The sequence below is a fragment of the Streptomyces sp. NPDC006385 genome, from assembly GCF_040612485.1.
In the GTDB taxonomy this organism is placed as follows: Bacteria; Actinomycetota; Actinomycetes; order Streptomycetales; family Streptomycetaceae; genus Streptomyces.
The window spans coordinates 1-54628 of record NZ_JBEXQG010000036.1 but is presented as its reverse complement, the minus strand read 5'-3'; the positions used below and the strand labels follow the sequence as shown (position 1 = coordinate 54628).

Here is a 54628-nt window from a genome sequence, read left to right as displayed (position 1 = left end):
CCACGAGTTGGCCGAGAACATGCTCCGGGCCCTCACCGACCGCACCGCCTGCCTCCTGCGGAACCACGGCACGATCACCTACGGCACCACCCTGGACCAGGCGTACGACCGCACCGCCCAGCTGGAGTGGATGTGCCGCCTGTGGCTGACGGCCTCGTCGGTGCCGGGGCTGTCGCCGACGTTGCTGTCGCGGGGGCAGGTGGCGGAGGTGGGGGAGCGGCTGCGGGGGTACGGGCAGCGGGGGTGAGGCGGGCGGCCGGTGGAGGGCGCCTCACTCCGGGCCGCCCTCCCACTGGCCCGCCCCCGCGTCCGCCCGGACACTGGACACGTGCGCACTGTCAAAGCGACGGCCGCTGCCGTCACCGTGGCCCTGGCCGCCGGCGTCGCGAGCGTCGCCGCCGGGCGGTTCGCCAGTGGCGCCGCGTTGACGGCACCCCCCGGCAGGCCCCTGCCCACCGAACCCCGGCTCACCGTGCACGCCACGGCCGCCGGCCAGATCGCGCTCACCCGCGACCTGGCCTCCCTGCGCCCCGGCACCTACGGCCTCTCCGGCGACGGCTCGCACGCCGTCGTCGGGCCGGTCCTCGCCGCGGCGAAGCACTCCGCCGACACCGTCGTACGCCGCCTGGAACGCGTCACCCACGGCACCCTCGACCCCGGCGACACTGTCTGGCTCACCGCGAACGTGCACGTCGGCAACCCCGGCTCCGCCCTCGGCCTCGACCACGCCGACGTCGACATCCCCGGCGAACTCGGCTCCCTGCCCGCATGGTTCGTCCCCGGCAGCCGAAGCACCTGGGTCATCGCCGTGCACGGCCTCGGCACCACCCGCGAACACGCCATGAACGTCATGGGGTTCCTCAGCGGCCGCCACTTCCCGGTCCTCGCCCTCGCCTACCGGGGCGACCTCGGCGCGCCCCGCCCGCCGGACGGCCTGGGCCACTTCGGCGAGACCGAGTGGCGCGACCTGGACGCGGCGATGCGCTACGCCGTCCGGTACGGAGCCAAGCGGTTCGTCCTGCTCGGCTGGTCCACCGGCGCGACGATGGCCCTGCGCGCCGCCGCGCACTCGGGGCTGCGTGACCGTGTCTCCGGCCTCGTCCTGGACTCCCCGGTGCTGAGCTGGGAAGCCACCCTGCGCGCCCTCGCCGCGGCCCACCACACACCGAGCGCGCTGCTGCCGCTCGCCGTCCGCGCGGCACAGGGCCGCACCGGCCTCCGCGCCGGCCGCGAAACCGACACCGGCGCCCCCGACCGGCTCACCGTGCCGACCCTGATCTTCCACGGCCCCGACGACAGGGTGGCCCCCTGGACCCTCTCGCGCCGCCTGGCCCACGCCCACCCCCGCCTCGTAGCCCTGCACACGGTCGAACGCGCCCCCCACGCCGCCATGTGGAACGCCGACCCCGAGTCCTACGAAGAGGCCCTGCGGCGCTTCATCACCCCACTCATGTGACGTCCCCCCTCGCCCCGGTCCCCGACGCGGCCGCGCCGGCGCGCGCACCCGGTCCCGCAGATTCCGTTTAACCCCGTACCACTGGCCTGTTATCGGTCCCCCGCCGTCCCCAGGACCCCGTGCGTTGGCCATCCCCGTCGCCCCTGGTGACATTCCGTTTGGGTTTTCGGACCGTCAACCGGAAGACTGCACCCGTGACGTCCCGTATCCCGCGCGACTCCAGGCTTCGACTCGTCCGCCCGCGACCCCTGGCCGCCGCCCCCAGAGCCGTGAACCAGCGGCGCCCACGCCGCCCCGCACCGCGCCCTCCGGAGGGCACACCGGCCCGGGCCGAGCTGGCCAGAATGGCGCGCTCCCGTCTGGCCGCCGCGGCCCGCGTCGCCCACTGGGCCGACGCCGCCCTGGGCCCCGGCCGGGACGGCGGCGCCTCCGACGGCAAGGGCACCCTCTCCGACGAGACCGCCGAACGCGCGGCCCGGGACCTCGGCCTGACCGTGGCTCAGGTCCGCGCCGACTGGGACACCGCCCGCCTGGCCGGCCTCGTCGAGGTGCACGGCGACAGTGCCCGCCCCGGCTGGCGGCTGCGCGCCTGGCACCGGGACGACAGCGCCGTCCTACGCGGCTGGGTCGCCCTCTTCGACGCCTGGTCGCTCGCCCACCCGGAACCCGAGCAACTGGAGCACGCCGCCGCGGTGGCGGACGTCGTCTCGGCCATGCCCCAGGTGCTGTCCTTCCTGCAGCTGTCCGCCGGGCCCGTCCCCGTCGAGCAGCTCCTGGACCTGCTGGAGCAGCGGGTCACCGAACTGCGCACCGAGAGATGTGAGATCCCCTACGGGCCCCGGCCCGAGCCGGTCGCCGCCCCGGCCGCCGTCGAGGACGCGTCCCTCGCCCCCCTCCTCGACTGGGCCCTGCACGCCCTCGCCTCCGTCGGTGCCCTCACCTGCGGCGACGGACAGGCCACGCTCACCCCGCTCGGCAACTGGGCGGTCTGGGTCAAGCTGGAGCAGATCTGCGTCGCCGCCCAGAGCCCCGCCGGGAACATCGAGCAGGCGGCCGAGGACATGCTCCGCGGCTGCGCCCAGCTCCGCCCGAACGCCGCCCGCGACGAATACCGCGCCTGGCTCGCCGCCCGCCCCGTCGGCAGCGCCGTCACCGAACTCCTCGACGCCGCCCGCGGCGACGACGCCCTGCTGCGCGGCCTCGCCTTCGAGGCGCTGCGCGTCGTCGGCGCCCCCGCCGAGCCCGACGTACGCTCCGTCCTCGACGAGCCGACCCTGCGGCCCTACGCCCTGCTGTGGCTCGCCGAGCACGACGGCGTCGACCCCGAGGACGCCCACGAGGTGCTCACCCGGGAGGAGGCCACCTGGCTGTGGGTCGACACCGCCGCCGCCGTCGCCGACCACGGCGAGGCCCCGATGCTGGTACGGCATCTGGAGTCCGCGGTGCAGCCCACGGTGCCGATGCTCCTCGACGAGGTCCGCGCCGTCGGCCACCCCCGCACCGTGCAGGTCCTGGTCGCGCTCGCCGCCGCGCACCCCGACCCCGCCCTCGCGAAGGCCGTGCGCCGCGCCGCCTTCCAGGTGCACACCGGGGGGAGCTGAGCCGGACCGGCGCTCAGGCCCCCGTCTCGGGTGCGTACGTGCCGAAGCTCCACACATTGCCCTCGACGTCCCGGGCCATGTAGTCCCGCGAGCCGTAGTCCTGGTCCGTCGGGGGCATCAGGATCTCCGCGCCGTGCTCCACGGCCCGTCGGTGGTGGGCGTCGACGTCGTCCACGACGACGTACACCCCGGTGGTGCCCGCGGCCTTCATCGCCTTGTCGAAGGCGCTGCCGGTGCCCTTCGAGCCGAGCATCACCACGCCGTTGCCCTGCCCCAGCTCGGCGTGCGCGACTTTGCCGTCCTCGCTCTCGTACACCGCGAGCTCCGTGAACCCGAAGGCCTCCGTGAGCTGCTTGATCGCCGCCTTCGCGTCCGCGTACAGCAGCGTGGGGCAGATGCTCGGACGCCCACCGCTCGTGCCTGCCATGCCGATCACCCCTTCGTGACCCGTCACCGTCGAACGCCGTGATCCCATCGCCGCCGGCTGCCGGAATCCCGACCCGCTGCCCAGTCTCGCAGCGCCCACTGACAACCGCCCGCGAGCCGGGCCACGGCAGCGAGGACGGCAGGCTCCGGCCCGAACACACGAACCCAGAAAAAGTGGTTGCACGGCCCCGTTAGACTGAACCCCATGGCCATTCTCCTCGCGCATTAGACGGCGGGAACGTCCTCAGCCGCCCATCCCGCCTCCTACCCGCCCTGGAGTCTGTCCGTGATCTCCGCCTCCGGTATCGAGCTGCGCGCCGGTGCGCGCGTCCTCATCGAGTCCGCGACCTTCCGCGTCGCCAAGGGTGACCGCATCGGCCTCGTCGGCCGCAACGGCGCCGGCAAGACCACCCTCACCAAGTGCCTCGCCGGCGAGGGCATCCCCGCCGGCGGCACCATCACCCGCTCCGGCGAGGTCGGCTACCTCCCGCAGGACCCCCGCACCGGGGACCTCGACGTCCTCGCCCGCGACCGCATCCTCTCCGCGCGCGGCCTGGACGTACTGATCCGCAAGATGCGTGAGAACGAACAGCGCATCGCGGGCGGCAAGGGCGCCACCCGCGAGAAGGCGATGAAGCAGTACGAGCGCCAGGAGACGGAGTTCCTCACCAAGGGCGGGTACTCCGCCGAGGCCGAGGCAGCCACCATCGCCGCCGCGCTCAACCTGCCCGACCGGGTGCTCGGCCAGCCGCTGCACACCCTCTCCGGCGGTCAGCGCCGCCGTATCGAGCTCGCCCGCATCCTGTTCTCCGACGCGGACACCCTGCTGCTCGACGAGCCGACCAACCACCTCGACGCGGACTCGATCGTCTGGCTGCGCGAGTACCTCAAGACCTACCGCGGCGGCTTCATCGTGATCTCCCACGACGCCGACCTGGTCGAGACGGTCGTCAACAAGGTGTTCTACCTGGACGCCAACCGCGCCCAGATCGACATCTACAACATGGGCTGGAAGCTCTACCAGCAGCAGCGCGAGGCCGACGAGAAGCGCCGCAGGCGCGAGCGGCAGAACGCCGAGAAGAAGGCGGCCGCGCTCAACGCCCAGGCCGACAAGATGCGCGCCAAGGCCACCAAGACCGTCGCCGCGCAGAACATGGCCCGGCGGGCCGAGCGACTGCTGTCGGGCCTTGAGGAGGTCCGGCAGTCCGACAAGGTCGCCAAGCTCCGCTTCCCGGAGCCCGCGCCCTGCGGCAAGACCCCCCTCACAGCCGAGGGCCTGTCGAAGTCGTACGGCTCGCTGGAGATCTTCACCGACGTGGACCTGGCCGTCGACAAGGGGTCGAGGGTGGTCATCCTCGGCCTCAACGGCGCCGGCAAGACGACCCTGCTGCGGCTCCTGGCGGGCGTCGAGCAGCCGGACACCGGCGCGGTCATCCCCGGCCACGGACTCAAGATCGGCTACTACGCCCAGGAGCACGAGACCCTGGACGCCGACCGCACGGTCCTGGAGAACATGCGCTCCGCGGCCCCCGACATGGACCTCGTCGAGGTCCGCAAGGTGCTCGGCTCGTTCCTGTTCTCCGGCGACGACGTGGACAAGCCGGCCGGGGTTCTCTCCGGTGGCGAGAAGACCCGTCTCGCCCTCGCCACCCTGGTCGTCTCCTCGGCGAACGTCCTGCTCCTCGACGAGCCCACCAACAACCTCGACCCGGCGAGCCGCGAGGAGATCCTCGGCGCGCTGCGCACCTACAAGGGCGCGGTCGTGCTCGTCACGCACGACGAGGGCGCCGTCGAGGCGCTCCAGCCGGAGCGGATCATTCTGCTGCCGGACGGTGTCGAGGACCTGTGGGGCGCCGATTACGCGGATCTCGTCGCCCTCGCTTGATCGAATGCGTGATCACCGGCGTATGGATCATTCGGCCTATCGGTGATCCATCATCTGTGTGAGATCTCCTCGTACCGAGGTGTGTAGTACATCGATTTCGCGGCCGAGTCCCTTATCGACAAGGGCTCGGCCGCCGCGCGTCCCTGACCTGGCATTTCACAAAAGAACCCGTTCGGCCGTACGGACGACAGTCCCCGGAATTACAGATTCCGCATGTGGGGACGTGCTCCTGTCGTCACAACCTTGTCTCACGGACCTTGCCGAATGGGTGGCCATGAAGGCCCGGAGGGGTGATCATGAGGAGACCAGAGCGCACTTCCCATGAGGAGGCACGGGTGGCCGAGACTCTGAAGAAGGGCAGCCGGGTGACCGGCGCCGCGCGCGACAAGCTCGCGGCAGACCTGAAGAAGAAGTACGACTCCGGTGCGAGCATTCGGGCACTGGCCGAGGAAACCGGCCGCTCGTATGGCTTCGTACACCGGATGCTCAGCGAGTCGGGCGTCACGCTTCGTGGGCGTGGCGGTGCGACACGAGGCAAGAAGGCCGCCGGCTGATCTCGGGCGGCCCATCGGCTTCGATGGTGACCACCCGGTCGGTCTGCTGATCGGCCGGGTGGTTACTGTGCAGTCACTTAGGCGGTGCCCTTCCGGGCATCCCACGCTGACCGCACGCATCGGAGGCACCCCATGGCTTCGCCCGACCAGGAACCCGCTCCCCTGCTCGACAACAACGGCGTACGGCTCACCGTCGACGGCGCGATCGCCACGGTGACGCTGAACAACCCGGCCAAGCGCAACGCGCAGAGCCCCGCCATGTGGCGGACGCTCGCCGAGGCCGGGCGGACCCTGCCGGGCAGCGTGCGGGTCGTCGTGCTGCGCGGCGAGGGCAGGTCCTTCTCCGCCGGGCTCGACCGGCAGATGTTCACGCCCGAGGGGATCGAGGGCGAGCCCTCGTTCATCGACCTCGCGCGCAGCAGCGACGGCGAACTCGACGCTGCCATCGCCGAGTTCCAGGAGGGCTTCACCTGGTGGCGGCGCAACGACCTCGTGTCCATCGCCGCCGTCCAGGGGCATGCCATCGGGGCGGGCTTCCAGCTCGCGCTCGCCTGTGACGTGCGCGTCGTCGCGGACGACGTGCAGTTCGCCATGCGCGAGACCAGCCTCGGACTGGTGCCCGACCTGACGGGCACGCATCCGCTGGTCGGACTGGTCGGATACGGCCGCGCGCTGGAGATCTGCGTCACGGGCCGCTTCGTGTCGGCCGAGGAGGCCGTGAGCAGCGGGCTGGCCAACCTCGCCGTACCCGCCGAGCAACTCGACGACGCCGTACGGGATCTGGCGGGTGCCGTCGTGGCCGCGCCGCGGGATGCCGTGATCGAGACCAAGGCGCTGCTGCGTGGTGCCGTGGATCGCACCTACGACGAGCAGCGCGGCGCCGAGCGGGCCGCGCAGGCGCGGCGGCTGCGGGACCTGGCCGGCCTCGGCGAATGAGCCATGCGCCGATCAGCCGACGGAGGTGACCAGCACCGCCACCGTCGGGTGATCGGCCAGCGCCCCGCCCACCCGGTCGCGCACCTCCCGGGCCACCTCCACGGCCCGGTGGTCCGCGCTCACCGCGATCTCCACGCGCACGTGCCGACGCGGCAGGGCGGCCCTGTCCTGGCGTTCCTCGATGTGCACCGAACGGCCCAACCCGCCCAAGGTCCCCGTCAGTCGGGTGACGCCCGGGATCGCCAGGGTCACGGCCGCGATGCGCTCCTCGTCGGGGTTCGCCGGTTCCGCCGCCCGCGCCGGCTCGGGCTGCCGTACGGGCGCGGGTTCCGCGTCCTCCTCGAGCAGGGCCGTCACCTGTAGGTCCACCTCGGTCACCGTCAGGCCGAGGCGTTCCGCCGCGGCGGTGGCCAGCAGCGCGCGCAGCCGTTCCGCCGTCGCGGGCAGCGGCTCGGTCGCCGCCGTCGCGAAGTCCGCCGTCACCCGCAGCGGCCCAGGCGGCAGGGCGCTCGGCGGCGGCGGTACGGCCGCCTCCTGCGCCTCCTGAGGGTCGGTGAGCGCGATCCGCAGCGCTCCCAGCCGTACCCCGCGCACATCTGCGGCCGCGCCCCGCAGCACCGCCTCGGCCGCCCTCTCCGAGATCCACGCGCCGTCGCGTGCGCCGCCCAGGGGCAGGAGCCTGCCGAGTCCCAGCTGCTGCCGGACAGTCTGCGTCCACCGATCCGCCGTCGTCATTCCTCCAGCCTGCCGTATCCCCGGCGCGGGATCGCGCAACCGTGCTTACGGTGGTCTTGGGACGACGACCGAAAAGGACGAACGGCCATGACTGAGACGACGGAGCAGAACCGGGGGACCGAGGGCGAGACGCCCACCATGCGCAAGGCCCAGGAGACAAGGCGCGGTGGGGGAGACCCCGGCGCCCGGGGCCGGACGACCATCGCGGACGGCGTCGTGGAGAAGATCGCCGGGATGGCCGCACGCGACGTGGACGGCGTACACGCCATGGGCAGCGGACTGTCACGGACCTTCGGGGCCGTGCGCGACCGCGTCCCGGGCGGCGCCAAGTCGGTGACGCGGGGAGTGAAGGCCGAGGTCGGGGAGGTACAGGCCGCACTCGACCTGGAGATCGTCGTCGAGTACGGCGTGTCGATCGCCGACGTGGCCCGGGACGTGCGCGAGAACGTGATCACCGCCGTGGAGCGGATGACCGGCCTCGAAGTCGTGGAGGTCAACATCGCGGTGAGTGACGTGAAGCTGCCGGACGAAGAGGAAGAGGAACCGGAGCGCCGGATCCAGTGAGGCGCCGGTGACCGGAAGACGCGGGGGCCGGGGAGTTGCTGAGGAGCTGAGGAGCGCACCATGAGCATGGCCGTGGTCGGCATGATCGCCGGCATGGCACTGGGCTTCGCCGGGTATTTCGGCGGATTCGGCGCCTTTTTGCTGGTGGCGGCCCTGGGCGCCGTCGGCTTCGTCGCCGGGCGGTTCCTGGAAGGGGACTGGGAACTCGGTGACTTCTTCCGGCACCGTGACGAACGGCGGCGGTGACGTCCGTGAGCGGTGGGACGGCGCAGCCGCGCAGACCGCCGGCCGCGGTCCCGCCCGGTGAGCGCGGGGCGACCCGGATCGCCGACCGGGTCGTCGCGAAGATCGCCTCCCAGGCCGCCCGGGAGGCGGTGGGGGAGCTGACCGAGGACGCCGACCGGCCCTACGCCGACGTCGTCGTCGCCCATGACACGGCCCGGGTCCGGGTCCACCTCGAACTCGGCTACCCCACCGACATCGGCGCCCGCTGCGCCGTCGTGCGTCGGCATGTCGCCGAGCGGGTAGGCGCGTTGGTGGGCATGGATGTGCCGGAGGTCGCCGTGCACGTGGAGCGGCTGCACCCGGCGCCCGCGCAGGGCGCGGCACAGGGGAGGACGCGATGAGCGAGCCCCAGGGCTCCGAGGGCACCACACAACGACTGCCGGTCATCGACAAGGCGACCGGACCCGACACCCTCGACCAGTCGGCGTCGGCGGCGGACTACGAACCCCCGCCGGTACGCGACGGCGAGGGCGGGCGCGCGGGCCGCTTCTGGTCGGCACGCCGGATCCCGGCCGCGATCACGGCACTCGTGATCTTCGTCGGCGCCGGCTTCTTCCTGTACGACATCGCCTCCGTGCGCGCCGACCGCCCCGCCATGCGCTGGCGCCGCGAACTGGCCCGCGGGCTCGCCGAACGCCCGCTGGACGACATCTGGGTGCTCGTCGGCGCGGGCGTCGCCACCGCCCTCGGCCTGTGGCTGCTGGTCCTGGCCGTCACGCCCGGCCTGCGGTCGGTGCTGGCGATGCGGCGCACCCACCCCGACGTGCGCGCCGGACTCCACCGCGACCTGGCCGCCCTGGTCCTGCGTGACCGCGCCATGGAGGTCTCCGGGGTCCAGTCGGTACGGGTCCGGATGGGCCGGCGCCGGGCCGACGTCCGCGCGGTCGCGCACTTCCGCGACCTGGATGACGTACGCGCCGACCTGGACGCCACACTCGCCGACGCGATCAGGGGCCTGGGGCTGGCCCGCCCGCCGTCGCTGTCGGTGCGTGTACGGCGTCCCGGACGGAAGGGGTGAGGGCCGTGCTCAGGGTGGTCAACCGCCTGCTGATCGGGCTCGTCGGGCTGGTGCTGCTCGTCATCGGCGGCTCCGTACTGGCCGTGGGACTCGGCCTGGACCCCCCGTCCTGGTGGATCCACGACAGCCGGCACGACGTCCTGCTGAGCGACGCCGAGCGCACGCGCTGGCGGGACGAGGGCTGGTGGTGGCCGGCCGTCATCGCGGTACTGGCCGTCCTGGCGCTGCTCGCCCTGTGGTGGCTGACCTCGGTCCTGCGCCGACGCCGCCTCACCGAGGTCCTGGTCGACACCGGCGACGGCGAGGGCGCGCTGCTGCGGGGCCGGGCCCTGGAGAACGTCCTGGAGAGCGAGGCGGCGGCGTCGGAGGGGGTCCAGCGCGCCCATGCCCACCTGACGGGCAGGCGCCTCGCGCCCGAGGCGCGGGTACGGCTCCTGCTGGAACCGCACGTGGACCCCGGGACGGCACTGAACGACCTCACCACCCAGGCCGTGGCCCACGCCCGTGGTTCGGCGGGTCTGGCCTCCCTGCCGACCGAGGTCCGCCTACGGGGCGTCAAGCACCGGGCGGAGCGGGTCAGTTGACCCACCGCGGTGCCGGTGGAGCAGCCAGGCCGCCCACACCACGAGCGATCCGGTGACGGGCGGCACGACCCACCAGGGAAGGTCCAGCCACAGGGCGAGGAACCCCACGGCGAAGCCGACGATCAGCAGGGTGATGAACACCGGCTTCCCGAACCGGCGCCAGGTGAAGGGCCCACGACCCGCGAGCCCGGCCGACTGCCGCGCGCCGAAGCCGAGCCCCAGGGCCGCGAGGAGACCGGCGAGGACGCCGAGGCAGGCCGTCATCTGGGCGTCGTCGCGGGGTTCCTCGCTCGTGCTCTGCCGAAGCCCTCCTTGAGCGACCGCCATGATGTCGCCCCGCCAGACGGTACCGGCCACCCGATCGCCCTGCCGGAGCCGTTCGAGCACCGGCTCCGGGCCGCCGAAAGACACCTCGTGATTCCAGAACGGGGCGCTCGTCAGGTACGCCTCGTACTCGGAGTTCCGCTTCCTCTTCTCGACGACCGTGTGCTCGACGGTGAGGGAGACCGTACGAAGGCAGTCCTCCCACCGCTGCGCGGCCCGTTCGGAGGCGCACGGCTCGGCCGCCGCGTACTCCCGGTACCGCTCGACCTGGGACGGCAGCCACGTGGTGAACACGAGCCAGCAGAGCAGGGCCGCGACCAAGGACGACAGGATCAGGGGCACGCCCCAGATCCTGCTTGTCTTCGTCACCGCCATGAGTCACCCCCCGCTCGCCCGTACGCCGCACGCAGGAGCCTAAAATCCGTGCCGCGCCCCACCGTCCACCGAGAGCATGACTCCGGTCACATAGGAAGCCGCCGGAGACAACAGGAACGCGGCCGCGCGCCCGAACTCCTCCGGGGTGCCGTACCTGCGCAGCGGAATGCGGGACTCGGCGGCCACCCGGGTCGCCTCGGGGTCGGCGGAGAGGGCGTCCAGCTCGCGCACCCGGTCCGTGTCGATGCGTCCGGGGAGCAGCCCGACCACGCGGATGCCGCGCGGGCCCAGCTCGTCGGAGAGGGACTTGGCGAACCCGGCGAGCCCGGGGCGCAGCCCGTTCGAGATCGTCAGCCCCGGGATCGGCTCGTGCACCGACCCGGACAGTACGAACCCGATGACACCGCCCGCCTCCAGCTCCGCCGCCGCTGCCCGCGCGAGCCGTACCGCTCCCAGGAACACCGACTCGAACGCCGCCTGCCACTGCTCGTCCGAGGTGGCGGCGACGAAGCCGGGCGGCGGCCCGCCGACGCTGACGAACACGCCGTGGAAGCCGCCGAAGTGCTCGCGGGCGGCCGCGATCAGCCGCCCGGCCGCCTCCGGATCGGCGTTGTCCACGGCCACCCCGATCGCGTTCGGGCCCAGCGCGGCCGCCGCGTCGGCGACGTTCTTCTCGTCCCGCCCGGTGATGACCACCTTCGCGCCGTCGGCCACGAGCTCACGTGCCGCCGCGTTGCCCAGTCCGCGGGTGGCCCCCGTGACGACGTACACCCGGTCCTTCAGTCCAAGATCCATGGCCCCTATCCTGCCCCGCCGCCCCCGAACAGGGCGAGGGCGGTGTTCACCAGGCCGATGTGGCTGAACGCCTGGGGGAAGTTGCCGAGCTGGCGGCCGGAGGCGGGGTCGTACTCCTCGGACAGCAGCCCCACGTCGTTGGTGAGCGCCACCAGCCGTTCGAACAGCTCCCGGGCCTCCTTCGTACGACCCGTCATGTGCAGCGCGTCCGCGAGCCAGAACGAGCACACCAGGAACGTGCCCTCGCTGCCCGGCAGCCCGTCGACGGCTGTCTCGTCCGTGCTGTAGCGACGCAGGAAACCGTCATGGCTGAGCTCGGCGCGGATCGCGTCGATGGTGCCGATGACGCGCGGGTCGTCCGGCGGCAGGAAACCGAAGCGCGGGATGAGCAGCAGCGCGGCGTCGAGCTCACGGGAGCCGTAGGACTGTGTGAAGGTGTTCCGCTCGGCGTCGTAGCCCTTCTCACACACCTCGCGGTGCACCTCGTCGCGCAACTCCCGCCAGCCGTCGAGGTCGCCCTCCAGCTTCGGGTTCTTCTCCAGGGCGCGCACGGCCCGGTCCGCCGCCACCCACACCATCACCTTCGAGTGCACGAAGTGACGGCGGCCGCCGCGCACCTCCCACAGCCCCTCGTCGGGCTGTTGCCAGTGGGAGCGCAGCCAGTCGACGAGGGCGGCCTGGATCGCCCAGATCTGCGGTTTGGTGGACAGGCCCGCGTACCGGGCCAGCGCCAGCGAGTCCATGACCTCGCCGTACACGTCCAACTGGAGCTGCCGCACGGCGTCGTTGCCGATGCGTACGGGGGCGGAACCGGCGAAGCCGGACAGCCACGGCACCTCGAACTCGGGCAGCCGCCGCTCGCCCGCCAGGCCGTACATGATCTGCAGATCGGCCGGGTCGCCGGCGACCGCGCGCAGCAGCCAGTTGCGCCAGGCCTCGGCCTCCTCCTGGTAGCCCGCCGCCAGCAGGGCGTTCAGGGTGAGGGTGGAGTCACGCAGCCAGCAGTGGCGGTAGTCCCAGTTGCGCACACCGCCCAGCTCCTCGGGGAGCGAGGTGGTGGCGGCGGCCACGATGCCGCCGGTCGGGCGGTAGGTGAGGGCCTTGAGGGTGATCAGGGAGCGGACGACGGCGTCCCGGTACGGGCCCTCGTAGGTGCAGCGCCCCGCCCACCTCCGCCAGTCACGGACGCTGGAGCGCAACGCCTTGTACGGGTCGACGAGGGGCGGGCGCGGTTCGTGCGAGGGGTGCCAGGTGAGGACGAACGCGACTTTCTCGCCCTCCTCGATCGTGAACTCCGCGTGCGTGCCGAGCTTCTCGCCCCACGTGCGCACCTCGGGCTCGCTGCGCAGCCAGACGGAGTCCGGCCCGGCGACGGCCACCCGGTGCCCGTCGGACCTGCGCACCCACGGCACGATCGAGCCGTAGTCGAAGCGCAGCCGCAGATCGCTGTGCACCGTGACACGGCCGCTGAGGCCCTCCACGACGCGCACGAGGTCGGGGGCGCGGTCGCGTTGGGGCATCAGGTCGGTGACGCGGACCGCGCCCTCGTCGGTCACCCACTCGGTGTCCAGCACCAGGGTGTCCGGGCGGTAGGCGCGGCGCGTGCAGGCGCCTCGCGCGTGCTTGGGGGCGATGCGCCAGTAACCGTTCTCCTCGTCGCCCAGGAGTCTGGCGAAGCAGGCGGCCGAGTCGAAGCGGGGCAGGCACAGCCAGTCGACGGAGCCGTCCGTGCCGACCAGGGCAGCCGTCTGCTCGTCGCCGATCAGGGCGTAGTCCTCGATACGCGGGTGCACGAAGTGCGGGTTCCCTTCGGGCCGGTGGGCCAATCAGAGGTGTGGTCGCAGGGACACGCCCGCCGGGGGGCCGGTCCCGGAGAAGATCACGCCGGGATCCGCCGGGGCCTGGTTGAGGACCCACAGCCCGATCAGCGTGGCCAGGGCGAACACGACCATGACGAGGACGGCGAGGACGAGCCGACGCCGGCGTTCCCGGCGCAGCCACTCGCCGCGCGCCGTGCGATAGGCGTCGGGCGCCGCCCGCACCCCGTCGGCGAGCGCGGCGAGCGCCTCGCGCAGCTCCCGCTCCGTGCGGTCCGCACTGGTGCCACGCGACCCAGTCGCGTCTCGATGCGTCATCGCCGGGCCTCCATCGCCTGGGTCAGTGCGGCGAGGCCGCGCGCCGTATGGGTTTTGACGGATCCGCAGGAGATGCCCATCGCCGCGGCGATCTCGCTCTCCTTCAGCCCGAGCCAGTGCCGCAGCACCAGCGCCTCGCGCTGCCGGGCGGGCAGTTGCTGGAGCGCGTCGATCAGTACGCGCTGGTCGTCACGGAGCAGTGCGGTGCTCTCGGCGGAGGCGACGACGTCGACGGGCGGGGCCGGGGGGTTCTCGGTGTGCCTGCGGGCGACCTGGAGGTGGCGTATGCGCATCCGCGTCAGATTGCAGACGGTGGAGCGCAGATACGCCTCCGCCGACTCCACGTCCCGCAGCCGCCGCCACTTGCGGTAGATCTGGTAGTAGGCCTCGGCCACCACGTTCTCCGGGTCGTCGGCGCCGAGCAGCACCGCGAGACGCAGCATCGAGGAGTAGTGCAGTTCGAAAAGCCGGGCGAGGCCGGCCTCGCGCTCCAGGTCGGCCGGGTCGCGCACGGCCGGTGCCAGTGGTTCGCCGGGCGGCGTGGACGCGAGGGCCACGCCCGGGTCGGCGGGCGGGCCCGCGGCCTGCGGGAGTTGCTCCTGCGGACTGTGAACGACCGCCTCCTGCAGGGGAGTCGGGTGTCTGCGTCTCACGGTTGGTTCGCTCCCGTCTCGGGGCGCCGCCTGACGGTCAGGCGGGACGGCAGGTCGGTGAGGTCGGCGCCGCGCGGGACGCCGAGGCGTTCGAGCACCGCGGTCGCGGCCACGGCGACGATGAGGTTGAGCAGCAGGGCGGCGAGCCCGGCGTAGATCTCCGGCCCGCCGCCGAGGGGCACGACCGACGAGAACCCTTCCCGTACGACCATGCAGGTCCCGGCCACCATGCCCACACCCCACCCGGCGAGCAGTGCCCGCGGATGCAGCCGCCCGGTGAACAGCCCCACCGCGACGGCCGGGAAGATCTGCAGGATCCAGACCCCGCCGAGCAGTTGGAGGTTGATGGCGTCCTGGTCGCGCAGCCCGAACACGAACGCCACCGCGCCCACCTTCGCGGTGAGCGACACCGCCTTGGCGATGCGCACCTGCCGCTTGGGCGTGGCGGTGGGATGGACGTACTCGACGTACACGTTCCTGACGAAGCTCGTGGCGGCGGCGATCGACATCACGGCCGCCGGGACCAGCGCCCCCACGGTGATCGCCCCGAACACCAGCCCGGCCAGCGGCGCCGGCATCAGCCGGTCGACCAGCATCGGTACGGCGGCCTCGGCGCCGCCCTCCGGGGCGCGGACGCCCGCCGCGAGGGCCGCGATGCCGAGGAAGCCGAAGAGGGCGAGCAGTCCGGTCCAGGCGGGCAGCGCCACCGAGACCTTGCGCAGGGTGCGGGGGCTGTCGGCGGCGAAGCCCGCGGTGAGGACGTGCGGGTACATCAGCAGGGCGAGCGCGGAGCCGAGCGCGAGAGTGGCGTACGCCGGCTGCTGCTCGGGGGCGAGGAGCAGCGCCGGGCCGCCGAGGCGCTCGGCCGCACCGTCGAAGACGGCACCCGGGCCGCCGAGCCGGTCCAGGACCAGCCAGGTCACCACGGTCAGCGAGAGGAAGACGGCCACGGCCTTGAGCGCGGAGATGACGGTGGGGGCGCGCAACCCGTGCCGGTAGGTGGCGACGGCCAGCCCGGCGAACAGCGTCACCATCACCAGATCACCGGCCGCACCCCGCGGATACACGCCCCCCGCCGCCAGCACCGCCCGGATGCCGAGCAGCTGCAGCGCGAGGTACGGCATCGTCGCGAGGATCCCGGTCAGCGCGACCACCAGGGCCAGCGGCGGCGAGCCGTACCGGCCGCGCACGAAGTCGGCGGCGGTCACATAACCGTGCCGCTCGGCCACGGCCCACAGGCGGCTCAGCAGCACGAAGGCGATCGGACAGACGATCACCGTGTACGGCACCGCGAAGAAGGCGGGCGCGCCGTTGCCGTACGCCAGGCCCGGTATGGCGGCGAAGGTGTACGCGGTGAAGATCGTGCCGCCGAGCAGCAGCCAGGTCCACACCGGGCCGAGGCTGCGGTCGGCCAGCGCCCAGCCCTCCAGGGACGGCAGCTTCGCGCTCGGGTGCAGGCGCCGCGCGGTCACGGCGAGCAGCGACGCTCCGCCGATCACGGCGAGAAACGTCGCGGTCATGGCGCCATCGGCCATGGGTCACCGTCCTTGGTGTGCCTGTGCCCTCGCGCGAGAGTTGCGCGGGCAGCCCGGACGGAGGACAGAGAACCGGCGGGAAATTTCCTGGACATCCGCTGTCAACCGGTCCGAGGGGGTGGGCAACTCTTGCACAGACCGACAGCGAGGGGGAGAGGAGCGCAGGTCATGGCACGGACCGGTCATCACCGGCTACGGCGCGTCGCGATCGCCGTCCTGCTTCTCGCCCCCGCCGCGGGTCTGCTGTGGGTCCCCTGGTACGCCGGTGCCGAACCGCGGCCGGCCGGGACGCCGTTCTTCTACCGGTACCAGCTCGCCTGGGTGCCGGGTTGCGGCCTCTGCCTGCTCGCGGCGTACGCGCTGACGGACCGACATCGACCTCGCTGAGCCGCACTTCCCTTTCTGCCGCACACCTGCTGTGCCCACCTGTTCAGGTCAGGAGCCGCCATGCCCGCATCAGCCATGCCCGAATCCAGCCGTGAGGCGCCGGAAAAGTCACGAATGTCGCCCAAGTCGATGGCGATCTGGACCGCCGTGGCCCTCGTCGGCGCCCTCGGCTGGGCCGTGCTCGCCCTGTCCCGGGGCGAGGAGATCTCGGCCGTCTGGCTGGTCGTGGCGGCCCTCGGCTCGTACGCGATCGCCTACCGCTTCTACTCGCGGTTCATCGCCCGGCGGGTCCTCCAGGTCGACGACACCCGCGCCACCCCGGCCGAACGCCTTGAGGACGGTGTCGACTACCACCCCACCGACAAGCGGGTGCTGTTCGGCCACCACTTCGCGGCGATCGCGGGCGCCGGCCCGCTGGTCGGCCCGGTCCTGGCCGCGCAGATGGGCTATCTGCCGGGCACGGTCTGGATCATCGTGGGCGTGATCTTCGCCGGCGCGGTGCAGGACATGATCGTCCTGTTCCTCTCCATGCGCCGGGACGGCAAGAGCCTCGGCCAGATGGCCCGTGACGAGATCGGCAAGGTGGGCGGCGCCGCGGCGCTGATCGGCGTCTTCGCCATCATGATCATCCTGCTGGCGGTCCTCGCGATGGTCGTCGTCAACGCGCTGGCGGAGTCCGCGTGGGGCACCTTCTCGGTCTCCATGACCATCCCCATCGCCCTCTTCATGGGCTTCTACCTGCGCTACCTGCGGCCCGGCCGGGTCGTGGAGACCAGCTTCATCGGCGTCGCGCTGCTGCTGCTCGCCATCCTCGGCGGCGGCTGGATCCAGGACTCCTCCCTCGCGGAGTACTTCGTGTGGAGCCCGGAGACCCTGGTCTTCTGCCTCGTCGGCTACGGCTTCTTCGCGTCCGTGCTGCCGGTGTGGATGCTGCTGGCACCCCGGGACTATTTGTCCACCTTCATGAAGGTCGGCACCATCGCCCTGATGGCCGTCGGTGTGGTGATCGCCGCCCCGAACCTCAGGGCCGAGCCGGTGACCGACTTCGCCGTCAACGGCGCGGGGCCGGTCTTCGCCGGCTCCCTGTTCCCCTTCCTCTTCATCACGATCGCCTGCGGCGCGCTGTCCGGCTTCCACGCCCTGGTCTCCTCCGGCACCACGCCGAAGCTGATCCAGAAGGAGTCCCAGGTCCGGCTGATCGGCTACGGCTCCATGCTCACGGAGTCCTTCGTCGCCGTCATGGCCCTGATCGCCGCCTGCGTCCTGGAACCCGGCCTGTTCTATGCCATGAACTCCCCGGCCGCCCTGCTCGGCCCGACCGTGGAGACCGCGTCGGAGGCGGTGAAGGGTCTCGGCTTCACGATCACTCCGGACCAGCTGACGGCCGCGGCCAAGGCGGTCGAGGAGGAGACACTGGTCGGCCGCTCCGGCGGCGCCCCCACCCTCGCCGTGGGCATGTCGGAGATCTTCGCCGGGGTGTTCGGCGGCGCCGGGATGAAGGCATTCTGGTACCACTTCGCGATCATGTTCGAGGCGCTGTTCATCCTCACCACGGTGGACGCCGGCACCCGCGTGGGCCGCTTCATGCTCCAGGACATGCTCGGCAACGTCTGGAAGCCGATCGGCCGGGTCACCTGGAAGCCGGGCATCTGGATCACCAGCGCCCTGGTCGTCGGCGCCTGGGGCTACTTCCTCTACGCCGGTGTCACCGACCCCCTCGGCGGCATCAAGCAGCTGTTCCCGCTGTTCGGCATCGCCAACCAGCTGCTGGCCGCGGTGGCCCTCGCCGTCACCACCACCGTGCTGATCAAGTCCGGCAGGCTGCGCTGGGCGTGGGTCACCGGCATCCCGCTCGCCTGGGACGTGGCCGTCACCTTCACCGCCGGCTGGCAGAAGATCTTCTCGGACGACCCGGCGATCGGCTTCTTCGCCCTGCGCGACAAGTACGCGCGGGCCATCGAGGACGGCCGGCTCCTGCCGGGCGCCACGACCATGGACGACATGCACACCATCGTGCTGAACAACACGGTCGACGGCGTGATCATGGCCGTCTTCCTCCTGCTGGTCCTCACGGTCCTGGTCAACTGCGCCGTGGTGTGCGTCCGTGCCGTCGGCGCCGCCCGCGTCGGTGAGCCGCTGCCGACCACCGAGGCGCCGTACGTCGAGTCCCGTATCGACACACCGGAGCGGCCCGAGGAGCCGCTGGTGGGGGCACGCTCATGAGGACCGTCAGGAAGGCGCTGCGGGTCCTGCGCTGGTACGCGCGTGAGCTGACCGGCGAGGCGGAGTACGACCGCTACTGCGAGCGGCACCGACGCCGTGACCCCCGGACCCCGGTGCCGACCCGGCGGCAGTACGAGGCACTGCGCACCCTGCACCGCGAGCAGCACCCACAGAGCCGCTGCTGCTGACGCCGCGGATCGGTACAGCCCCGCGCTCCTTGCGTACGTGCACTGGACGTACCTACAGGGGCGCGGGGACCTGCGCGAGCAGCGACGAACCCTCCGCGGCCAACCGCACACCGCCCAGCGGCTCCACGGCCTCGGCGCGGTCCCCCTCATGCCGGGCTTCGCCCGGCAGCCCGCCTTCCAGGTGCCCCAGGGCGACGGCCCGCGTCTTCCAGCGCGTCGGTCGCCACATGCCCCCACCGAGTGGGACCTGCCGCCCGACCCGGAACGGACCTTCCGCTATGCGCGCGATGAGCTGGAGGGCCGAGGGAGGGAACGAGGCGGAGCTACACCGCGGCCGGTGTCGTCTCGGTCTCCTGCGGCGCGGTCGCCTGTGCCCGGTCCCGGGCCTCGCGGCGGGCCAGGATGAACCAGCCGATGGGGACGCCCGCGGCGAACAGCCACCACTGGATGGCGTACGCGTAGTTCAGCGGGGCGTTCTCGTTGCCGGGTTCGCCGAGCGGCTCCGGGGTGTCGCCCTTCGGCTCGGGTGCCGTCAGCGCGATGTAGCCGCCGAGCACCCGGGCGTCGAGGCGCCGGGCCTCCTGCTCGCTGTTGATCAGCATGACCTGCCGGTCGGGGAGGCCCTTGAGGTTCTTGATGCCGCTCGCCTCGGTCGTCTCGTCGGGCATCAGCCGCCCGGTGACGGCGACGCGCCCGCTCGGCGGTGCGGGGATCTTGGGGAACGCCGTCTGGCTCAGGCCGTCGGCGGGGATCCAGCCGCGGTTGACCAGCAGCACCTTGCCGTCCGTCAGGACGAAGGGGGTCAGGACGTGGAAGCCGACCTCCTCGTCGGCGTTGACACGCCGCCTGACGACTTGTTCCCGGTCGGTGTCGAAGTGGCCCTCGGCGGTCACGGTGCGGTACCGCTGCTTCGTGGTGACGGTGTGCCCCGGAGAGGTCAGCTCCTCCACGGGCACCGGCTTCGCGCCCAGCGCGTCCGCGACCAGCTGGTTGCGGGCGCTGCGCTCCTCGTAGCGGTGCATCTGCCAGATGCCCAGCCTGATCATCGTGGGGATGAGGAGCAGGGCGACCAGTGTGAGGATCACCCACTGCCGGGACAACAGGAAGCGGTACACCCCACGACCGTACAACTCGGTCGTGGGGTGCGTTCAGGCGGGTACCGGGTCACACCTTGTCGACGATCCCCGCCTTTCCCTCCGCGCGGGCGCAGTGGGCGCCGCAGTACCAGTGGCCGTCGACCTCGACGCCCTGCCCGATGATCTGGACGCGGCAGTGCTCGCAGATCGGGGCCATGCGGTGGATCGCACAGGAGAAGCAGTCGAAGACGTGCACCGCGCCCTGCGCGTGCACCTCGAAGGTCATTCCGTAGTCGTTTCCGCAGACTTCGCATGTCGCCATGCGCCACAGGGTGAGCCGTCACCGCGGCCCGGGCGAGACGGCTCCGGGCGAGTCGCGCGGCAATCACCCGTCCGTACGGTCACGGCTCCGACGCCGGCTCCACGTCCCGCAGGAGCTGCCCGAACGCGGCCTCGTCGACCACCGGCGTCCCGTACTGCCGGGCCTTGACCACTTTGGACGTGCCCGAGTCCGGGTCGTTCGTGACGAGCAGGCTGGTCAGCCGGGACAGGCTCGTCGCCACATGCAGCCCGGCCTCGGTCGCGCGGTCCTCCAGCAGGTCGCGCTCGATCGACGTGTCCCCGGAGAAGGCGACCCGCATGCCCTGCTTGAGCCTTTTGCCCTCCTCGTAGCGCCCCGGGTTGGGGTAGGGGCAGGCGGGCCTCTTCCGGGACGGTCGCCAACTGCTCTGCCGATAGCCGCTGTAACCGCCGTAGCCGCCCGCCTGCTGTCCGATCCGGGGCGTGGTGGCCGTGTCCCGCCACTCGGTCAGCGGCCGGCACTCCTGGAGCGGCAGCCGCACACTGCCCGCCGCCGCGGCTCGCAGGCTCGGCCGGAACGCCTCCGCCAGCACGCGCGCGTCGTCCAGCGCGTGGTGCGCGCGCTGCTGCACGACGCCGAAGTGCGCGGCCAGTGACTCCAGCTTGTGGTTGGGCAGCGGCAGGCCCAGCTCCTTGGACAGCGCGATCGTGCACAGCCGCTGCCGCACCGGGGCCTCGCGCTCCGCGCGCGCGTACTCCCGGGCGATCATCTGCCAGTCGAAGACGGCGTTGTGCGCGACGAGCACCCGGCCGTCCAGCCGGGACGAGAACTCCTCGGCGACATCCGTGAAGAGGGGAGCGCCCTCCAGCGCCTCGCTCGTCAGTCCGTGGATCCACACCGGGCCCGGGTCCCGCTCCGGATTGACCAGCGTGTACCAGTGGTCCTCGACCTCGCCGCGCGCGTCCAGCCGGTACACCGCCGCGGAGATTATCCGGTCGTCCCGGGCCAGGCCGGTGGTCTCCACGTCAACGACCGCGTATCCCCGGGGATACGCGGCCGGCCACGCTGTGGGGAAGGGCGCCGCGGTCGTAGGGTCTTCGAGCATGGTCACTGAGGATACGGGCCGGCACTGACAGCCCCGACCGTCAGGTGCCTTGCGTCGCCGACCTGTTCGAGTGCTGCGAACGCGAGGACGCCAACCGGTCGGCCCGCACGGCGTGTTGCCCCACCTCGGCGCACCGTCCCACGCGGAGCGGAGCCGTCGGGGAGCGCCGGTACGTCCCAGATGTCCCCCGCGGTGCGATTCTCCGCATGTGACCGAACCAACGCATGACGAGGCCCGCGGAGGCGTGCTGGGCGAGCGGCTGAACTGGCTGCGGGCCGCCGTTCTCGGGGCGAACGACGGCATCGTGTCGACCACCGGGCTCGTCGTCGGCGTGGCCGGCGCGACGGGCGACCGTTCGGCCCTGCTCACGGCCGGACTGGCCGGGCTGCTCGCCGGGTCGATGTCGATGGCGGCGGGCGAGTACGTCTCCGTCTCCACGCGGCGCGACTCGGAGAAGGCGGCGTTGGCCGTGGAGAGGCGGGACTTGCGGGAGCGGCCGGAGGCGGAACTGGCGGAGCTGGCACAGCTTCTCGAACGCCGCGGGCTGTCGCGGGAGGTGGCCCTGGAAGCGGCCGTCCAGCTGACGGAACGGGACGCGCTGAAGGCGCACGCGCGCGTGGAGCTCGGTATCGACCCGGACGAGCTGACCAACCCCTGGCACGCGGCGTGGGCGAGCTTCCTGGCGTTCACGGCCGGGGCGCTGCTGCCGCTGCTCGCCGTGGTGCTGCCGCCCGCCGCCCGCCGCCCGCCGACTGGCGGCTCGCCGTCACCGTCGCCTCCGTCCTGGCCGCGCTCGCCCTGACCGGCTGGAGCAGCGCCCGCCTGGGCGCGGCCGCCCCGGCCCGCGCGGTGCCGCGCAACGTGGCGGGCGGCGCGCTGGCCATGGGCGTCACCTACGCGGCCGGCACGCTGCTGGAGGCGACCGGGGCGTAGGGCCGCCGGTCTCCCCGAGGTGGGTGTTGTAGCCGCCGGGTACCGCCGCCGATGTACCGCTGCCCGACGTCCTGGACGGCATGCTCGCCCCGCCGCCCGTCCTCGCCGACGCAGGCCGTGCGACAGCCGGCTGCCGGGTGGAAACGGGCTCACCAGCGGATCGGCACCGGCAGCGCCGTCAGCAGCCCCGACAGCGCGACCACCCCTCCCAGGGCGACGACCTCCGCCCGCGCGGGCGAGCAGGCGGTCAGCGGATCGGCCGCCCGGCGCAGCCGGATCCGCGCCCACAGGGCGAGCGCGGCCACGGCCACCACCAGGATCACCTTGGCGAGCAGGGCACGCCCGTACGCCGTCTCCGTCAGTTGTCCCAGGATCGTGTCCGACGGCATCCGGCGCAGCGAACTCCACACGCCCGTCGCCGTGATGACGGCGAGCAGTACGGCCGCCACGCGCGCGTAGAGCCCCAGCAGAGCCGCGCCGGCCGCGCCCGTCTCCCCGGCACCTCGACCGCGCAGCGTCCGCAGCGCGTACAGCAGCCCGCCCGCCCACAGCGACGCGCAGGTCAGGTGAACCAGCGTCAGCGCGGAGCCGAGCAGCGGGCCGTGCTCGGTCGTCGGGTGCGCACGCAGCGCCTCGGCGACCACGACCGCGGCCAGTGGCCAGACCTGGGTGGCGGGACGGCTCGAGAGCGCGCACAGCGCGGCCACGGCGAAAGCGTTGACCTCCAGCAGCGCGAGCTTGCCGTCGCGTGACGCGTACAGGCCGCCGATGTCGAGGTCGGAGGGGCTGTCCGGCACGAGGTTGCCCGTGGACACGACCGAGGCGAGACCGAGGGCGGCGACGAAACCGGCGCCGGCCGCCTGCGGCGCCCAACTGCGGGGCAGGGGCAGCGGAGCGCCGGGCACGGAACGGGCCAGCCGCCGCACGAACAGCTCGCCCACCGGGACGCACAGCGCCGCGAACAGCACCGTACGCAGCAGCCCGATGCCCCCGGCGCCGGGCGCCGCGGCCTCGCCCGTGCCGTGCAGCGCGGCCGACGGCCCGAGCAGCGGGACCAGCGCCGCCAGCCCCACCAGCACGACAACGGCGACGGCGGGACCGACGCCGGGACCGGATCTGGGCGCGCTCCCGTCGGACTCGGCGAGTGAGGGTTTCGTCAACGTCACCTCAAGATCATCACAAGCCGTCACGCATCACTCGACCGTCATCACTCGACCGTCTCACTCGACCGCCGTCATTCGACCGCGTCCAGCGCGTTCACGACGCCGAACCCGTAGAAGCCGTTGAACCGCTTGCCGCCCTCGCACACCGCGTCCTGCGTGCCGTCGCCGTTCTGGTCGTAGGACTCGGGGCAGCCCGGGTTGTCCGCCTGGGCCATCAGCAGCGCCTTGAGCTGGGCGGGAGTCGCGTGCGGGTGCCGGGACTTCAGCAGCGCGGCGACACCCGTGGCGTGCGGGGCCGCCATCGACGTGCCCTGGAGGAAGCCGTACCTGCCGTCCGGGAGGGTGGACAGGATGCGGCCGTTCCTCGACGGGGTGTCGGGGATCTGGTAGAGCCGGTCACCGCCCGGCGCCGCGAGGTCGACGACGCCGTAACCGTACGAGGAGTAGGACGATTTGAGGTTCCGCACGCCCGTGGCGCCGACCGTGACGACACCTGGCAGCTGCGTCGGTACGTCGAAGCACGCGTGCGGGTCCACGGTGCGCTCGACCGGCGTCGAGTCGTCGGGGCTGGTGCCGTCGACTAGCGCGTCGGAGTCCAGGTCGTGGTTGGAGTTGCCGGACGACGCGAGATTGAGCGTGCCCTTGCGCTGGGCGTACAGCTGGGCCCTGTTGACCGCGTCCACGATCGCCCGCTGGTCCGGATCGTCCATGCAGTTGTAGAGCCACGGGTCGACGTAATAGCTGTTGTTCGTGATCTCGACGCCGTGGTCGGCGGCGAACACGAAGGCGCATACCACGCTTTCGGGGTAATAGAGGCCGTTGACCGGGTCGCTCACCTTGATGGCGGAGACCTTGACGCCGGGAGCGACACCGGCGATGCCTATGCCGTTGCGTGCCGCGGCGATCTCGCCCGCCACATGCGTGCCATGGCCGATGGCGGGGGTGTACGGCCGCCAGGCGCCCGCGCTGGTGTCCGCCCTGCCGCCGGCGCAGTTCGCCGACTGGGCCGCGGAGAAGTTCGGCGCGAGGTCCGGGTGGGTGTCGTCCACGCCGTTGTCGATCACGGCGACGGTCACCTCGTCGCTGCCCGGGTTGATGCCGGCGGCCCGGTCGGCGCCGATCGCGCGCAGGTTCCACTGGTCGGCCTCGAGCGGCTCGGCGCCGGCCTGCGCGGCGCCTGCGGTCCTCGCGGCCTGCTGCTCCGTCAGCAGCTGGACGGGACCCTCGTCGGTCGCCCCGGCGGCGGTCAGGGGCGCCGTACGCGTCGCACCCGCCGACTGGACGCCGCGCACCGCGCGCATCGCCCCGGCGAAGTCGGGGTTCGCCGCGTGGACGACGATCACGCCGATCCGCTGGTACGCGACCACCACCGTGCCGCCGGCCGCGGCGATCGCCCTCTTCACCGACTCGATCGTGCGACGGTCCGGCCGTGTGTTGACGACGTACGCCAGGGTGGGGGCGTCCATGACCCGCGCGCCGGGCTCCGCGATCGGTGCCGCCGAGGCCCCGGCCGGCAGGAGGCCGAGCGAGGCGGTCAGCGACAGGACGAGAGGTACGGCGAGGCCGAGCCCGCGTCTGAACCGCAGATGAACCATGGGATCTCCACATCATCCGGAACAGGCACCGCCCGGAGCGCGGATGGCGAGCGGGCAGGTGCATGACGAGTGGTGCAGGGCGAAGCTATCCCCGAACCTCAGGGCCGGCAATCGCTGATCCGAGCGACTTCGGAAAGACGGCCGAGCGGTTGAACCGGTCCTCGCGTGGCGCCGTGACCTTGGACAGGAGGCGCGAGCACGATCGAGCCCCCTGTTGGATCACGCGCCGGGGCCCTAACATCGCCACCCGGCTCAAGTGATCCCTGTCACCACGAGGAACAGAGCCGTCCATGTCCGTACCCGATCCGTCCCCGACCCCCGACCCGCCCCCCACCCCCGATCCGTCCCCGTCCACCGTCGCAACAGCGCCCGCAACGCGAGGAGACTCCGTGGCCACCGACGCACCGCCCCCCTCGAAAGAGGAACACAAACTCCCCTCCCCCGAGGAGTTCACCGAGGTGCAGCAGAGCGCGGAGTTCGCCGAACTGCGCCGCTCGTACCGATCCTTCGCCTTCCCGCTGACCATCGCCTTCATCGTCTGGTACCTGCTGTACGTCCTGCTCTCCAACTACGCGGGCGACTTCATGGGCACCAAGCTGTTCGGCAACATCAACGTCGCCTTTGTCTTCGGTATCGCCCAGTTCGTCACCACGTTCCTCATCGCCTGGTGGTACGCGCGGCACGCAGGCGCCAAGCTCGACCCCAAGGCCGAGGCCATCAAGACCCGTATGGAGGGCGGCGCATGAGCCCCGAGATCACCCAGCTCCAGCTCGCCGCCAACGAGGCCAGCCAGCACCGCCCGCTGATCATTTCCCTGTTCGCCGCCTTCGTGATCGGGACCCTCTTCATCACCGTCTGGGCGGGCCGGCAGACCAAGGACGCCGCCGACTTCTACGCGGGCGGCCGGTCGTTCAGCGCCTTCCAGAACGGCCTCGCCGTCTCCGGCGACTACATGTCCGCCGCGTCCTTCCTCGGCATCGCGGGCGCCATCGCCCTCTTCGGCTACGACGGCTTCCTCTACTCCATCGGCTTCCTGGTCGCCTGGCTGGTCGCCCTGCTCCTGGTGGCCGAGCCGCTGCGGAACTCCGGCCGCTACACGATGGGCGACGTCCTCGCGTACCGCATGCGCCAGCGCCCGGTGCGCACGGCGGCCGGCACCTCGACGATCGTCGTGTCGATCTTCTACCTGCTGGCCCAGATGGCCGGTGCCGGCGTCCTGGTCTCGCTGCTGCTCGGCATCACCTCCGACGCGGGCAAGATCCTCATCGTCGCCCTCGTCGGCGTCCTGATGATCGTGTACGTCTCCATCGGCGGCATGAAGGGCACCACCTGGGTCCAGATGGTCAAGGCCGTCCTGCTCATCGGCGGCACCATCCTGATCACCTTCCTGGTGCTGCTGAAGTTCAACTTCAACATCTCCGACCTGCTCGGCAAGGCCGCCGAGAACAGCGGCAAGGGCGCCGCCTTCCTGGAGCCCGGCCTTCAGTACGGCGCCACCGGCACCTCCAAGCTGGACTTCATCTCCCTCGGCATCGCCCTGGTCCTCGGCACCGCCGGCCTGCCGCACATCCTGATCCGCTTCTACACGGTGCCCAACGCCAAGGCCGCCCGGAAGTCCGTGAACTGGGCCATCGGCATCATCGGCGGCTTCTACCTGATGACCATCGCCCTCGGCTTCGGCGCCGCCGCGCTGATCTCGCAGGAGGAGATCATCGCGTCCAACCCGTCCGGGAACACGGCCGCACCGCTGCTCGCCCTGCACCTGGGCGGCGTCGACTCGGCCTGGGGCGCGATCCTGCTCGCCACCATCTCGGCGGTGGCCTTCGCGACGATCCTCGCGGTCGTCGCCGGCCTCACCCTGGCCTCGTCCTCGTCGTTCGCCCACGACATCTACGCGAACGTCATCAGGAAGGGCAAGGCCACCGAGAAGGAGGAGGTCAGGGCGGCCCGCCTCGCGACGATCGGCATCGGCGCGGTCTCCATCCTCCTCGGCGCCCTCGCCCGCGACCTCAACGTCGCCGGCCTGGTCGCCCTGGCCTTCGCGGTCGCGGCCTCCGCCAACCTGCCGACGATCCTGTACAGCCTGTTCTGGAAGCGGTTCACCACCCAGGGCGCGCTGTGGTCGATCTACGGCGGTCTGATCGTCGCCGTCGGCCTGGTGCTGTTCTCGCCGGTCGTCTCCGGCGACCCCAAGGCGATGTTCCCGGACGTCGACTTCGCCTGGTTCCCGCTGAAGAACCCCGGCATCATCTCCATCCCGTTCGGCTTCTTCATGGGCTGGCTCGGCACGGTCCTGTCCAAGGAGGAGCCCGACGCCGCCAAGTACGCGGAGCTGGAGGTCCGGTCCCTGACCGGCACCGGCGCCCACTGAGCACGCCCCCTTCAGCGGCCGCGTCGTAGGTCTCTACGACGCGGCCGCGTCGTACGTCGTGGGATCGGGCTCTTTCGTTGTCAGTGCGGTCACGTAGGCTCGCAGGTGACGGAAGAGATGTGCTCCGTGACGAGGGAGGGGGCCCAGTGCTCATCGACACCTACGGCCGAGTGGCCACCGACCTGCGAGTCTCGCTGACCGACCGCTGCAATCTGCGGTGCACCTACTGCATGCCCGAAGAGGGCCTGCAGTGGCTGGCCAAGCCCGACCTGCTCACGGACGACGAGATCGTCCGCCTGATCGACATCGCCGTCACCTCCCTCGGCATCGAGGAAGTCCGCTTCACCGGCGGCGAGCCCCTGCTGCGCCCCGGCCTGGTCGGCATCGTCGAGCGCGTCGCCGCCCTGGAGCCCCGCCCCCAGATGTCGCTGACGACCAACGGCATCGGCCTCAAGCGCACCGCGACCGCCCTGAAGGCGGCGGGCCTGGACCGGGTCAACGTCTCCCTGGACACCCTCCGCCCGGACGTCTTCAAGACCCTGACCCGGCGCGACCGCCACAAGGACGTCATCGAGGGCCTGCACGCCGCCCGCGAGGCCGGCCTGACCCCGGTGAAGGTCAACTCGGTCCTGATGCCGGGGCTGAACGAGGACGAGGCCCCCGACCTCCTCGCCTGGGCCGTGGAGCACGACTACGAACTGCGCTTCATCGAGCAGATGCCCCTGGACGCCCAGCACGGCTGGAAGCGCGACGGCATGATCACCGCCGGGGACATCCTGACGTCCCTGCGCACCCGCTTCGAGCTGACGGCCGAGGGGGAGGAGAAGCGCGGCTCGGCCCCGGCGGAGCGCTGGCTGGTCGACGGCGGCCCGCATGTGGTCGGCGTCATCGCCTCGGTCACCCGCCCGTTCTGCTCGGCCTGCGACCGCACCCGTCTGACGGCCGACGGCCAGATACGCACCTGCCTCTTCGCCACCGAGGAGACCGACCTGAGAGCCGCCCTGCGCTCCGGGGCCCCCGACGAGGAGATCGCCCGCATCTGGCGCCTGGCGATGTGGGGCAAGAAGGCGGGCGCGGGCCTGGACGACCCGACGTTCGTCCAGCCGGACCGGCCGATGTCAGCCATCGGTGGCTGAAGGGGCCTCTTCCCACTCCTCCAGCAGGACGACGTCCTTCAAGAACCCACGCACCCCGAGGAACTGCGACAGATGCTCGCGATGCTCCTCACACGCGAGCCAGGTCTTGCGCCGCTCCGGCGTATGGATCTTCGGGTTGTTCCACGCCAGCACCCACACGGCGTCGGCACGGCACCCCTTGGCCGAACAGATCGGCGTCTCGTCACTCACAGAAACTCGTCTCGCACGTTGACGCACAAAAAGGCGACGCCGAGCAGCCACGGGGGGAGCTGCCCGGCGTCGGTCCATCGCTCCGACGGGGGATGCGGAGCGTCCACGAAGTATGTCACGGGTAACCCGTCCCCCGGCACCGGAACAACACTATTGATCTGAGCTTTTCCTGAGCTTGGCGTGGAGTCGACTCCGGAGGACCCCGCTCCGCACCATCACGCCCCGTCGCGCGGTTTGCTTTGTCCGCCGGAGGCGGAGTCACCCGCGACATCTTCCGGGACGGATTCCGCGAAACCGTCATTCGTCCGCGGCGGCGAGATCATCGGCCGCGTCGGCGCCGTCACGAACGTCGACGGCAGGGACGGCGTGTTCTCCCGCCCCGCGTTGGCGATCACCACCGCGATGTACGGCAGGACCGCCCCGAGCACCAACGCCACGATGGCGACGTGCCGTTCGACGTTCCACAACGTGGCCGCGAGGATCACCGACACCGTGCGGACCGACATCGAGATGACGTACCGGCGTTGCCGGGCACGCACATCGTCCTGGAGACCCGCCCGGGCCCCGGTGATCCGGAACACCTGGGCGCCGCTGTCGCCATGCAGCTTCCGCATCACATTCCACCATCCGCCCGCATCGGACCTTCCCCCTGCCCGCACCCGTCCGCCCCCGGTCGGGGACCCCGGGCCAAGACACCTCCCACGGTACGCCCCGCCTGCGCCGCCTACGAGAGCGGGGCCCTTGCCACCTGGGGGGACGGAGTCGGCCGTCACGCGTACGGCCGTACTCGGCATGCGGCGTACCCGGGCCGGAACGACACTGGCCGTAATGCTCACCTTGAGCCGTACGAGGAGGCAGCCATGGGCTGGTTGTGGGCGATCATCGTGGGATTCGTGCTGGGCCTGCTCGCGAAGGCGATCATCCCGGGCAGACAGCACAGCCCCCTCTGGCTGACCACCATCTTCGGCATCCTCGGCGCCATCGTCGGCAACGCGGTCGCCCGCGGGTTCGGCGTCGAGTCGACCCGTGGCATCGACTGGAGCCGGCACATCTTCCAGATCGTCGCCGCGGTGATCATCGTGTACGCGGGGGACATGCTGTACATGTCGACGCTGGGCAAGCGCAAGCATCGGACCTGAAGCCGGCCGTGAGCGGCCCTGACGGCCATGAGGGCCATGACGAGGGGGCGGCCTCCCGTGCGGGAAGCCGCCCCCTCGCCGTGGGTACGTACGCTCAGGCGCCCGTGACCTCGACCGCCGCCAGGTTCTTCTTGCCCCGGCGCAGCACCAGCCACCGCCCATGCAGCAGGTCCTCCTTCGCGGGCACCGCGTCCTCGGAGGCGACCTTCACGTTGTTCACGTAGGCGCCGCCCTCCTTCACGGTGCGCCGCGCGGCGGACTTGCTGGCCACGAGGCCGACCTCGGCGAGGAGGTCGACGACCGGGCCGAGCTGCTCGACCTGGATGTGCGGCACCTCGGAGAGGGCCGCCGCCAGCGTCCGGTCGTCCAGCTCCGTCAGCTCGCCCTGGCCGAACAGCGCCTTGGACGCGGCGATCACGGCGGCCGTCTGCTCGGCACCGTGCACCAGCGTCGTCAGCTCCTCGGCCAGCGCACGCTGCGCGGCACGGGCCTGCGGGCGCTCCTTGGTCTGCTTCTCCAGCTCCTCCAGTTCCGCACGGGACTTGAAGGAGAGGATCCGCAGGTAGGTGGAGATGTCCCGGTCGTCCGCGTTCAGCCAGAACTGGTAGAACGCGTACGGCGTCGTCATCTCGGGGTCGAGCCAGACGGCGCCGCCCTCGGTCTTGCCGAACTTGGTGCCGTCCGCCTTGGTCATCAGCGGGGTCGCCAGCGCGTGCACCTGGGCGTGCGGCTCCAGCTTGTGGATCAGGTCCAGACCCGCCGTGAGGTTGCCCCACTGGTCGCTGCCGCCCTGCTGGAGCGTGCAGCCGTAGCGCCGGTACAGCTCCAGGAAGTCCATGCCCTGGAGCAACTGGTAGCTGAACTCCGTGTAGCTGATGCCCTCTTCGGACTGCAGTCGACGGGCGACCGAGTCCTTGGTCAGCATCTTGTTGACGCGGAAGTGCTTGCCGATGTCCCGCAGGAACTCGATGGCCGACATGCCGGCCGTCCAGTCCAGGTTGTTCACCATCACCGCGGCGTTCTCGCCCTCGAAGGACAGGAACGGCTCGATCTGCCCGCGCAGGCGGGTCACCCAGTTCGCGACCGTCTCCGGGTCGTTCAGCGTGCGCTCGGCCGTCGGGCGCGGGTCGCCGATCTGGCCCGTCGCGCCGCCGACCAGCGCCAGCGGGCGCAGGCCCGCCCGCTGGAGGCGGCGCATGGTGAGGACCTGGACCAGGTGGCCGACGTGCAGGCTGGCCGCGGTCGGGTCGAAGCCGCAATAGAACGTGACGGGACCGTCCGCGAGCGCCTTGCGCAATGCGTCCTCGTCAGTGGACAGGGCGATCACGCCACGCCACTTCAGCTCGTCGACGATGTCCGTCACGGTTCTCGTGTCTCCTTGATGATCTTCGGCCAGTCGGGCGACAGCCGATTAGGAACGCCTACGAGGTTATACGCCCTGACTGACAGAGCTCATGTTGAAATCGGGGACGCGCAGCGCCGGCATCGCCGCCCTCGTGAACCAGTCGCTCCACTCCCGCGGCAGGGTCTTCTCCGTGCGCCCCGCCTCCGTCGCCCGCCCCAGCAGGCCCACCGGCGACTCGTTGAACCGGAAGTTGTTGACCTCGCCGGTCACCTCGCCGTTCTCGACGAGGTACACCCCGTCCCGGGTCAGGCCGGTCAGCAGCAGCGTCGCCGGGTCGACCTCGCGGATGTACCACAGGCAGGTCAGCAGCAGCCCGCGCCCGGTGTTCGCGACCATCTCCTCCAGCGAGCGGTCCTTCCCGCCGTCCAGGATCAGGTTGTCGGCGCCCGGCGCCACGGGCAGACCGGTCAGACCCGCACTGTGGCGGGTGGTCGTGAGGTGCTTGAGCTCGCCCTCGCGCATCCACTCCGTGGCCGCGACCGGCAGCCCGTTGTCGAACACCGACTGGTCGCCGCCGGAGGAGTGCGCGATCACGAAGGGGGCGGACTCCAGGCCCGGCTCGTTCGGGTCGCTGCGCAGGGTCAGCGGCAGCTCGGTCAGCCTCTCCCCGACGCGTGTCTTGCCGCCGGGCTTGGAGAACACGGTCCGGCCCTCGACCGCGTCCCGCCCGGACGCCGACCACATCTGGTAGATCAGCAGGTCGGCCACGGCGGTCGGCGGCAGCAGCGTCTCGTACCGGCCGGCCGGCAGCTCCAGGCGCCGCTCGGCCCAGCCGAGGCGTACGGCCAGCTCGGCGTCCAGCGCCGTCGGGTCGACGTCCTTGAAGTCCCGCGTGGAGCGCCCCGCCCACGCCGAGCGGGTACGGTCCGGCGACTTGGCGTTCAGCTCCAGGGTGCCGTTGGGCTGGTCGTGCCGCAGCCGCAGCCCCGTGGACGTGCCCACGTACGTCGACACCAGCTCGTGGTTGGCGAAGCCGTACAGCTCCCGTCCGCCCGCACGCGCGCGTGCGAACGCCTCACCGAGCGCCGGGGCGAAGTCGGCGAACACGGTGGACGAGGTCTCGGCGGGGGCATCGGTGAAGTCCGGCGACGCCGGTACGTCCGTCACCAGCGGCTGCGCGTCCTCGGCGGGCCCGGCGCCCCGTGCGGCGGCCTCGGCGGCCCGGACGAGCGGCTCCAGCTCGTCCGGGGTCACAGCGGACCGGGAGACGACCCCGGAGGCCGTGCCCTCCTTGCCGTCGACGGTCGCGACGACGGTGAGCGTCCGCCCGCGCGTGACGCCGTTCGTGGTCAGCGCGTTGCCCGCCCAGCGCAGGTTGGCGGTCGACTGCTCGTCGGCGATGACGACGCACCCGTCGGCCCGGGACAGCTCCAGGGCCCGCTCGACGATCTCGTGCGGCTTGTGCGCCTTGGTGGAGTGAGCGCTCATCGACCGGCCTCCTGGGTGGTGTTGAGGATGTTGACGCCCCTGAAGAGGGCCGAGGGGCAGCCGTGCGAGACCGCGGCGACCTGGCCCGGCTGGGCCTTGCCGCAGTTGAAGGCGCCGCCGAGGACGTAGGTCTGCGGACCGCCGACGGCCGCCATGGAGCCCCAGAAGTCGGTGGTGGTCGCCTGGTAGGCGACATCCCTGAGCTGACCGGTGATCCGCCCGTTGTGGATCTTGAAGAAGCGCTGACCAGTAAATTGAAAATTGTACCTTTGCATGTCGATCGACCAGGACCGGTCGCCGACGACGTAGATCCCGCGGTCCACGCCGCCGATCAGATCCTCCGTCGACATCCCGGCCGGGTCCGGCTGCAGCGACACGTTGGCCATGCGCTGCACCGGCACATGGCCGGGGGAGTCGGCGAAGGCGCAGCCGTTGGACCGCTCGAACCCGGTCAGCCTGGCGATCCGCCGGTCCAGTTGGTAGCCGACGAGCGTGCCGTTCTTCACCAGGTCCCAGGACTGGCCCGCGACGCCCTCGTCGTCGTACCCGATGGTCGCCAGGCCGTGCTCGGCGGTGCGGTCACCGGTGACGTTCATCAGCTCGGAGCCGTACTTCAGCTTGCCGATCTGGTCGAAGGTCGCGAAGGAAGTGCCGGCGTAGGCGGCCTCGTAGCCGAGGGCGCGGTCCAGTTCGGTGGCGTGGCCGATGGACTCGTGGATGGTCAGCCACAGATTGGAAGGGTCGACGACGAGGTCGTACGGCCCCGCCTCCACGCTCGGCGCCCGCATCTTCTCGGCGAGCAGCCCGGGGATCTGCTCCAGCTCGGACTCCCAGTCCCAGCCGGTGCCCGTCAGGTACTCCCAGCCGCGCCCCACGGGCGGCGCGATGGTGCGCATCGAGTCGAACTCGCCGCTCGACTCGTCCACCGACACGGCGGTCAGCTGCGGGTGCAGCCGTACCCGCTGCTGGGTCGTCACGGTCCCGGCGGTGTCGGCATAGAACTTGTTCTCATGGACGGTGAGCAGCGAGGCGTCGACGTGATCGACCCCGTCCGCCGCCAGCAGCCGGGCGCTCCACTGCGCCAGCAGCCCCGACTTCTCCTCGTCGGGCACGGTGAACGGATCGATCTCGTACGACGAGATCCAGGTCTTGTCGGCGTGCACGGGCTCGTCGGCGAGCTCCACCCGCTCGTCCGACCCGGCGGCCTTGATCACCTGGGCGGACAGCTTCGCCATCGCCACCGCCTGAGACGCGACCTTGGCGGCGGCGTCGAGCGTCAGATCCACCCCGGAGGCGAAACCCCAGGTCCCGCCGTGCACCACCCGGACCGCGTACCCGAGGTCGGTGGTGTCCGACGACCCGGCGAGCCGGGCGTCCCTGAGGCGCCAGGACGCGCTGCGCACCCGCTCGAACCGGAAGTCCGCGTGCTCGGCGCCCAGCGCACGCGCGCGTGCCAGCGCGGCGTCGGCCAGGGCGCGTAGCGGAAGCGCCGTGAAGGCTTCATCGATCGTATGGGGCACGGAGGTCTCCCTGCTGTCGTGGCCTGTCGGCTCCGATCATGTCGCGCGCCCGGGGCCGCGGACCACACGTTTCCGGCGGGAGTTCCACGCCTTTCTGTAGGGACCCGACAGTGACGCCCGTGAGCCACTGTCGGTGCCCGAATGTCCTGGCACGGGACGGGACCGATAGGTTTTCGGGGAAGCCGCCTGCCATCCAGATGTTCGGGCGGGTGTGTCAGACCCCTATCGAAAGGGTGATCCGTTGAGCCGCTCGGTTCTCGTCACCGGAGGCAACCGGGGCATCGGCCTCGCCATCGCCCGCGCCTTCGCCGACGCCGGCGACAAGGTCGCCATCACCTACCGCTCGGGCGAGCCGCCGGCCGGCTTCCTCGCGGTGAAGTGCGACATCACCGACCCCGAGCAGGTGGAGCAGGCCTACAAGGAGATCGAGGCCGAGCACGGCCCGGTCGAGGTCCTGATCGCCAACGCCGGCGTCACGAAGGACCAGCTCCTGATGCGCATGTCCGAGGAGGACTTCACCTCGGTCGTCGAGACCAACCTCACCGGCACCTTCCGGGTCGTCAAGCGCGCCAACCGCGGGATGCTGCGGGCCAAGAAGGGCCGCGTCGTTCTGATCTCGTCGGTCGTGGGCCTGTACGGCTCCCCGGGTCAGGCGAACTACGCCGCCTCCAAGGCCGGCCTGGTCGGCTTCGCGCGCTCCCTCGCCCGTGAGCTGGGCTCGCGCAACATCACCTTCAACGTCGTCGCGCCCGGCTTCGTCGACACCGACATGACCAAGGTGCTCACCGAGGAGCAGCGCGCGAACATCGTGTCGCAGGTCCCGCTCGGCCGGTACGCGCAGCCGGAGGAGATCGCCGCGACGGTGCGGTTCCTCGCCTCGGACGACGCCTCGTACATCACTGGAGCCGTCATCCCCGTTGACGGCGGACTGGGAATGGGTCACTGATCACCATGAGCGGAATTCTCGAGGGCAAGCGCGTCCTGATCACCGGTGTGCTGATGGAGTCCTCCATCGCCTTCCACACCGCCAAGCTGGCCCAGGAGCAGGGCGCCGAGATCATCCTGACCGCGTTTCCGCGGCCCACGCTGACCGAGCGCATCGCCAAGAAGCTGCCGAAGCCCACCAAGGTCATCGAACTCGACGTGACCAACGAGGAGCACCTCGGGCGGCTGGCCGACGTCGTCGGCGAGGAGCTGGGCGGCCTGGACGGCGTCGTCCACTCCATCGGCTTCGCCCCGCAGGACGCCCTCGGTGGCAACTTCCTCAACACGCCGTTCGAGTCCGTCGCCACCGCGATGCACGTCTCGGCGTACTCCCTGAAGTCGCTGACCATGGCCTGCCTGCCGCTGATGCAGAACGGCGGCTCGGTCGTCGGCCTCACCTTCGACGCGCAGTTCGCCTGGCCGCAGTACGACTGGATGGGCCCGGCCAAGGCCGCCCTGGAGGCCACCAGCCGCTACATGGCGCGCGACCTGGGCAAGCAGAACATCCGCTGCAACCTGATCTCCGCGGGCCCGATCGGCTCCATGGCCGCCAAGTCCATCCCGGGCTTCGACGAGCTGGCCTCCGTGTGGGACAGCCGCGCCCCGCTGGAGTGGGACCTCAAGGACCCCGAGCCGGCCGGCCGCGGTGTCGTCGCCCTGCTGAGCGACTGGTTCCCGAAGACCACCGGCGAGATCATCCACGTGGACGGCGGTCTGCACGCCATCGGCGCCTGATCCTCCGGTACGTCCTCGACGCCCCGTCTCCCGCATCGCGCGGGGAGCGGGGCGTCACCCGTTCGGCCTAGCCGGCCGGGCGGGCGAGGCCCGCAACTGCGCACTCTGGATTACGCGTTCACTACGCGAGCCCCTCCCCAGTACGGCCGAGGAGGTCCCCTTGTGCGCTTGTCCCGCCGCCTGGCCTCAACGACCGTCGCCGTCGCTCTCGTGCTGCCCCTGTCGTACGACGCGATGGCCCACGCGCGCGTGCACGTCACGGAACGCGTGCACGTCACGGAAGCCGAACCGGAGGACCCCTTCGGCGCCGCGTGCCGTGTCCGGATCACCGGCTCCCAGGTGACCGCGTACTGCCACAACCCCTATCCGGAGACCGACCGGGTGAGCCTGCACGTCGAGTGCGCCCGCTGGTGGGACCTCGACAGCGACGGCTCTCCCGTGGACGCCGGGCCCGCGCAGACCGTGCGGCTGACCGGGCGCTGCTGGAAAGAGGTCGGCTCGGTGTGGGTCAGTCACCGGCGGGAGGGCTGAAGCGTCCCGGACGGCACAGGAACGGGTAGCTCGCCGCCTCGGCCGCGGCCGCCGCGGCGTCGCCCGCGCGGATCGCGTCGACCAGGCGCGCGTGGTCCATGTGCGTCTCCGGCGTCAGCTCCGTGCCGATGTCCTCGCGCAGCCAGTCCCGCAGCACCTCGCCCAGGTCGGCGTACATCTCGATCATCACGTCGTTGTGGGACGCCGACACCACCGCCAGGTGGAACGTCGCGTCGGCCGCCACGAACGCCTCCGCGTCGCCCGACTCCCAGGCCTCCTCCCGGCGCGTCAGCAGGACGTCCAGCTGCTTGAGGTCCTTCTCCGTGCGCCGCTCGGCGGCCAGCTTCGCGGAGGCCGACTCCAGCGTGGAACGCAGCTCGGCGATGTGCCGGGGGTCGGCGTCGGCGAACCGGCAGTGCATGACGCCGGCCAGCTCGCTGGTCGCCACCACGTAGGTGCCGGAGCCCTGGCGGATGTCCAGCAGGCCGTTGTGCGCGAGGGCGCGGACCGCCTCGCGGACCGTGTTGCGCGCGACACCGAGCTGCTCGACCAGTTCGGGCTCGGTCGGGATGCGGGAGCCGACCGGCCATTCGCCCGAGGTGATCTGGTTCCGCAAGGCCGCGATGACCTGCTCGGACAGCGCCGAGCGGCGGGGGTGGCTCAGGGGCATGGCACACCTTCCCATGGAAGGGCCGGGGCCGGGCAGCCCAGGGGTGGACAACCAATCATCCTATGATTCTATGATGGTCGGCATGGCAAGCGAGGAAACCCGGACGGTGACGTCCATGCCGATACGCACCCCTGAGACCCGTCCCACCGCGGAGCCCGCCACGCGCGCGTGGACCACGCGGCTGCTCGTGCTCGGCATCGTGCTGACCGCGGTGAACCTCCGCCCCGCCATCACCAGCCTCGGCGCCCTCCTCGAAGAGGTCCGCGACGCGCTCGGCATGAGCGGCAGCGTCGCCGGACTGCTCACCTCCGTGCCCCCGCTCTGCTTCGCCGTCTTCGGCGTGGCGGCCCCGCGCCTGGCCCGCCGCTTCGGCCCGGGCGCGGTGGTCTGCGCGGGCATGGCCGCCATCACCGCGGGCCTGCTCATCCGGCCGTACACGGGCAGCACGGCCGGCTTCCTGGCGGCCACCGCGCTCGCTCTCATGGGCATCGCGGTCAGCAACGTCCTGATGCCGGTCATCGTCAAGCGCTGGTTCCCGAACCGCGTCGGCTCCATGACCGGCCTGTACTCGATGGCCCTCGCCCTCGGCACCGCGTCCGCGGCGGCGGTGACGGTGCCCATGACCGACCTGCTGGGCGGGAGCTGGCAGACCGGGCTCGCGGTGTGGGCCGGGCTCGGGGCGGCGGCCGTACTGCCGTGGATCCCGTTCGTGAGGGACCGGGACCGGGGGACGGCGACCGCCGTCCCCGCCCGGGAGAGCCACGCGCGCGTGGACGCGCCTCGGCTGCGGATCACCCGGAGCCGCACCTCCTGGGCCCTCGCCGTCTACTTCGGTCTCCAGGCCACGGGCGCCTACATCACGATGGGCTGGATGGCGCAGATCTTCCGGGACGCGGGAGTGCACGCCGGCACGGCGGGGCTGCTGCTCGCCGTCACGATGGTGATGGGAGTGCCGCTGGCCTTCGTCATCCCGCGCCTGGCCACCCGGCTGCCGCACCAGGGCCCGATCGTCGTCGCGCTCGGCGTGTGCGGGCTCGTGGGCTACGCCGGCCTCTACCTCGCGCCGGCCACCGGCGCCTGGGCCTGGGCCGTACTCCTCGGCATATCCAACTGCTCGTTCCCGCTGGCCCTCACGATGGTCGGGATGCGCGCCAGGACCAGCGGCGGAGTGGCCCAGCTGTCGGCCTTCGCGCAGAGCACCGGTTACCTGCTCTCCATCCCGGGGCCGCTCCTGGTGGGCGTGCTCTACCAGCACAGCGGCGGCTGGGGGCTGCCCATCGCGCTCATGGCCGGCCTCATGATCCCGCAGATGGCGGTGGGCATCCTCGCGGGACGCAACCGCACGGTGGAGGACGAGGCGGCCCGCTGACCCTCACCCCGGCGGAACCGGCATGGGGGAGGAGTGCGAGACTTGCCCCATGCCAGTGCTCGACCCGAACCCCCAGAACGGCCAGAAGAAGATGCTGCTGGTCTTCGGCGCCTTCTTCGCCATCTTCGTGATCATCGGGATCATCGCGACGATCGCCTCTCCCTGAGACGGCCCGGCACGCCGATGGTGGGGCTGGCACCCCCATCCCCTAGGGGGCGGGCGTCAGGGTCAACTGGGTGGATCACCGGATGGGTCGAGGGCCTGGAACTCCGTAACTTCGAGGTGTGACCGCGAGAGGCGGACACGGACCACCTCGAAGACTCACGGAGGCATCATGTCGGCCCGCACGCACACCCCGCCCCACCCGGCGTCCACGGGCCGTGCCGACATCCGGCTGCCCTGGTGGGCCCTCGCCCTCCCGACCCTCGCCTTCATCACGCTGCTGCTGCTGATACTCGACCCGTCCGACGCGCAGGCCGCCCCCGCCGAGCCGGCGATCACCCAGCTGATCGAGCGCGTACAGCAGCTGATCACACGCTGAGCACCCCCGAAGCCGCACGTCAACTCCCTGCGCCCCGTGGCCTGTTTCATGCGAAGCTGGGTCTCATGAGCGTCGCAGAACCCCGCAGGATTGTCCTCTTCCGGCATGCGAAAGCCGACTGGCCACAGGTGACCGACCACGAGCGGCCCCTCGCGGACCGGGGCCGAATGGACGCGGCAGAGGCCGGCCGCCGGCTGGCCGACACCGACATCCCCTTCGACCTGGCCCTGTGCTCCACCGCGACCCGGACCCGTGAGACGTGGAAGCTCGCCGTCCACGAGTTCCCGCACCGGCCGAAAACCATCTACGAGGAGCGGATCTACGAGGCCTCTCCCGGCGAGCTGATCGCCGTGCTCAACGAAACGCCCGACGACGCACAGAACGTCCTGCTGATCGGCCACAACCCGGGCGTGCAGGGACTCGCCGACATCCTCTCCGGCGCCGCCGAGGGCGACGCGCGTGAGCGGATGAGCCGCCGCGGCTTCCCGGCCGCCGCCTACGCCGTCCTCTCCTTCAGCGGCAGCTGGAAGACGCTGGAGCCCGGCGTGGCCACACTGCTCGACTACTGGGCACCCTCCGAGTGACCGACCCGCATGCGTGGGGCCCGGCACCGTCGCGGTGCCGGGCCCCTGTGCATGCCGGAACATGGTGCGCGGGCGGTCAGTCCTCGTCGTGCATGTCCGCCGCCTCGACCTCTTCGCGGGTGACGCCCAGCAGATACAGGACCGTGTCCAGGAACGGCACGTTCACCGCCGTGTGCGCCGCCTCCCGCACCACCGGCTTGGCGTTGAAGGCGACGCCCAGCCCTGCCGCGTTCAGCATGTCCAGGTCGTTGGCGCCGTCGCCGATCGCCACCGTCTGGGACAGCGGCACACCCGCCTCGGCGGCGAACCTGCGCAGCAGCCGCGCCTTGCCCGCCCGGTCCACGATCTCCCCGGTGACCTTGCCCGTCAGCTTCCCGTCGACGATCTCCAACGTGTTCGCCTGGGCGAAGTCGAGCCCGAGCCGTTCCTTCAGATCATCGGTGACCTGGGTGAACCCACCCGAGACGACCCCCACTTGATAGCCGAGCCGCTTCAGCGTACGGATCAGCGTGCGCGCGCCCGGCGTCAGCCGCACATCGCTGCGCACCTTCTCCACCACCGAGGCGTCCAGCCCCTCCAGCAGCGCCACGCGGGCGTGCAGCGACTGCTCGAAGTCCAGCTCCCCACGCATCGCGGCCGCCGTCACCTCGGCCACCTTGTCCTCGCAGCCGGCGTGCGCGGCGAAGAGTTCGATCACCTCGTCCTGGATGAGTGTGGAGTCCACGTCCATGACGACGAGCCGCTGGGCACGCCGATGCAGTCCGGCGGCGACGACGGCGACGTCGACACCCAGTGCCGCCGCCTCGGTCACCAGGGCGGTGCGCAGCGGCTCGGTCCCCACGCCGGACACCGCGAACTCCACGGCGGTCACGGGGTACTTGGCCAGCCGGAAGATACGGTCGATGTTGGCGCCGGACCCGGTGATCCTGGCGGCGATCGCGGCCGTCGCCTCGGCGGTGAGCGGATGCCCGAGCACGGTCACCAGGGACCGGCCGAGGCCACGGGGCCGGTTGTCGCCGCGGCCGGAGATGATCTCCGCCTGCATCTTCATCGACTCCGCCCAGCTGTGGACGGTCGCCCGCAGATCCCCTTCCAGACCGGCCGCGGGCTGCGTCACGAGTGCGCACAGCGTGATCCGGCCACGGGTGACGACCTGCTCGATGTCGACCACGTCCACCGAGTAGGCGGCCAGCGTGTCGAAGAGACCGGCCGTGATGCCCGGCCTGTCCTTCCCGAAGATCTTGACGAGAAGGGTGGGGATGTCAGAGGTCTGCGAAGCGCTCATGGTGCTCCCACCGTATCCGGCGCCCAGCGCCCGCCGCCCCTGAGGTCCGACCAGCGGACACGGAACACTGGGTGTCGCTCGGGTGGCGCGGGTCTTGCGTAAGTGTGAGCCGGTGGCACTGATCCGTGACTGAATCCGTGACTGATCACTTCGGCCTTTCCGGCGGTGGGGAAGGAGGCGGGGGCGGCGGTGGCGGCGGCGGTGGCGGCCCTTCATCCGCTCCGGACGCCGACCGGTTCCCGTGCGGCCGAGGAGGCCGGGGAGCCCTCGGGGGCGGTGCGATCGGCCGGGCGACCGTGGGGGCGCCGTACATGTCGTCGCGCCGCCACGCCTCCTCGGGCGACGGCGCGTCTCCAGACGGTGGGGCCGCACCCGGAGGCCGCGCGTCCTCGGGCTCGTGCGGCTCGTCCGGTACGCGCAGGTAAGGGTTCGTCACCGGATTCGGTGGCCGGTACGGCGTGCCGGGCGTGTACGGACCGGACGGGCTCGCGTACGTCGAACTCCCGGCACCCTCGGCCGCCGGCCCCGCCGCACTCGCAGGCCCCGGCGTTCCAGCCCCACCCCACCTCGCACCCACCACCACGCCCCGAGCCGGCGGCGCCGCCCACTGCCCCGCGGCCCCGGTCGCCCGGGCCAGCAACGCTCCCACGGCCCCCGCCCCCGCACCCCAGGCCGCCCCGAGGAGCAGCGCCATCCCGAGGTTCCCCCGCAACCGCACCCCGGCGCCGAACGCGTCGAAGCCCAACACCGCCAGCGAGGCGTCCACGGACACCTCCGTCAGCCACGCGAGCAACGGCAACGTCAACGCCGTGGCGATGCCCAGCCGCAACGCGCACCGCCCGGCGAAAGGGACGGGCCCTGGATCCCGTACGTCCCAAGAACCCGATCCACCGGAACCACCGGAACCACCGGAACCACCTGAACCCCCCACCGGCCCGGCCTCAGAAGCCGTCCCGGCCCCCGCCCCCACCGGCGTCCGCACCGCGGTCAGCACCCCGGCGACCAGCATCATCAGCGCCGCCGCGACCCCGAGCAGCCACACCCGGCCGTCCAGCTCCGCCAGCCTGCCCAGCGTCACCGACTGGTCGGCGCCGCCGTTCAGCAGGTCGTCCAAGGGGTCCGGCAGCAGGCTCGTCGGCACTCCCGTCGCCCTGCCGTCGAACGGCATGAGCAGGCCGACCGGGATGCCGAGCCACACGCCGTTCGGGGTGCCGAGCAGGGCGGCGCCCGCGATGCGCCGAGGGTGGTCGTCGCCGATCGCCGCGTACGCCGCCGCCGTGACGCCGGCCGCGACCGCCACCAGCAGGACCGTGACGAGGGCGGACACGGCGGGCCGTACGACACGGTGCACCGTCTCCCAGCCGCGCGGCAGCGGGGTGTGGCGCGAGGCCAGCAGGGCGATCAGCAGGACGCCGGCGGACCAGCCCATGCCGCCGAGCAGGGTCGGCGCCGTGTCCACCGTGAATCCGACCGCCGCCTTCGCGTCGATGAGGTCGCCGATCCGGTCGGGCAGCAGTCCGCCAATATCCCTGACATCCCCGACATCCGCGATATCCCCGATGTCACCTACCCCTGGGATGTCGATGCCGCCGTCGGCCCCGCCATCACCACCCGGCAGGTCGTCGAGCCCCAGCGAGCTCCCGTCGATCGTGATGACGTCGTGTCCCGCCCAGGCGAGCCCGCCCAGCATCGCCACGAACAGCGCGACCACCACGCCCACGCGTGCGAGGAGTTCGGACGGCGCGATCACAACTCCCGCTCGCCGCAAGGACCGTAAGAAGACCCACGACAGCAGCACCGCGCCGACCAGGCTCACCCCCAGTGGCGTGATCTCGATGGCCGTCCTCGCCTCCGCGCCCGTCAACCCGAAAGCGGACACGTCACCGGACGGGGTGACGGAACCACCCGCCCCGAGGGCCACCATCGCCGCCGTCATCGGGCCCAGCGAACCGGCCTTGTCCGCCTCCAGCAGATGCAGACCGAGGGCCGCCGTACCCGCCATCCCGATCAACGCCCAGCTCACGGCGGCGATCGCGGAGAGCAGGATGTCTCCCCACGGCAACCGCGTGCCGTGCCTCGCGGTCTCGACGTTCCTGGACGCGCTCATGGCAGACCCCCCGATCCGCGGCGCGGCCGGCTCGCCGCGCATGTCCCCCTCGCGTGGATTACCACTTTCCGAGCTGATTTCAACCCCGTCAACGGAACCGGTGGAAGCACGTCCGCGTGGTCTTCGTCGTGGTCGTCATAAGGCCCGACTTTCAGACAGGGGGCGGAGCCTGAAATAGTTCCCGACGATGTTCGACATCCCTAGACTCCCTGTGTTGGGGGTAACTCGGGGGACTACTCAGTGGGGCATGGAGTGCCGGAACTCGTACTGGAATTGAATGGACGGACGTGGACGCTCGACCCGTCCAGGTCCTACACCCTCGGACGCGATCCGCAGGGCGACATCGTGTTCGACGACGCCAGGGTTTCCTGGCGGCACGCCACGATCAGATGGAGCGGCCGTAGTTGGGTCATCGAGGACCACGGCAGCACCAACGGCACGTTCGTGCAGGGGCACCGGATCCATCAGCTGGAGCTCGGCCCGGGCTCGGCCGTGCACCTGGGCAACGCGACCGACGGACCGCGCCTGAACCTCTCCGGCACCGCGGCCGTCGCCTCGCCGCAGGCCCAGCCGCAGCAGCAGCCGTACGCCGCGCAGGGCGCGCAGGCCGGCTGGGCACAGCCGGCACCGGCCCATCAGGCACCGGCCAACCAGGCGCCTGCTCATCAGGCACCGGCCAACCAGGTTCCGCAGCAGGCACCGCACGCCGACTGGCCGCAGCCGCAGCCCCAGCCGCAGCCGCAGTCCGTCGGGAAGGTGCCGCACCAGCAGGGTGGCCCCGGTGGTGGCGCGGGGGCGCCGCCGGTCTACGGCGACCGCAGCCCCACCACCTTCCACCAGGTCTCGATCGGCCGCGTGATGCGCATCGGCCGTGCCCTGGAGAACGAGCTGGTCGTCTCCGACCTGCAGGTCTCCCGGCACCACGCCGAGTTCCACTCGATGCCCGACGGCCGCATGGAGATCCGCGACCTCGGCTCGCACAACGGCACCTACGTCAACGGCCAGCCGATCGCCAAGGGCGGCTCGGCGCTGCTCGGCCCCACCGACATCGTGGGCGTCGGCCACTCCACGTTCCGTATCGTCGGCGACCGCCTCGAGGAGTTCGTCGACACCGGTGAGGTCTCCTTCTCGGCCCGCCACCTGACCGTCACGGTCGACGGCGGCAAGCAGATCCTCAAGGACGTCTCCTTCGGCGTCCCGGAGAAGTCGCTCATCGCGGTCATCGGCCCGTCCGGCTCCGGCAAGTCGACCCTGCTCAAGGCACTCACCGGCTACCGCCCCGCCAACCAGGGCGACGTCCTCTACGACAACCGCAACCTCTACAAGCAGTTCGCCGAGCTGCGTCAGCGCATCGGGCTGGTCCCGCAGGACGACATCCTGCACAAGGAGCTGACCGTCAAGAAGGCCCTCAAGTACGCGGCCAAGCTCCGTTTCCCGGCCGACACCACGGCCGCCGAGCGCGAGGCCCGTATCGACGAGGTGCTGCGCGAGCTGAAGCTGGACGTCCACAAGGAGAAGAAGGTCACCTCCCTCTCCGGCGGCCAGCGCAAGCGCGTCTCGGTGGCCCTGGAACTGCTGACCAAGCCGTCGCTGATCTTCCTCGACGAGCCCACCTCGGGCCTCGACCCGGGCATGGACCGCGATGTCATGCAGCTCCTGCGCGGCCTGGCCGACGACGGCCGTACGGTCCTCGTCGTCACCCACTCCGTCGCCGAACTGGCGCTGTGCGACAAGCTGCTGGTGATGGCACCGGGCGGCGCGGTCGCCTACTTCGGCCCGCCCGAGGAAGCGCTGAACTTCTTCGGCTACGACACCTGGGCCGACGTCTTCTCCGCCTTCGAGAACTACCGCGACTACGACTGGGCGGGACGCTGGAAGGGCTCGCAGCACTACCAGATGTACGCCGCGGACATCGACGCGATCGCCCCGCAGTCCGTACAGGTGCCGCCGATGCAGGCGATGAAGCCGCCCAAGCCGCAGGGCTGGATGTCCCAGTTCCTGACCCTGGTGCGCCGCTACGTTTCGGTGATCGCCTCCGACAAGGGCTTCCTGGCCCTGACGGTGATCCTGCCGCTCGTCCTCGGCTCGGTGAGCCTGCTCATCGACTCCGGCAAGGACCTCCTGGTCAACACGGAGATCAACCCGAACACCGGCAAGCCCGTCGCCAACGGCACGGCCCTCACCGTCCTGCTGATCCTCGCGGTGGGCGCCTGCTTCGCCGGCGCCGCCAACTCCGTCCGTGAGCTGATCAAGGAACGGGTCATCTACGAGCGGGAGCGCGCGACCGGCCTGTCCCGGTCCGCGTACCTGATGTCCAAGGTGTTCGTGCTCGGCCTGATCACCGTGCTGCAGGGCCTGATGGTCGGTGTCATCGGCTTCTCCAGCCGCACCGTCCCGGACGAGGGCCTGATCCTCGGCAGCCAGATCCTGCTGGAGCTGTGCATTCCGATCATGGCGCTGGGGTTCACCGCGATGATGTTCGGCCTGATCATCTCGGCCCTGGTGAAGACCGCCGAGAAGACCATGCCGCTGCTGGTCATGTTCGCGATCGTCCAGGTCGTCTTCACCGGCTGCCTGTTCCCGCTGGCCAACTCCATCGGCGTCAACGAGCTCTCGTACCTGATGCCGTCGCGCTGGGCGGTCGCCGCCGCGGGGGCCACGCTCGACTTCAACCAGATCAGTCCGCCCGCCAAGGGCGACAGCGACGACCCGCTGTGGGAGCACACGGTCGGCGCCTGGTCCATGGACATGCTCGCCCTGATCGTCCTCGGCGTGATCTGCGGCTTCTTCGTGGCCCGCTTCCTGCGCCGCCACGAGCCCGAGGTCATGCGCAACTAGTCCCCGTGGTCCCTGTCGTACGACGCCCGAAGGGCGGCACCCCGTCAGGAGGGTGCCGCCCTTCGGCGTACGGATCGCAAGGCCCGCGCCTACCTCGCTCAGTACGCGCTGTTGACGTTGTCGATCGAGCCGTACCGGTCGGCCGCGTAGTTGGCGGCGGCGGTGAGGTTGGCGACCGGGTCGTACTGGCTGAAGGCCGTGCCCGGGACGTGGTAGGCGTCGAAGGTCGGCTTGATGACCTGGAGCAGACCGATCGACGGAACGCCGTTCTGGGCGTTGATGTCCCAGTTGTTGATGGCGTTCGGGTTGCCCGAGGACTCCCGCATGATGTTGCGGTAGAGACCGTTGTAGGTGCCCGGGATGTCGTGCTTCTTCATGATGTCCAGGGCCTCGCGGATCCAGCCGTCGAGGTTGTTGGCGTAGGTCTTCTTGGCGGCGACCGGCTTGACCTGGACGCGCTTGGCGGACCGGCTCGCGGCCTCCTTCGCCTTGCGCTCCTGCTCGGCCTTCTTGGCGGCCGCCTCGGCGGCGGCCTTCTTCTTCGCGGCGGCCTCCGCGGCCTTCTTCTTCGCGGCGGCGTCGGCGGCGGCCTTCTTGGCCGCGGCGTCCTGCTCGGCCTTCTTCTTGGCCTCTATGGCCTCGGCCTTCACGCTCGCGGAGGCGAGCTGGTCGGTGACGCTGCCCTTGACGTCCTTGATCTGCTCGCTGCTGTACGCCACCTGGCCCGTGGGGGCCTCGGCCGTGGTCGTCCGGGCTTCGCCGGGGACGGCGGAGAAGGCCAGGGCGGCGGCACCGAGCGTGGCGACACCGGCGACAGCGATCTTGTGCCGCTTGGTCAGCGCACGACTGAGACCGCGGTTGTTGGTGTTCTTGAGCATGGCAGATGGACCTCTTCGAATAGCGCGGAGGTCGCTCGCTGTCCGGCAGTGGACACGGGTGCTTCCTGCACAAACGCCGCGGGCGGAACCCACGGCGCTGAGCGACGGGAGCCATTCTTAGCGGCCGCAAAATGGGCAGGCAAAGGTGTGACGTACGATCCCGGGTAGTTGACCCATGAAGGGCAAAACCGGACAGATGGGGCCGTCCGCCCCGCTCAAAAGGGGCGTCTTATCTCCTATGGGTCTTCGTACGTGACCTGCGCCCTATGCGCGGGCTCACATCAGCCCGGTAACAGTCTCACCGGCAGTTGCTTCAGCAATGCGCTGTGTGAGGGCTCTCCGTCGGGAGGAGGAGATGCACGTCGCCGAACTCGTGCCACAGGTAGAGCCCGCGCAGCGCCGCCTCGTAGCCACGGTCGATCGCGGCTCGCCCGCCGACCGCCTCCAGCATCAGCAGATGCGAGGCCTCCGGCTCGTGCAGCCCGGTCAGCAGCCCGTCCACCACCCGCACCCCGCGCTCCGGAGTGACGACGAGATCCGTCCACCCTTCACGCGCGTGTACGACCCCCTCGGCGTCCGCCGCCGACTCCACGGCCCGCACGGCGGTCGTCCCGACGGCCACAACCCTGCCGTCCCCAGCCTTCACCGCGTTGATCAGCCGAGCCGACGCCTCCGGGACCGCGAACCGTTCCGGATACGGCGGCTCGTGCGCCTCCGCCGAGGCCACCCCGGTGTGCAGCGTGATCGGCGCGAACCGCACCCCGCGGCTCACCAGCTCCGTCACCATCCGCAGCGTGAAGGGCCGCGCGGCGCTCGGCATCTCCGCGCTGCCCCACCCGTCGGCCGACGGCAGGGCGAACACCGTCTGGTAGACGGACAGCGGCTGGTCGCGCTCCGTGTAGGAGTAACGAATCGGCCGCCCGTGCTCACGCATCAGCCTGAGGACCGTCCCCGGCGTACCCGGTCGAGAGCCGGTACGCCCCGCCCTCTGCGTCCTGGCCACCCGAGCCCACCACAACCGCTCGCTGCCCGCGCTCAGCGGCTCCTCCAGCACCAGCCGCACATCCCTGGGAAGCCGCACCTCGGTGCCCGCGGGCCCGCCCGCACGCGCGCGCGTGGTGCCCCGCGCGTCGGGATCCCTCAGCTCGACCGCCCACCGCCCGTCGTCCCCGCGCGTGGAGAAGTGCACCACCACGCGCGCGTGCCCGATCCACCCGTCCACGGCGGCCGCCAACGTCTCCGACGTGTTGACGACCAGAAGATCCCCGGCCCGCAGCAGCCGCGGCAGCTCGCCGAACGCGTGATGCGACACCTCGGTGCCGCGCGACACCAGCAGCCGTACGGCATCCCGGCCCAGCCCCGGTCCCCGCTGCTCGGCCGGCACCCGGGCCGACAACTCCCCCGGCACACGCATCGCCGGCGTCATCGCCGCCCCTCCAGCAGTGACGGAGCCCCATAGCGGCCGCTCGCCGGCCGCTCGTCCAGCAGCCGCAGGAAAGCCGGCACCACACTGTCCGGCGCCGGCCGTGGATCGTCGTCGTCCGGTACGGCCGCCGCGTACAGGTCCGTGGCCATGTCCCCGGGGTCGACGGCCCAGATCCGCAGCTCCGGCTCCTCCGCGCCGAGCACCGCCGCGAGCTGGTCCAGGGCGGCCTTGGAGGCCCCGTACCCACCCCAGGCCGCGTACGCCTCGGCGGCCGCGTCCGAGCTGACCGTGATCACCGCGCCCGTCCCGGACGCCCGCAGCAGCGGCAACGCCTCCTGGACCAGGCCCAGCGCGGCGACGACGTTCACCTCCAGTGCCCGCCGCAGACCCGCCAGGGGCAGCTCGTCCAGCCGGACCAGCGGCTCGGCGCCCAGCGCGCTGGCGTTGCTCACCAGCAGGTCGACGCCGCCCAGCCGCCAGGCCGCCGCCACCAGCTCGGACCGGTGCCCGGCATCCGTGACATCGCCCGGCAGGGCCGTCACGCGCGTGCCGTACGCCTGGAGCCCGGCCGCCGTCTCCTGGAGGGCCTGAGCCGTCCTGGCGTCGAGCACCAGATCCCAGCCGCGCACGGCCAGCGCCTCGGCGAGTGCCCGCCCCAGTCCCTTGGAGGCCCCCGTGATGATCGCTACCGGCATGACAACCGTCCCCTCGTCCGTCCAGGCCGCCCATCGGCGGTGCCCTCAACGTAGGAACCGTCAGTCCCGCCCCACCTCGGACGCGGGCCGCAAAGCGGCGGGGCACTTCGTCCTACGCCGCACACCCGGGGTCTTTCGTCCTACGCCCCGCACCGGGGTCCTTCGCCCTACGTCACGGATCCCGAGACCACAGCCCTAGGTCCCGCGCCCCACCCGGCGGCCGCCACTGGTCCGATCCGGCTGTCACACCCCGCCGGTACCGTGAGGACATGAGTCAACGGCCCAGGTCCGGCCTAGCCGCGGTGAGCTCCGCGTTGCTGGCCATGAGCAGGCATCTCGAGGTGCGCGACGTCCTCAAGACGATCGTCGCCTCGGCCCGCGAGCTGCTCGGCGCGCAGTACGCCGCCCTCGGCGTCCCGGACGACCACGGCGGCTTCGCCCAGTTCGTGGTCGACGGGGTCAGCGACGAACAGTGGAAGGCCATCGGCCCGCTCCCACGCCAGCACGGCATCCTCGCCGCGATGCTCCAAGAGGCCGAGGTCGAGCGCCTCGCCGACGTCCGCAAGGACCCCCGCTTCGAGGGCTGGCCGTCGGCGCACCCCGACATGTCCGACTTCCTGGGCCTGCCGATCCGCGACGGCGACGAGGTCATCGGCGCACTGTTCCTCGCGAACAAGAACTGCCCCAAGCCCGACGGCAGTTGTGGCTTCACGGCAGAGGACGAGGAACTCCTCTCCATCCTCGCCCAGCACGCCGCGATCGCCCTCACCAACGCCCGCCTCTACGAACGCAGCCGCGAGCTGACGATCGCCGAGGAGCGCTCCCGCCTCGCCCACGAACTGCACGACGCGGTCAGCCAGAAACTGTTCTCCCTGCGCCTGACGGCCCAGGCCGCCGCGGCCCTGATCGACCGCGACCCGTCGCGCGCCAAGGGCGAGCTGCACCAGGTGGCCGCGCTCGCCGCCGAGGCCGCCGACGAACTGCGCGCCGCGGTCGTCGAGTTGCGCCCCGCCGCCCTCGACGAGGACGGTCTCGTCGCCACCCTGCGCACCCAGATCCAGGTCCTCGACCGCGCCCACACCGCGCGCGTGACCTTCGCCGGCCGCAGCGTGAAGGCCCTGCCCTCCGCCCAGGAGGAGGCGGTGCTGCGCGTCGCCCAGGAGGCCCTGCACAACGCCCTGCGGCACTCCGGCGCCGAGCACGTCGACGTGACGCTGGACCGGCGCGGCAGCGGAGCCGTCCTGCGGGTCACCGACGACGGCTCGGGCTTCGACCCCAAGGCGATACGCCGCGCCGGACGCCACCTCGGCCTGGTCTCCATGCGGGACCGGACAAGCGGGGTCGGCGGCACGCTGACCGTGGAATCGGCGCCCGGCAAGGGCACCACGATCGAGATGGAGGTCCCCGGTGGCTGACACAATCAAGGTGCTGCTCGTTGACGACCACCAGGTCGTCCGCCGGGGCCTGCGCACCTTCCTCGAAGTGCAGGACGACATCGAGGTCGTGGGCGAGGCCGCCGACGGCGCCGAGGGAGTGGCCCGCGCCGAGGAGCTCCAGCCCGACGTCGTGCTGATGGACGTCAAGATGCCCGGCATGGACGGCGTGGAGGCCCTGCGCAAGCTCCGCGAACTGGACAACCACGCGCGCGTGCTGATCGTCACCAGTTTCACCGAACAGCGCACGGTGATCCCGGCCCTGCGCGCGGGCGCCGCCGGGTACGTCTACAAGGACGTCGACCCCGACGCACTCGCCGGGGCCATCCGCTCGGTCCACGCCGGCCACATCCTCCTCCAACCGGAGGTGGCGGGCGCCCTGTTGTCCCAGGAGGAGGCCAACTCGGGGCCGGGGAGGGCCGGCTCGCTCACGGAGCGGGAGCGCGAGGTCCTCGGCCTGATCGCGGACGGCCGCTCCAACCGCGAGATAGCCAGGGCCCTGGTCCTGTCGGAGAAGACCGTCAAGACCCACGTCTCGAACATCCTGATGAAGCTCGACCTCGCGGACCGCACCCAGGCCGCGCTGTGGGCCGTACGCCATGGCGTGACCGGCTGAAACGCTCTCCGCAGGGCATGACGGACGGCAATACGGAGGGTTCCGCTCCGGACTGAGATTCATACCGTCGTGGGAATGTCCCCCAGATGGCGCATCCTTCGTGGATCTCCGCCGTTCTCCATGGCGTGCTGCGGCGACTGCCGCGGCAATCGCAAGGAGGACTTAGAAGTGAAGAACCTGAAGAAGGCAGCGGCCGTGACGATGGTGGCGGGTGGCCTGCTGGCCGCCGGTGCCGGAATGGCCTCCGCCACCGACGGCGCGCACGCCGACGGCAAGGCCGTGGGCTCCCCGGGCGTCGGCTCGGGCAACGTCGTCCAGGCCCCGGTTCACGTCCCCGTCAACGTCTCGGGCAACAGCGTGAACGTGGTCGGCATCCTGAACCCGGCCTTCGGCAACCTGGCCGTCAACAAGTGACGCCCACCCGAAGCGCGCAGTGACCTCCGGCCTCCCGGGTATCCCGGGAGGCCGGTCTGTCTGCTCATCGCGCCCCCCGCTCCCGCTCCTCCACAGCGGAGTTGTACGCGGCGACGAGCGCCCGCCGCGCCACCCGCTCCACCGGCCGCAACGCCTCCGCCCGCGCTCCCATCTCAGCGGAGCTCACCGCACCCCCGTGCCCGTTCTCATACGCCAGCGACACGAGCAACCCCACCCGCTGCGCAAGTTCCAGCACCCGCACCGCCCGCGGCGGATACCCCGGCGCCAACAACTCCCGCCCCCGCTCCGCCCGCGCCCGATACGCGTCGATCGCGGCCTCGGCCACCGGCCCCGACCCGGCCACATCCAGCCGCGACAACATCTCGGTGGCCTCCCGCAGCGCCTCCGCGAGCTCCCGCTCGGCCTCACCCAGCGACGGCACATCGGCAGGCGGCGCCTCCCGCACGGCCAGGCAGTGCCACACCACCTCGACATGCACATCACCGTCGGGCCCGGCCTCGTACACCTCCGGCACCAGCCCCAGCGCGGCGCCGTGACAGATCACCGCCTCCTCGGCGTCCATCGCAGCCGCGTTGAACTCCGGCGGCCCACTCAACCCCAGGGGATGCCCCGGCGCGGGCAGCGCCACCCGCAGCCCGCTCACCCCGAGCGTCCGCAGCCGCCCCAGCGCCAGCGTGAGCCCCACGGGCGCCGACTCACCGGGCAACCCCTCCACCCGGTGCACCGCATCGTCCCCGACGATCTGGAGCACAGCGTCATCCGGCGAGACAAATCCGGCCAAAAGGGCATTTCCCCAAGCCGCAAGACGTCCTGAACGTGGTTCCGAGAGCATGCCACCACCCTAAGGACAGGACCGATGGAATGAAGGGCCGGACCGGTGGCGTAGATTTCCTTGAGGGGTGCGCCCACGGGCGCACGCGACCACCGAGACGCCGAGACCGGTCACAGCAAGGGGAGACAACGCGCTCATGAGCGATGTTCTGGAGCTTCAGGACGTATCCGTGGTCCGTGAGGGCCGGGCTCTGGTGGACCAGGTCTCCTGGTCGGTCAAGGAGGGCGAGCGCTGGGTCATCCTCGGCCCCAACGGAGCCGGCAAGACCACCCTCCTGAACCTCGCGTCCAGCTACCTCTACCCGACCAACGGCACCGCCACCATCCTCGGCGAGACCCTCGGCAAGCCCGGCACCGACGTCTTCGAGCTGCGCCCGCGCATCGGCATGGCCGGCATCGCCATGACCGAGAAGCTGCCCAGGCGCCAGACCGTCCTCCAGACGGTGCTGACCGCCGCGTACGGCATGACCGCCACCTGGAACGAGGACTACGAGGAGATCGACGAACAGCGCGCCCGCGCCTTCCTCGACCGCCTCGGCATGAGCGAGTACCTCGACCGGAAGTTCGGCACCCTCTCCGAGGGCGAGCGCAAGCGCACCCTCATCGCCCGCGCCCTGATGGCCGACCCCGAGCTGCTCCTCCTCGACGAGCCCGCCGCCGGCCTCGACCTCGGCGGCCGCGAGGACCTCGTCCGCCGCCTCGGCCGCCTCGCCCGCGACCCGATCGCCCCCTCGATGCTCATGGTCACCCACCACGTCGAGGAGATCCCCCCGGGCTTCACCCACGTCCTGATGATCCGCCAGGGCAAGGTCCTCGCCGCCGGCCCCACGGAACTCGAACTCACCTCCCGCAACCTCTCCCTCTGCTTCGGCCTCCCGCTCGTCGTCGAACAGGTCGGCGACCGCTGGACCGCCCAGGGCCTCCCGCTGTCCTGACCCGCTCCTTCACCCCGCGAAACCCCGGTGAGAAGGCCCTTACAAACGATCGGCGCCCTGTCCGTGACAGGGTCCGCAGTCCTACCATGACCATGTGGAAATCGACGCGTGGGTTTGGTGGTTGATCGGCGCGGCAGCGCTCGGCATCGGGCTCGTGATCACCGCGATGCCCGAACTAGGCATGCTGGCGGTGGGCGCCGTGGCCGCCGCCGCCGTCGCCGGCATCTTCGGCGGTGAAGCCGTCGTCCAAGTCGTGTCCTTCGTCGTCGTATCGACCGCACTCATCGCCGTCGTACGGCCCATCGCGAACCGACATCGCGCACAGCGACCCCAACTCGCCACCGGCATCGAGGCATTGAAAGGCAAACAGGCCGTCGTACTGGAGCGCGTCGACGCCTCCGGCGGCCGGATCAAGCTCGCCGGAGAGGTCTGGTCGGCACGCTCCCTCGACACCGACCGCGCCTACGAAGTAGGCCAGGAAGTGGACGTCGTGGACATCGAGGGGGCCACGGCGATCGTCATGTGACCTCGCACGACGTAAGTGGCGCGAACGCGCCACGGGTCACGCGACGGTCTGTCAGACTCGACCAGCAAGATCTTCAACAACCGTAAGATCTGCCGAAGTTGCCGCAGCGGAGAAGGGGTACGGGGAAACGACGATGGAACCGGTCATCATCGTCCTGATCATTCTGGTGGTGTTGGTCTTCATCGCCCTGATCAAGACGATCCAGGTCATCCCACAGGCGAGCGCGGCCATCGTCGAGCGCTTCGGCCGCTACACCCGGACGCTCAACGCGGGCCTCAACATCGTGGTCCCGTTCATCGACACCATCCGCAACCGCATCGACCTGCGCGAACAGGTCGTACCGTTCCCGCCGCAGCCGGTGATCACCCAGGACAACCTGGTCGTGAACATCGACACGGTCATCTACTACCAGGTGACCGACGCCCGCGCCGCCACCTACGAAGTCGCCAGCTACATCCAGGCGATCGAGCAGCTGACGGTCACCACCCTGCGCAACATCATCGGTGGCATGGACCTGGAACGGACCCTGACCTCCCGCGAGGAGATCAACGCGGCCCTGCGCGGCGTCCTCGACGAGGCGACGGGCAAGTGGGGCATCCGCGTCAACCGCGTGGAGCTGAAGGCGATCGAGCCCCCGACCTCCATCCAGGACTCGATGGAGAAGCAGATGCGCGCCGACCGTGACAAGCGCGCCGCGATCCTCACCGCCGAAGGTACGCGCCAGGCCGCCATCCTCACCGCCGAAGGTGAGAAGCAGTCCCAGATCCTCCGCGCCGAAGGTGAGGCCAAGGCAGCCGCCCTGCGCGCGGAAGGCGAAGCCCAGGCGGTCCGTACGGTCTTCGAAGCGATCCACGCGGGCGACCCCGACCAGAAGCTCCTCTCCTACCAGTACCTCCAGATGCTCCCGAAGATCGCCGAGGGCGACGCCAACAAGCTCTGGATCGTCCCCAGCGAAATCGGCGACGCCCTCAAGGGCCTCTCCGGCGCGATGGGCAACCTGGGCGGCCTGGGCGGCGGTTCGGGCAACGGCTCCTCCGGCAACAGCGGCACAGGTACGGAACGCCGAGAGAAGCCGTCGATCGACTGACGGTTGTTTCTCTCGGGACCCAGTTCGAGGAGCGGCCCGGTGAGTTCCCGGAGGTCGGGGCGGCGGCGTGAACCCGCCGAC

58 protein-coding genes and 1 pseudogene (1 of these 59 cut by a window edge) are annotated in these 54628 nt (G+C 71.3%); 33 read left to right on the top strand and 26 right to left on the bottom strand.

What is annotated here, in order from left to right:
- The 3 genes from ABZ078_RS25495 to ABZ078_RS25485 form a co-directional block, all read left to right on the top strand.
- On the top strand, positions 1-247 hold the 3' end of the coding sequence (locus tag ABZ078_RS25495; RefSeq protein ID WP_356578764.1) for a class II aldolase/adducin family protein. The gene continues 437 nt to the left of window position 1, outside the view; 247 of the gene's 684 nt are visible here — the last part of the coding sequence; its start codon lies off the left edge, out of view; it ends in the stop codon at positions 245-247.
- 81 nt (positions 248-328) lie between these two features.
- Positions 329-1456, top strand: coding sequence for an alpha/beta fold hydrolase (locus tag ABZ078_RS25490; RefSeq protein ID WP_356578762.1), 1128 nt, complete (start codon positions 329-331; stop codon positions 1454-1456).
- Between the two features lie 344 nt (positions 1457-1800).
- Positions 1801-3057 (top strand): hypothetical protein, encoded by a 1257-nt coding sequence (locus ABZ078_RS25485; protein ID WP_356578760.1) that lies wholly within the window; start codon positions 1801-1803, stop codon positions 3055-3057.
- A gap of 13 nt (positions 3058-3070) precedes the next feature.
- On the opposite strand, the gene ABZ078_RS25480 is transcribed toward ABZ078_RS25485, so the two are convergent.
- Positions 3071-3484, bottom strand: coding sequence for a VOC family protein (locus ABZ078_RS25480; RefSeq protein ID WP_356578758.1), 414 nt, complete (start codon positions 3482-3484; stop codon positions 3071-3073).
- 285 nt (positions 3485-3769) lie between these two features.
- Here ABZ078_RS25480 and ABZ078_RS25475 point away from each other — a divergent pair, with 285 nt between their 5' ends.
- The 3 genes from ABZ078_RS25475 to ABZ078_RS25465 all read left to right on the top strand — a co-directional run bounded on the left by ABZ078_RS25475 (position 3770) and on the right by ABZ078_RS25465 (position 6858).
- A complete protein-coding gene (locus ABZ078_RS25475; RefSeq protein ID WP_356578756.1) occupies positions 3770-5368 on the top strand; it encodes an ABC-F family ATP-binding cassette domain-containing protein in 1599 nt (532 codons plus the stop codon).
- A 335-nt stretch (positions 5369-5703) separates the two neighbouring features.
- Complete coding sequence (locus ABZ078_RS25470; RefSeq protein ID WP_019758351.1) at positions 5704-5922, top strand: helix-turn-helix domain-containing protein; 219 nt, start codon at positions 5704-5706, stop codon at positions 5920-5922.
- A gap of 132 nt (positions 5923-6054) precedes the next feature.
- Positions 6055-6858, top strand: a complete 804-nt coding sequence (locus tag ABZ078_RS25465; RefSeq protein ID WP_356578753.1) for an enoyl-CoA hydratase/isomerase family protein — start codon at positions 6055-6057, stop codon at positions 6856-6858.
- Positions 6859-6870: 12 nt separating this feature from the next.
- Here the strand turns inward: ABZ078_RS25465 and ABZ078_RS25460 are convergent, their stop codons facing one another.
- Positions 6871-7593, bottom strand: coding sequence for a nucleopolyhedrovirus P10 family protein (locus ABZ078_RS25460; RefSeq protein WP_356578751.1), 723 nt, complete (start codon positions 7591-7593; stop codon positions 6871-6873).
- A gap of 87 nt (positions 7594-7680) precedes the next feature.
- Here ABZ078_RS25460 and ABZ078_RS25455 point away from each other — a divergent pair, with 87 nt between their 5' ends.
- From ABZ078_RS25455 to amaP, 5 genes are read left to right on the top strand one after another with little or no spacing between them, the layout of a single operon-like run.
- Positions 7681-8157, top strand: a complete 477-nt coding sequence (locus tag ABZ078_RS25455; protein ID WP_356578749.1) for an Asp23/Gls24 family envelope stress response protein — start codon at positions 7681-7683, stop codon at positions 8155-8157.
- 60 nt (positions 8158-8217) lie between these two features.
- Positions 8218-8403 carry a hypothetical protein gene (locus ABZ078_RS25450; protein WP_126390883.1) on the top strand — a complete coding sequence of 62 codons (186 nt, stop codon included), beginning with the start codon at positions 8218-8220 and terminating at the stop codon, positions 8401-8403.
- Positions 8400-8783 carry a hypothetical protein gene (locus ABZ078_RS25445; protein WP_356578747.1) on the top strand — a complete coding sequence of 128 codons (384 nt, stop codon included), beginning with the start codon at positions 8400-8402 and terminating at the stop codon, positions 8781-8783. Before ABZ078_RS25450 ends, ABZ078_RS25445 begins: the two co-directional genes overlap by 4 nt.
- Positions 8780-9460 (top strand): DUF6286 domain-containing protein, encoded by a 681-nt coding sequence (locus ABZ078_RS25440; protein ID WP_356578745.1) that lies wholly within the window; start codon positions 8780-8782, stop codon positions 9458-9460. The genes ABZ078_RS25445 and ABZ078_RS25440 overlap by 4 nt, the downstream gene beginning before the upstream one ends.
- Positions 9457-10044 (top strand): alkaline shock response membrane anchor protein AmaP, encoded by a 588-nt coding sequence (gene amaP, locus ABZ078_RS25435; RefSeq protein WP_356578743.1) that lies wholly within the window; start codon positions 9457-9459, stop codon positions 10042-10044. The genes ABZ078_RS25440 and amaP overlap by 4 nt, the downstream gene beginning before the upstream one ends.
- On the opposite strand, the gene ABZ078_RS25430 is transcribed toward amaP, so the two are convergent.
- The 6 genes from ABZ078_RS25430 to ABZ078_RS25405 form a co-directional block, all read right to left on the bottom strand.
- Complete coding sequence (locus ABZ078_RS25430) at positions 10006-10737, bottom strand: hypothetical protein (protein WP_356578741.1); 732 nt, start codon at positions 10735-10737, stop codon at positions 10006-10008. The two genes, amaP and ABZ078_RS25430, sit on opposite strands and share 39 nt — an antisense overlap.
- A 45-nt stretch (positions 10738-10782) precedes the next feature.
- Positions 10783-11538, bottom strand: a complete 756-nt coding sequence (locus ABZ078_RS25425; protein WP_356578739.1) for an SDR family oxidoreductase — start codon at positions 11536-11538, stop codon at positions 10783-10785.
- A 5-nt stretch (positions 11539-11543) separates the two neighbouring features.
- Positions 11544-13331 (bottom strand): glycoside hydrolase family 15 protein, encoded by a 1788-nt coding sequence (locus tag ABZ078_RS25420; RefSeq protein WP_356578737.1) that lies wholly within the window; start codon positions 13329-13331, stop codon positions 11544-11546.
- 33 nt (positions 13332-13364) lie between these two features.
- Positions 13365-13673: a hypothetical protein gene (locus ABZ078_RS25415; protein ID WP_356578735.1), complete on the bottom strand. Its 309-nt coding sequence runs from the start codon at positions 13671-13673 to the stop codon at positions 13365-13367.
- Positions 13670-14230, bottom strand: coding sequence for a sigma-70 family RNA polymerase sigma factor (locus tag ABZ078_RS25410; RefSeq protein WP_356578813.1), 561 nt, complete (start codon positions 14228-14230; stop codon positions 13670-13672). The genes ABZ078_RS25415 and ABZ078_RS25410 overlap by 4 nt, the downstream gene beginning before the upstream one ends.
- Positions 14231-14322: 92 nt before the next feature.
- Positions 14323-15861, bottom strand: coding sequence for a sodium:solute symporter (locus ABZ078_RS25405; RefSeq protein WP_356578733.1), 1539 nt, complete (start codon positions 15859-15861; stop codon positions 14323-14325).
- Between the two features lie 168 nt (positions 15862-16029).
- Between ABZ078_RS25405 and ABZ078_RS25400 the strand changes: the two genes are divergently transcribed.
- Genes ABZ078_RS25400 through ABZ078_RS25390 form a run of 3 tightly spaced genes read left to right on the top strand, consistent with a single transcriptional unit; the run spans position 16030 to position 18659 of the window.
- Positions 16030-16248, top strand: coding sequence for a DUF3311 domain-containing protein (locus ABZ078_RS25400; RefSeq protein WP_356578731.1), 219 nt, complete (start codon positions 16030-16032; stop codon positions 16246-16248).
- A gap of 60 nt (positions 16249-16308) precedes the next feature.
- Positions 16309-18471: a carbon starvation CstA family protein gene (locus tag ABZ078_RS25395; protein WP_356578729.1), complete on the top strand. Its 2163-nt coding sequence runs from the start codon at positions 16309-16311 to the stop codon at positions 18469-18471.
- On the top strand, positions 18468-18659 hold the full coding sequence (locus ABZ078_RS25390) for a YbdD/YjiX family protein (protein ID WP_356578727.1): 192 nt from the start codon (positions 18468-18470) through the stop codon (positions 18657-18659). Before ABZ078_RS25395 ends, ABZ078_RS25390 begins: the two co-directional genes overlap by 4 nt.
- 52 nt (positions 18660-18711) lie before the next feature.
- Here the strand turns inward: ABZ078_RS25390 and ABZ078_RS25385 are convergent, their stop codons facing one another.
- The 4 genes from ABZ078_RS25385 to ABZ078_RS25370 form a co-directional block, all read right to left on the bottom strand.
- Positions 18712-18888, bottom strand: coding sequence for a hypothetical protein (locus tag ABZ078_RS25385; protein WP_356578725.1), 177 nt, complete (start codon positions 18886-18888; stop codon positions 18712-18714).
- A gap of 94 nt (positions 18889-18982) precedes the next feature.
- Complete coding sequence (locus ABZ078_RS25380) at positions 18983-19774, bottom strand: SURF1 family protein (RefSeq protein WP_356578723.1); 792 nt, start codon at positions 19772-19774, stop codon at positions 18983-18985.
- A 49-nt stretch (positions 19775-19823) separates the two neighbouring features.
- The gene (locus tag ABZ078_RS25375; RefSeq protein WP_356578721.1) at positions 19824-20057 is read right to left on the bottom strand and encodes a hypothetical protein; all 234 of its coding nucleotides are present in this window, start codon (positions 20055-20057) and stop codon (positions 19824-19826) included.
- A 79-nt stretch (positions 20058-20136) separates the two neighbouring features.
- On the bottom strand, positions 20137-21141 hold the full coding sequence (locus ABZ078_RS25370; RefSeq protein WP_356578719.1) for a DEDDh family exonuclease: 1005 nt from the start codon (positions 21139-21141) through the stop codon (positions 20137-20139).
- A 208-nt stretch (positions 21142-21349) separates the two neighbouring features.
- Here ABZ078_RS25370 and ABZ078_RS25365 point away from each other — a divergent pair.
- Positions 21350-22074 (top strand): annotated as a pseudogene (locus ABZ078_RS25365) (VIT family protein).
- Positions 22075-22223: 149 nt separating this feature from the next.
- On the opposite strand, the gene ABZ078_RS25360 reads toward ABZ078_RS25365, so the two are convergent.
- Both ABZ078_RS25360 and ABZ078_RS25355 read right to left on the bottom strand, forming a co-directional pair.
- Positions 22224-23240 carry a CopD family protein gene (locus ABZ078_RS25360; RefSeq protein WP_356578717.1) on the bottom strand — a complete coding sequence of 339 codons (1017 nt, stop codon included), beginning with the start codon at positions 23238-23240 and terminating at the stop codon, positions 22224-22226.
- 68 nt (positions 23241-23308) lie between these two features.
- Complete coding sequence (locus ABZ078_RS25355) at positions 23309-24832, bottom strand: S8 family serine peptidase (protein WP_356578715.1); 1524 nt, start codon at positions 24830-24832, stop codon at positions 23309-23311.
- A 389-nt stretch (positions 24833-25221) separates the two neighbouring features.
- Here ABZ078_RS25355 and ABZ078_RS25350 point away from each other — a divergent pair, with 389 nt between their 5' ends.
- From ABZ078_RS25350 to moaA, 3 genes are all read left to right on the top strand, one after another.
- Positions 25222-25578, top strand: coding sequence for a DUF485 domain-containing protein (locus ABZ078_RS25350; protein WP_356578713.1), 357 nt, complete (start codon positions 25222-25224; stop codon positions 25576-25578).
- The gene (locus ABZ078_RS25345; protein WP_356578711.1) at positions 25575-27203 is read left to right on the top strand and encodes a cation acetate symporter; all 1629 of its coding nucleotides are present in this window, start codon (positions 25575-25577) and stop codon (positions 27201-27203) included. The genes ABZ078_RS25350 and ABZ078_RS25345 overlap by 4 nt, the downstream gene beginning before the upstream one ends.
- A 146-nt stretch (positions 27204-27349) precedes the next feature.
- Positions 27350-28339, top strand: coding sequence for a GTP 3',8-cyclase MoaA (moaA, locus tag ABZ078_RS25340; protein ID WP_356578709.1), 990 nt, complete (start codon positions 27350-27352; stop codon positions 28337-28339).
- On the opposite strand, the gene ABZ078_RS25335 is transcribed toward moaA, so the two are convergent.
- Together ABZ078_RS25335 and ABZ078_RS25330 are read right to left on the bottom strand one after the other, a co-directional pair.
- Entirely contained in the window at positions 28322-28549 is a 228-nt protein-coding gene (locus ABZ078_RS25335) for a hypothetical protein (RefSeq protein WP_356578708.1), read from the bottom strand. The genes moaA and ABZ078_RS25335 overlap by 18 nt on opposite strands.
- 215 nt (positions 28550-28764) lie before the next feature.
- Positions 28765-29163 carry a DUF3099 domain-containing protein gene (locus ABZ078_RS25330; RefSeq protein WP_356578706.1) on the bottom strand — a complete coding sequence of 133 codons (399 nt, stop codon included), beginning with the start codon at positions 29161-29163 and terminating at the stop codon, positions 28765-28767.
- A gap of 246 nt (positions 29164-29409) precedes the next feature.
- Between ABZ078_RS25330 and ABZ078_RS25325 the strand changes: the two genes are divergently transcribed.
- Positions 29410-29688 (top strand): GlsB/YeaQ/YmgE family stress response membrane protein, encoded by a 279-nt coding sequence (locus ABZ078_RS25325; RefSeq protein ID WP_356578704.1) that lies wholly within the window; start codon positions 29410-29412, stop codon positions 29686-29688.
- 94 nt (positions 29689-29782) lie between these two features.
- On the opposite strand, the gene tyrS is transcribed toward ABZ078_RS25325, so the two are convergent.
- From tyrS to ABZ078_RS25310, 3 genes are all read right to left on the bottom strand, one after another.
- Positions 29783-31051 carry a tyrosine--tRNA ligase gene (gene tyrS, locus ABZ078_RS25320; RefSeq protein WP_356578702.1) on the bottom strand — a complete coding sequence of 423 codons (1269 nt, stop codon included), beginning with the start codon at positions 31049-31051 and terminating at the stop codon, positions 29783-29785.
- Positions 31052-31117: 66 nt separating this feature from the next.
- Positions 31118-32521, bottom strand: a complete 1404-nt coding sequence (locus ABZ078_RS25315; protein ID WP_356578700.1) for a metallopeptidase TldD-related protein — start codon at positions 32519-32521, stop codon at positions 31118-31120.
- On the bottom strand, positions 32518-34041 hold the full coding sequence (locus ABZ078_RS25310) for a TldD/PmbA family protein (RefSeq protein ID WP_356578698.1): 1524 nt from the start codon (positions 34039-34041) through the stop codon (positions 32518-32520). Before ABZ078_RS25310 ends, ABZ078_RS25315 begins: the two co-directional genes overlap by 4 nt.
- Positions 34042-34282: 241 nt before the next feature.
- Between ABZ078_RS25310 and fabG the strand changes: the two genes are divergently transcribed.
- The 3 genes from fabG to ABZ078_RS25295 all read left to right on the top strand — a co-directional run bounded on the left by fabG (position 34283) and on the right by ABZ078_RS25295 (position 36291).
- Positions 34283-34987: a 3-oxoacyl-[acyl-carrier-protein] reductase gene (gene fabG / locus ABZ078_RS25305; protein WP_356578696.1), complete on the top strand. Its 705-nt coding sequence runs from the start codon at positions 34283-34285 to the stop codon at positions 34985-34987.
- 5 nt (positions 34988-34992) lie between these two features.
- Entirely contained in the window at positions 34993-35760 is a 768-nt protein-coding gene (fabI, locus tag ABZ078_RS25300) for an enoyl-ACP reductase FabI (protein ID WP_356578694.1), read from the top strand.
- Positions 35761-35922: 162 nt separating this feature from the next.
- Positions 35923-36291, top strand: a complete 369-nt coding sequence (locus ABZ078_RS25295) for a hypothetical protein (protein ID WP_356578693.1) — start codon at positions 35923-35925, stop codon at positions 36289-36291.
- Here ABZ078_RS25295 and ABZ078_RS25290 read toward each other — a convergent pair.
- Positions 36269-36961 (bottom strand): FadR/GntR family transcriptional regulator, encoded by a 693-nt coding sequence (locus ABZ078_RS25290; protein ID WP_356578691.1) that lies wholly within the window; start codon positions 36959-36961, stop codon positions 36269-36271. The two genes, ABZ078_RS25295 and ABZ078_RS25290, sit on opposite strands and share 23 nt — an antisense overlap.
- Before the next feature lie 70 nt (positions 36962-37031).
- Here ABZ078_RS25290 and ABZ078_RS25285 point away from each other — a divergent pair, with 70 nt between their 5' ends.
- The 4 genes from ABZ078_RS25285 to ABZ078_RS25270 all read left to right on the top strand — a co-directional run bounded on the left by ABZ078_RS25285 (position 37032) and on the right by ABZ078_RS25270 (position 39455).
- On the top strand, positions 37032-38330 hold the full coding sequence (locus ABZ078_RS25285; RefSeq protein ID WP_356578689.1) for a CynX/NimT family MFS transporter: 1299 nt from the start codon (positions 37032-37034) through the stop codon (positions 38328-38330).
- Positions 38331-38379: 49 nt separating this feature from the next.
- The gene (locus ABZ078_RS25280) at positions 38380-38496 is read left to right on the top strand and encodes an SGM_5486 family transporter-associated protein (protein WP_086021381.1); all 117 of its coding nucleotides are present in this window, start codon (positions 38380-38382) and stop codon (positions 38494-38496) included.
- A 168-nt stretch (positions 38497-38664) separates the two neighbouring features.
- A complete protein-coding gene (locus ABZ078_RS25275; RefSeq protein ID WP_356578687.1) occupies positions 38665-38871 on the top strand; it encodes a hypothetical protein in 207 nt (68 codons plus the stop codon).
- 65 nt (positions 38872-38936) lie between these two features.
- Entirely contained in the window at positions 38937-39455 is a 519-nt protein-coding gene (locus tag ABZ078_RS25270) for a histidine phosphatase family protein (protein WP_356578685.1), read from the top strand.
- A gap of 76 nt (positions 39456-39531) precedes the next feature.
- On the opposite strand, the gene serB is transcribed toward ABZ078_RS25270, so the two are convergent.
- Both serB and ABZ078_RS25260 read right to left on the bottom strand, forming a co-directional pair.
- Positions 39532-40740, bottom strand: coding sequence for a phosphoserine phosphatase SerB (gene serB / locus ABZ078_RS25265; RefSeq protein ID WP_356578683.1), 1209 nt, complete (start codon positions 40738-40740; stop codon positions 39532-39534).
- Between the two features lie 145 nt (positions 40741-40885).
- A complete protein-coding gene (locus tag ABZ078_RS25260; RefSeq protein WP_356578681.1) occupies positions 40886-42847 on the bottom strand; it encodes a streptophobe family protein in 1962 nt (653 codons plus the stop codon).
- Positions 42848-43099: 252 nt separating this feature from the next.
- On the opposite strand from ABZ078_RS25260, the gene ABZ078_RS25255 reads away from it, so the two are divergent.
- On the top strand, positions 43100-45685 hold the full coding sequence (locus ABZ078_RS25255) for an FHA domain-containing protein (RefSeq protein ID WP_356578679.1): 2586 nt from the start codon (positions 43100-43102) through the stop codon (positions 45683-45685).
- A gap of 98 nt (positions 45686-45783) precedes the next feature.
- On the opposite strand, the gene ABZ078_RS25250 is transcribed toward ABZ078_RS25255, so the two are convergent.
- The 3 genes from ABZ078_RS25250 to ABZ078_RS25240 all read right to left on the bottom strand — a co-directional run bounded on the left by ABZ078_RS25250 (position 45784) and on the right by ABZ078_RS25240 (position 48684).
- Positions 45784-46563, bottom strand: coding sequence for a transglycosylase SLT domain-containing protein (locus ABZ078_RS25250; protein ID WP_356578677.1), 780 nt, complete (start codon positions 46561-46563; stop codon positions 45784-45786).
- A gap of 313 nt (positions 46564-46876) precedes the next feature.
- Entirely contained in the window at positions 46877-47989 is a 1113-nt protein-coding gene (locus tag ABZ078_RS25245) for an S-adenosylmethionine:tRNA ribosyltransferase-isomerase (RefSeq protein WP_356578676.1), read from the bottom strand.
- Positions 47986-48684: an SDR family oxidoreductase gene (locus ABZ078_RS25240; RefSeq protein ID WP_356578674.1), complete on the bottom strand. Its 699-nt coding sequence runs from the start codon at positions 48682-48684 to the stop codon at positions 47986-47988. The genes ABZ078_RS25245 and ABZ078_RS25240 overlap by 4 nt, the downstream gene beginning before the upstream one ends.
- Before the next feature lie 269 nt (positions 48685-48953).
- On the opposite strand from ABZ078_RS25240, the gene ABZ078_RS25235 reads away from it, so the two are divergent.
- The 3 genes from ABZ078_RS25235 to chpE all read left to right on the top strand — a co-directional run bounded on the left by ABZ078_RS25235 (position 48954) and on the right by chpE (position 51147).
- Complete coding sequence (locus ABZ078_RS25235; protein WP_356578672.1) at positions 48954-50099, top strand: GAF domain-containing sensor histidine kinase; 1146 nt, start codon at positions 48954-48956, stop codon at positions 50097-50099.
- The gene (locus ABZ078_RS25230; protein ID WP_356578670.1) at positions 50092-50733 is read left to right on the top strand and encodes a response regulator transcription factor; all 642 of its coding nucleotides are present in this window, start codon (positions 50092-50094) and stop codon (positions 50731-50733) included. The genes ABZ078_RS25235 and ABZ078_RS25230 overlap by 8 nt, the downstream gene beginning before the upstream one ends.
- A 168-nt stretch (positions 50734-50901) precedes the next feature.
- A complete protein-coding gene (chpE, locus tag ABZ078_RS25225; protein WP_356578668.1) occupies positions 50902-51147 on the top strand; it encodes a chaplin ChpE in 246 nt (81 codons plus the stop codon).
- 64 nt (positions 51148-51211) lie between these two features.
- Here the strand turns inward: chpE and ABZ078_RS25220 are convergent, their stop codons facing one another.
- Positions 51212-52000, bottom strand: a complete 789-nt coding sequence (locus ABZ078_RS25220; protein WP_356578666.1) for a hypothetical protein — start codon at positions 51998-52000, stop codon at positions 51212-51214.
- A 136-nt stretch (positions 52001-52136) separates the two neighbouring features.
- On the opposite strand from ABZ078_RS25220, the gene ABZ078_RS25215 reads away from it, so the two are divergent.
- The 3 genes from ABZ078_RS25215 (at position 52137) to ABZ078_RS25205 (ending at position 54547) form a co-directional block, all read left to right on the top strand.
- Positions 52137-52934, top strand: coding sequence for an ABC transporter ATP-binding protein (locus ABZ078_RS25215; protein WP_356578664.1), 798 nt, complete (start codon positions 52137-52139; stop codon positions 52932-52934).
- A 94-nt stretch (positions 52935-53028) separates the two neighbouring features.
- Positions 53029-53460: an NfeD family protein gene (locus ABZ078_RS25210; RefSeq protein ID WP_356578662.1), complete on the top strand. Its 432-nt coding sequence runs from the start codon at positions 53029-53031 to the stop codon at positions 53458-53460.
- A gap of 133 nt (positions 53461-53593) precedes the next feature.
- Positions 53594-54547 carry an SPFH domain-containing protein gene (locus ABZ078_RS25205; protein WP_356578660.1) on the top strand — a complete coding sequence of 318 codons (954 nt, stop codon included), beginning with the start codon at positions 53594-53596 and terminating at the stop codon, positions 54545-54547.
- Positions 54548-54628 lie beyond the last annotated feature (81 nt).

What these genes read in the sequence shown, in the direction of transcription:
- ABZ078_RS25235 (WP_356578672.1), top strand. Translation starts at nt 48,954, where the DNA reads ATGAGTCAACGGCCCAGGTCCGGCCTAGCCGCGGTGAGCTCCGCGTTG.
- ABZ078_RS25390 (WP_356578727.1), top strand. Translation starts at nt 18,468, where the DNA reads ATGAGGACCGTCAGGAAGGCGCTGCGGGTCCTGCGCTGGTACGCGCGT.
- serB (WP_356578683.1), bottom strand. Translation starts at nt 40,740, where the DNA reads ATGAGCGCTTCGCAGACCTCTGACATCCCCACCCTTCTCGTCAAGATC.
- ABZ078_RS25250 (WP_356578677.1), bottom strand. Translation starts at nt 46,563, where the DNA reads ATGCTCAAGAACACCAACAACCGCGGTCTCAGTCGTGCGCTGACCAAG.
- ABZ078_RS25330 (WP_356578706.1), bottom strand. Translation starts at nt 29,163, where the DNA reads ATGCGGAAGCTGCATGGCGACAGCGGCGCCCAGGTGTTCCGGATCACC.
- ABZ078_RS25485 (WP_356578760.1), top strand. Translation starts at nt 1,801, where the DNA reads ATGGCGCGCTCCCGTCTGGCCGCCGCGGCCCGCGTCGCCCACTGGGCC.
- ABZ078_RS25260 (WP_356578681.1), bottom strand. Translation starts at nt 42,847, where the DNA reads ATGAGCGCGTCCAGGAACGTCGAGACCGCGAGGCACGGCACGCGGTTG.
- ABZ078_RS25355 (WP_356578715.1), bottom strand. Translation starts at nt 24,832, where the DNA reads ATGGTTCATCTGCGGTTCAGACGCGGGCTCGGCCTCGCCGTACCTCTC.
- ABZ078_RS25375 (WP_356578721.1), bottom strand. Translation starts at nt 20,057, where the DNA reads ATGGCGACATGCGAAGTCTGCGGAAACGACTACGGAATGACCTTCGAG.
- ABZ078_RS25270 (WP_356578685.1), top strand. Translation starts at nt 38,937, where the DNA reads ATGAGCGTCGCAGAACCCCGCAGGATTGTCCTCTTCCGGCATGCGAAA.
- ABZ078_RS25240 (WP_356578674.1), bottom strand. Translation starts at nt 48,684, where the DNA reads ATGCCGGTAGCGATCATCACGGGGGCCTCCAAGGGACTGGGGCGGGCA.
- ABZ078_RS25325 (WP_356578704.1), top strand. Translation starts at nt 29,410, where the DNA reads ATGGGCTGGTTGTGGGCGATCATCGTGGGATTCGTGCTGGGCCTGCTC.
- ABZ078_RS25215 (WP_356578664.1), top strand. Translation starts at nt 52,137, where the DNA reads ATGAGCGATGTTCTGGAGCTTCAGGACGTATCCGTGGTCCGTGAGGGC.
- ABZ078_RS25480 (WP_356578758.1), bottom strand. Translation starts at nt 3,484, where the DNA reads ATGGCAGGCACGAGCGGTGGGCGTCCGAGCATCTGCCCCACGCTGCTG.
- ABZ078_RS25415 (WP_356578735.1), bottom strand. Translation starts at nt 13,673, where the DNA reads ATGACGCATCGAGACGCGACTGGGTCGCGTGGCACCAGTGCGGACCGC.
- ABZ078_RS25275 (WP_356578687.1), top strand. Translation starts at nt 38,665, where the DNA reads ATGTCGGCCCGCACGCACACCCCGCCCCACCCGGCGTCCACGGGCCGT.
- ABZ078_RS25315 (WP_356578700.1), bottom strand. Translation starts at nt 32,521, where the DNA reads ATGAGCGCTCACTCCACCAAGGCGCACAAGCCGCACGAGATCGTCGAG.
- ABZ078_RS25400 (WP_356578731.1), top strand. Translation starts at nt 16,030, where the DNA reads ATGGCACGGACCGGTCATCACCGGCTACGGCGCGTCGCGATCGCCGTC.
- ABZ078_RS25440 (WP_356578745.1), top strand. Translation starts at nt 8,780, where the DNA reads ATGAGCGAGCCCCAGGGCTCCGAGGGCACCACACAACGACTGCCGGTC.
- ABZ078_RS25460 (WP_356578751.1), bottom strand. Translation starts at nt 7,593, where the DNA reads ATGACGACGGCGGATCGGTGGACGCAGACTGTCCGGCAGCAGCTGGGA.
- ABZ078_RS25285 (WP_356578689.1), top strand. Translation starts at nt 37,032, where the DNA reads ATGATGGTCGGCATGGCAAGCGAGGAAACCCGGACGGTGACGTCCATG.
- ABZ078_RS25405 (WP_356578733.1), bottom strand. Translation starts at nt 15,861, where the DNA reads ATGGCCGATGGCGCCATGACCGCGACGTTTCTCGCCGTGATCGGCGGA.
- ABZ078_RS25450 (WP_126390883.1), top strand. Translation starts at nt 8,218, where the DNA reads ATGAGCATGGCCGTGGTCGGCATGATCGCCGGCATGGCACTGGGCTTC.
- ABZ078_RS25425 (WP_356578739.1), bottom strand. Translation starts at nt 11,538, where the DNA reads ATGGATCTTGGACTGAAGGACCGGGTGTACGTCGTCACGGGGGCCACC.
- ABZ078_RS25345 (WP_356578711.1), top strand. Translation starts at nt 25,575, where the DNA reads ATGAGCCCCGAGATCACCCAGCTCCAGCTCGCCGCCAACGAGGCCAGC.
- ABZ078_RS25370 (WP_356578719.1), bottom strand. Translation starts at nt 21,141, where the DNA reads ATGCTCGAAGACCCTACGACCGCGGCGCCCTTCCCCACAGCGTGGCCG.
- ABZ078_RS25205 (WP_356578660.1), top strand. Translation starts at nt 53,594, where the DNA reads ATGGAACCGGTCATCATCGTCCTGATCATTCTGGTGGTGTTGGTCTTC.
- ABZ078_RS25395 (WP_356578729.1), top strand. Translation starts at nt 16,309, where the DNA reads ATGCCCGCATCAGCCATGCCCGAATCCAGCCGTGAGGCGCCGGAAAAG.
- ABZ078_RS25245 (WP_356578676.1), bottom strand. Translation starts at nt 47,989, where the DNA reads ATGACGCCGGCGATGCGTGTGCCGGGGGAGTTGTCGGCCCGGGTGCCG.
- ABZ078_RS25455 (WP_356578749.1), top strand. Translation starts at nt 7,681, where the DNA reads ATGACTGAGACGACGGAGCAGAACCGGGGGACCGAGGGCGAGACGCCC.
- ABZ078_RS25465 (WP_356578753.1), top strand. Translation starts at nt 6,055, where the DNA reads ATGGCTTCGCCCGACCAGGAACCCGCTCCCCTGCTCGACAACAACGGC.
- fabI (WP_356578694.1), top strand. Translation starts at nt 34,993, where the DNA reads ATGAGCGGAATTCTCGAGGGCAAGCGCGTCCTGATCACCGGTGTGCTG.
- ABZ078_RS25220 (WP_356578666.1), bottom strand. Translation starts at nt 52,000, where the DNA reads ATGCTCTCGGAACCACGTTCAGGACGTCTTGCGGCTTGGGGAAATGCC.
- ABZ078_RS25385 (WP_356578725.1), bottom strand. Translation starts at nt 18,888, where the DNA reads ATGTGGCGACCGACGCGCTGGAAGACGCGGGCCGTCGCCCTGGGGCAC.
- ABZ078_RS25290 (WP_356578691.1), bottom strand. Translation starts at nt 36,961, where the DNA reads ATGCCCCTGAGCCACCCCCGCCGCTCGGCGCTGTCCGAGCAGGTCATC.
- ABZ078_RS25280 (WP_086021381.1), top strand. Translation starts at nt 38,380, where the DNA reads ATGCCAGTGCTCGACCCGAACCCCCAGAACGGCCAGAAGAAGATGCTG.